52 protein-coding genes and 1 other RNA gene (1 of these 53 cut by a window edge) are annotated in these 57,671 nt (G+C 46.3%); 39 read left to right on the top strand and 14 right to left on the bottom strand.

The window, feature by feature from the left end:
* Nucleotides 1–177: 177 nt before the first annotated feature.
* On the top strand, nucleotides 178–1,194 hold the full coding sequence (gene tsaD, locus NL646_RS18325; protein WP_011105657.1) for a tRNA (adenosine(37)-N6)-threonylcarbamoyltransferase complex transferase subunit TsaD: 1,017 nt from the start codon (nucleotides 178–180) through the stop codon (nucleotides 1,192–1,194).
* Between the two features lie 157 nt (nucleotides 1,195–1,351).
* Complete coding sequence (locus NL646_RS18320; protein ID WP_203473993.1) at nucleotides 1,352–2,167, top strand: alpha/beta fold hydrolase; 816 nt, start codon at nucleotides 1,352–1,354, stop codon at nucleotides 2,165–2,167.
* Nucleotides 2,168–2,188: 21 nt separating this feature from the next.
* On the opposite strand, the gene plsY is transcribed toward NL646_RS18320, so the two are convergent.
* Nucleotides 2,189–2,800 carry a glycerol-3-phosphate 1-O-acyltransferase PlsY gene (gene plsY / locus NL646_RS18315; protein ID WP_005479185.1) on the bottom strand — a complete coding sequence of 204 codons (612 nt, stop codon included), beginning with the start codon at nucleotides 2,798–2,800 and terminating at the stop codon, nucleotides 2,189–2,191.
* Nucleotides 2,801–3,048: 248 nt separating this feature from the next.
* On the opposite strand from plsY, the gene folB reads away from it, so the two are divergent.
* Genes folB through NL646_RS18300 form a run of 3 tightly spaced genes read left to right on the top strand, consistent with a single transcriptional unit; the run spans nucleotide 3,049 to nucleotide 4,706 of the window.
* Nucleotides 3,049–3,408 (top strand): bifunctional dihydroneopterin aldolase/7,8-dihydroneopterin epimerase, encoded by a 360-nt coding sequence (folB, locus tag NL646_RS18310; protein WP_005465889.1) that lies wholly within the window; start codon nucleotides 3,049–3,051, stop codon nucleotides 3,406–3,408.
* Nucleotides 3,405–3,887 (top strand): 2-amino-4-hydroxy-6-hydroxymethyldihydropteridine diphosphokinase, encoded by a 483-nt coding sequence (gene folK, locus NL646_RS18305; RefSeq protein WP_025523134.1) that lies wholly within the window; start codon nucleotides 3,405–3,407, stop codon nucleotides 3,885–3,887. The genes folB and folK overlap by 4 nt, the downstream gene beginning before the upstream one ends.
* 15 nt (nucleotides 3,888–3,902) lie before the next feature.
* Nucleotides 3,903–4,706: an undecaprenyl-diphosphate phosphatase gene (locus NL646_RS18300; protein WP_005479178.1), complete on the top strand. Its 804-nt coding sequence runs from the start codon at nucleotides 3,903–3,905 to the stop codon at nucleotides 4,704–4,706.
* Nucleotides 4,707–4,758: 52 nt separating this feature from the next.
* Here the strand turns inward: NL646_RS18300 and NL646_RS18295 are convergent, their stop codons facing one another.
* Nucleotides 4,759–5,979: a multifunctional CCA addition/repair protein gene (locus tag NL646_RS18295; protein WP_253664511.1), complete on the bottom strand. Its 1,221-nt coding sequence runs from the start codon at nucleotides 5,977–5,979 to the stop codon at nucleotides 4,759–4,761.
* Between the two features lie 138 nt (nucleotides 5,980–6,117).
* Between NL646_RS18295 and NL646_RS18290 the strand changes: the two genes are divergently transcribed.
* Both NL646_RS18290 and NL646_RS18285 read left to right on the top strand, forming a co-directional pair.
* Entirely contained in the window at nucleotides 6,118–7,743 is a 1,626-nt protein-coding gene (locus tag NL646_RS18290) for an ExeA family protein (RefSeq protein ID WP_058966378.1), read from the top strand.
* Entirely contained in the window at nucleotides 7,743–8,426 is a 684-nt protein-coding gene (locus NL646_RS18285; RefSeq protein WP_086459101.1) for a general secretion pathway protein GspB, read from the top strand. Before NL646_RS18290 ends, NL646_RS18285 begins: the two co-directional genes overlap by 1 nt.
* Before the next feature lie 93 nt (nucleotides 8,427–8,519).
* Here NL646_RS18285 and NL646_RS18280 read toward each other — a convergent pair whose 3' ends face one another.
* The 3 genes from NL646_RS18280 to NL646_RS18270 form a co-directional block, all read right to left on the bottom strand.
* Entirely contained in the window at nucleotides 8,520–9,131 is a 612-nt protein-coding gene (locus NL646_RS18280) for a TIGR04211 family SH3 domain-containing protein (protein ID WP_005455434.1), read from the bottom strand.
* Between the two features lie 177 nt (nucleotides 9,132–9,308).
* Entirely contained in the window at nucleotides 9,309–10,568 is a 1,260-nt protein-coding gene (locus tag NL646_RS18275) for an inorganic phosphate transporter (RefSeq protein WP_005479165.1), read from the bottom strand.
* 130 nt (nucleotides 10,569–10,698) lie between these two features.
* Entirely contained in the window at nucleotides 10,699–11,379 is a 681-nt protein-coding gene (locus NL646_RS18270; protein WP_005479163.1) for a TIGR00153 family protein, read from the bottom strand.
* A gap of 212 nt (nucleotides 11,380–11,591) precedes the next feature.
* Between NL646_RS18270 and NL646_RS18265 the strand changes: the two genes are divergently transcribed.
* On the top strand, nucleotides 11,592–13,127 hold the full coding sequence (locus tag NL646_RS18265; protein WP_025441276.1) for an inorganic triphosphatase: 1,536 nt from the start codon (nucleotides 11,592–11,594) through the stop codon (nucleotides 13,125–13,127).
* 62 nt (nucleotides 13,128–13,189) lie between these two features.
* On the opposite strand, the gene NL646_RS18260 is transcribed toward NL646_RS18265, so the two are convergent.
* On the bottom strand, nucleotides 13,190–14,008 hold the full coding sequence (locus NL646_RS18260) for a potassium channel family protein (protein WP_005455438.1): 819 nt from the start codon (nucleotides 14,006–14,008) through the stop codon (nucleotides 13,190–13,192).
* A 48-nt stretch (nucleotides 14,009–14,056) separates the two neighbouring features.
* Here NL646_RS18260 and NL646_RS18255 point away from each other — a divergent pair, with 48 nt between their 5' ends.
* The 3 genes from NL646_RS18255 to hldE all read left to right on the top strand — a co-directional run bounded on the left by NL646_RS18255 (nucleotide 14,057) and on the right by hldE (nucleotide 19,773).
* A complete protein-coding gene (locus NL646_RS18255; RefSeq protein ID WP_005455439.1) occupies nucleotides 14,057–15,313 on the top strand; it encodes a methyl-accepting chemotaxis protein in 1,257 nt (418 codons plus the stop codon).
* Nucleotides 15,314–15,421: 108 nt separating this feature from the next.
* Nucleotides 15,422–18,265: a bifunctional [glutamate--ammonia ligase]-adenylyl-L-tyrosine phosphorylase/[glutamate--ammonia-ligase] adenylyltransferase gene (gene glnE / locus NL646_RS18250; RefSeq protein ID WP_025441277.1), complete on the top strand. Its 2,844-nt coding sequence runs from the start codon at nucleotides 15,422–15,424 to the stop codon at nucleotides 18,263–18,265.
* 77 nt (nucleotides 18,266–18,342) lie between these two features.
* A complete protein-coding gene (hldE, locus tag NL646_RS18245) occupies nucleotides 18,343–19,773 on the top strand; it encodes a bifunctional D-glycero-beta-D-manno-heptose-7-phosphate kinase/D-glycero-beta-D-manno-heptose 1-phosphate adenylyltransferase HldE (protein WP_005497052.1) in 1,431 nt (476 codons plus the stop codon).
* 211 nt (nucleotides 19,774–19,984) lie between these two features.
* Here hldE and tolC read toward each other — a convergent pair whose 3' ends face one another.
* Entirely contained in the window at nucleotides 19,985–21,349 is a 1,365-nt protein-coding gene (tolC, locus tag NL646_RS18240; RefSeq protein ID WP_005497054.1) for an outer membrane channel protein TolC, read from the bottom strand.
* Between the two features lie 229 nt (nucleotides 21,350–21,578).
* Between tolC and nudF the strand changes: the two genes are divergently transcribed.
* The 6 genes from nudF (at nucleotide 21,579) to parC (ending at nucleotide 28,594) form a co-directional block, all read left to right on the top strand.
* Nucleotides 21,579–22,229, top strand: coding sequence for an ADP-ribose diphosphatase (gene nudF / locus NL646_RS18235; protein ID WP_253664510.1), 651 nt, complete (start codon nucleotides 21,579–21,581; stop codon nucleotides 22,227–22,229).
* A complete protein-coding gene (locus NL646_RS18230) occupies nucleotides 22,229–22,672 on the top strand; it encodes a DUF1249 family protein (RefSeq protein WP_005482022.1) in 444 nt (147 codons plus the stop codon). The genes nudF and NL646_RS18230 overlap by 1 nt, the downstream gene beginning before the upstream one ends.
* Nucleotides 22,673–22,733: 61 nt before the next feature.
* Nucleotides 22,734–23,540: a 3',5'-cyclic-AMP phosphodiesterase gene (gene cpdA, locus NL646_RS18225; protein ID WP_017449192.1), complete on the top strand. Its 807-nt coding sequence runs from the start codon at nucleotides 22,734–22,736 to the stop codon at nucleotides 23,538–23,540.
* A 48-nt stretch (nucleotides 23,541–23,588) separates the two neighbouring features.
* On the top strand, nucleotides 23,589–24,203 hold the full coding sequence (gene yqiA / locus NL646_RS18220) for an esterase YqiA (RefSeq protein ID WP_253664509.1): 615 nt from the start codon (nucleotides 23,589–23,591) through the stop codon (nucleotides 24,201–24,203).
* A 221-nt stretch (nucleotides 24,204–24,424) separates the two neighbouring features.
* Nucleotides 24,425–26,305: a DNA topoisomerase IV subunit B gene (gene parE, locus NL646_RS18215; RefSeq protein ID WP_005457157.1), complete on the top strand. Its 1,881-nt coding sequence runs from the start codon at nucleotides 24,425–24,427 to the stop codon at nucleotides 26,303–26,305.
* 3 nt (nucleotides 26,306–26,308) lie between these two features.
* On the top strand, nucleotides 26,309–28,594 hold the full coding sequence (gene parC / locus NL646_RS18210; RefSeq protein WP_024700365.1) for a DNA topoisomerase IV subunit A: 2,286 nt from the start codon (nucleotides 26,309–26,311) through the stop codon (nucleotides 28,592–28,594).
* A 42-nt stretch (nucleotides 28,595–28,636) separates the two neighbouring features.
* On the opposite strand, the gene degS is transcribed toward parC, so the two are convergent.
* The 3 genes from degS to zapG all read right to left on the bottom strand — a co-directional run bounded on the left by degS (nucleotide 28,637) and on the right by zapG (nucleotide 32,045).
* The gene (gene degS, locus NL646_RS18205) at nucleotides 28,637–29,701 is read right to left on the bottom strand and encodes an outer membrane-stress sensor serine endopeptidase DegS (protein ID WP_005490480.1); all 1,065 of its coding nucleotides are present in this window, start codon (nucleotides 29,699–29,701) and stop codon (nucleotides 28,637–28,639) included.
* A gap of 196 nt (nucleotides 29,702–29,897) precedes the next feature.
* Nucleotides 29,898–31,265, bottom strand: coding sequence for a Do family serine endopeptidase (locus NL646_RS18200; RefSeq protein ID WP_005457169.1), 1,368 nt, complete (start codon nucleotides 31,263–31,265; stop codon nucleotides 29,898–29,900).
* Between the two features lie 336 nt (nucleotides 31,266–31,601).
* On the bottom strand, nucleotides 31,602–32,045 hold the full coding sequence (gene zapG / locus NL646_RS18195) for a Z-ring associated protein ZapG (RefSeq protein ID WP_005457173.1): 444 nt from the start codon (nucleotides 32,043–32,045) through the stop codon (nucleotides 31,602–31,604).
* Nucleotides 32,046–32,241: 196 nt separating this feature from the next.
* Here zapG and zapE point away from each other — a divergent pair, with 196 nt between their 5' ends.
* The 8 genes from zapE to sspB all read left to right on the top strand — a co-directional run bounded on the left by zapE (nucleotide 32,242) and on the right by sspB (nucleotide 38,800).
* Nucleotides 32,242–33,345, top strand: a complete 1,104-nt coding sequence (zapE, locus tag NL646_RS18190) for a cell division protein ZapE (protein ID WP_025441279.1) — start codon at nucleotides 32,242–32,244, stop codon at nucleotides 33,343–33,345.
* Nucleotides 33,346–33,597: 252 nt separating this feature from the next.
* Nucleotides 33,598–34,026 (top strand): 50S ribosomal protein L13, encoded by a 429-nt coding sequence (gene rplM / locus NL646_RS18185; protein WP_005396465.1) that lies wholly within the window; start codon nucleotides 33,598–33,600, stop codon nucleotides 34,024–34,026.
* A 15-nt stretch (nucleotides 34,027–34,041) separates the two neighbouring features.
* Nucleotides 34,042–34,434 (top strand): 30S ribosomal protein S9, encoded by a 393-nt coding sequence (gene rpsI / locus NL646_RS18180; RefSeq protein WP_005458217.1) that lies wholly within the window; start codon nucleotides 34,042–34,044, stop codon nucleotides 34,432–34,434.
* 546 nt (nucleotides 34,435–34,980) lie between these two features.
* Entirely contained in the window at nucleotides 34,981–35,571 is a 591-nt protein-coding gene (gene petA / locus NL646_RS18175) for a ubiquinol-cytochrome c reductase iron-sulfur subunit (RefSeq protein WP_005479718.1), read from the top strand.
* The gene (locus NL646_RS18170; RefSeq protein WP_005479717.1) at nucleotides 35,571–36,836 is read left to right on the top strand and encodes a cytochrome bc complex cytochrome b subunit; all 1,266 of its coding nucleotides are present in this window, start codon (nucleotides 35,571–35,573) and stop codon (nucleotides 36,834–36,836) included. The genes petA and NL646_RS18170 overlap by 1 nt, the downstream gene beginning before the upstream one ends.
* A complete protein-coding gene (locus tag NL646_RS18165) occupies nucleotides 36,833–37,570 on the top strand; it encodes a cytochrome c1 (protein ID WP_005479715.1) in 738 nt (245 codons plus the stop codon). Before NL646_RS18170 ends, NL646_RS18165 begins: the two co-directional genes overlap by 4 nt.
* Nucleotides 37,571–37,665: 95 nt before the next feature.
* A complete protein-coding gene (gene sspA, locus NL646_RS18160) occupies nucleotides 37,666–38,301 on the top strand; it encodes a stringent starvation protein SspA (protein ID WP_005458199.1) in 636 nt (211 codons plus the stop codon).
* Nucleotides 38,302–38,317: 16 nt separating this feature from the next.
* Nucleotides 38,318–38,800, top strand: coding sequence for a ClpXP protease specificity-enhancing factor (gene sspB, locus NL646_RS18155; protein ID WP_005458208.1), 483 nt, complete (start codon nucleotides 38,318–38,320; stop codon nucleotides 38,798–38,800).
* 60 nt (nucleotides 38,801–38,860) lie between these two features.
* On the opposite strand, the gene NL646_RS18150 is transcribed toward sspB, so the two are convergent.
* The 4 genes from NL646_RS18150 to NL646_RS18135 are packed head-to-tail and all read right to left on the bottom strand — an operon-like array spanning nucleotide 38,861 to nucleotide 42,328.
* Nucleotides 38,861–39,550, bottom strand: a complete 690-nt coding sequence (locus NL646_RS18150) for a BON domain-containing protein (protein WP_025792666.1) — start codon at nucleotides 39,548–39,550, stop codon at nucleotides 38,861–38,863.
* A gap of 20 nt (nucleotides 39,551–39,570) precedes the next feature.
* Nucleotides 39,571–40,161, bottom strand: a complete 591-nt coding sequence (locus NL646_RS18145; protein WP_005458175.1) for a phosphoheptose isomerase — start codon at nucleotides 40,159–40,161, stop codon at nucleotides 39,571–39,573.
* A 3-nt stretch (nucleotides 40,162–40,164) separates the two neighbouring features.
* Nucleotides 40,165–40,530 carry a YraN family protein gene (locus NL646_RS18140; protein ID WP_253664508.1) on the bottom strand — a complete coding sequence of 122 codons (366 nt, stop codon included), beginning with the start codon at nucleotides 40,528–40,530 and terminating at the stop codon, nucleotides 40,165–40,167.
* Nucleotides 40,517–42,328, bottom strand: a complete 1,812-nt coding sequence (locus NL646_RS18135; RefSeq protein WP_005458195.1) for a penicillin-binding protein activator — start codon at nucleotides 42,326–42,328, stop codon at nucleotides 40,517–40,519. The genes NL646_RS18140 and NL646_RS18135 overlap by 14 nt, the downstream gene beginning before the upstream one ends.
* 68 nt (nucleotides 42,329–42,396) lie before the next feature.
* On the opposite strand from NL646_RS18135, the gene rsmI reads away from it, so the two are divergent.
* The 14 genes from rsmI to ftsA all read left to right on the top strand — a co-directional run.
* Nucleotides 42,397–43,260: a 16S rRNA (cytidine(1402)-2'-O)-methyltransferase gene (rsmI, locus tag NL646_RS18130; RefSeq protein WP_005497083.1), complete on the top strand. Its 864-nt coding sequence runs from the start codon at nucleotides 42,397–42,399 to the stop codon at nucleotides 43,258–43,260.
* A gap of 166 nt (nucleotides 43,261–43,426) precedes the next feature.
* An RNA gene (gene rnpB, locus NL646_RS18125) (RNase P RNA component class A) lies at nucleotides 43,427–43,856 on the top strand.
* 175 nt (nucleotides 43,857–44,031) lie between these two features.
* The gene (gene rsmH / locus NL646_RS18120) at nucleotides 44,032–44,982 is read left to right on the top strand and encodes a 16S rRNA (cytosine(1402)-N(4))-methyltransferase RsmH (RefSeq protein ID WP_005458168.1); all 951 of its coding nucleotides are present in this window, start codon (nucleotides 44,032–44,034) and stop codon (nucleotides 44,980–44,982) included.
* Between the two features lie 5 nt (nucleotides 44,983–44,987).
* On the top strand, nucleotides 44,988–45,305 hold the full coding sequence (gene ftsL, locus NL646_RS18115) for a cell division protein FtsL (RefSeq protein WP_253664507.1): 318 nt from the start codon (nucleotides 44,988–44,990) through the stop codon (nucleotides 45,303–45,305).
* On the top strand, nucleotides 45,302–47,095 hold the full coding sequence (locus NL646_RS18110) for a penicillin-binding transpeptidase domain-containing protein (RefSeq protein ID WP_025532790.1): 1,794 nt from the start codon (nucleotides 45,302–45,304) through the stop codon (nucleotides 47,093–47,095). Before ftsL ends, NL646_RS18110 begins: the two co-directional genes overlap by 4 nt.
* A 60-nt stretch (nucleotides 47,096–47,155) precedes the next feature.
* A complete protein-coding gene (gene murE / locus NL646_RS18105) occupies nucleotides 47,156–48,637 on the top strand; it encodes a UDP-N-acetylmuramoyl-L-alanyl-D-glutamate--2,6-diaminopimelate ligase (RefSeq protein ID WP_021450193.1) in 1,482 nt (493 codons plus the stop codon).
* On the top strand, nucleotides 48,634–49,998 hold the full coding sequence (gene murF, locus NL646_RS18100) for a UDP-N-acetylmuramoyl-tripeptide--D-alanyl-D-alanine ligase (RefSeq protein WP_021450194.1): 1,365 nt from the start codon (nucleotides 48,634–48,636) through the stop codon (nucleotides 49,996–49,998). Before murE ends, murF begins: the two co-directional genes overlap by 4 nt.
* On the top strand, nucleotides 49,998–51,080 hold the full coding sequence (gene mraY, locus NL646_RS18095; protein ID WP_005458164.1) for a phospho-N-acetylmuramoyl-pentapeptide-transferase: 1,083 nt from the start codon (nucleotides 49,998–50,000) through the stop codon (nucleotides 51,078–51,080). Before murF ends, mraY begins: the two co-directional genes overlap by 1 nt.
* Before the next feature lie 39 nt (nucleotides 51,081–51,119).
* Nucleotides 51,120–52,433, top strand: a complete 1,314-nt coding sequence (murD, locus tag NL646_RS18090; protein ID WP_005458170.1) for a UDP-N-acetylmuramoyl-L-alanine--D-glutamate ligase — start codon at nucleotides 51,120–51,122, stop codon at nucleotides 52,431–52,433.
* Nucleotides 52,434–52,451: 18 nt separating this feature from the next.
* Entirely contained in the window at nucleotides 52,452–53,648 is a 1,197-nt protein-coding gene (ftsW, locus tag NL646_RS18085) for a cell division protein FtsW (RefSeq protein WP_005458190.1), read from the top strand.
* Entirely contained in the window at nucleotides 53,635–54,702 is a 1,068-nt protein-coding gene (murG, locus tag NL646_RS18080) for an undecaprenyldiphospho-muramoylpentapeptide beta-N-acetylglucosaminyltransferase (RefSeq protein ID WP_193240895.1), read from the top strand. Before ftsW ends, murG begins: the two co-directional genes overlap by 14 nt.
* 22 nt (nucleotides 54,703–54,724) lie before the next feature.
* On the top strand, nucleotides 54,725–56,182 hold the full coding sequence (gene murC / locus NL646_RS18075; RefSeq protein ID WP_005497094.1) for a UDP-N-acetylmuramate--L-alanine ligase: 1,458 nt from the start codon (nucleotides 54,725–54,727) through the stop codon (nucleotides 56,180–56,182).
* Between the two features lie 190 nt (nucleotides 56,183–56,372).
* Nucleotides 56,373–57,155: a cell division protein FtsQ/DivIB gene (locus NL646_RS18070; protein ID WP_253664506.1), complete on the top strand. Its 783-nt coding sequence runs from the start codon at nucleotides 56,373–56,375 to the stop codon at nucleotides 57,153–57,155.
* A protein-coding gene (gene ftsA / locus NL646_RS18065) for a cell division protein FtsA (RefSeq protein ID WP_005458184.1) crosses the window boundary here: on the top strand, nucleotides 57,148–57,671 show its 5' portion. 739 nt of this gene lie beyond the right edge of the window; the window shows 524 of its 1,263 coding nt (coding positions 1–524); the start codon lies at nucleotides 57,148–57,150; its stop codon lies beyond the right edge, outside the window. The genes NL646_RS18070 and ftsA overlap by 8 nt, the downstream gene beginning before the upstream one ends.

Genomic DNA, 57,671 nt, shown 5'->3' with positions numbered 1-57,671 from the left:
CATAATTGTTTGGTCACTTACCAGCTTGATCAAAAATGGTGCGGAATTTTAATCCGATCACAACAGCTTTGTAAAGCCTTTTGTCGTTTATTGTCTGTACAAAATTTGTTTGAAGCACCAAGGCGAGGTAATATGACGCCCAAATTTCCTCTATACAGAAAGCATACTGAGAAAACCATGCGCATTATTGGTATCGAAACCTCTTGTGACGAGACAGGAATCGCGATTTACGACGATGAAAAAGGCCTGTTGGCGCACAAGCTTTACAGCCAAGTAAAACTTCACGCGGATTACGGCGGCGTGGTGCCAGAGTTGGCTTCACGTGACCATGTAAAGAAAACCATTCCTCTTATTAAAGAGGCACTAAAAGAAGCAAACTTAACATCCCAAGACATCGACGGCGTGGCTTACACGGCCGGTCCTGGTTTGGTTGGTGCTTTGCTAGTGGGTGCAACCATCGGTCGCAGTATTGCTTACGCATGGGGTGTGCCTGCTGTTCCTGTTCATCACATGGAAGGTCATTTACTTGCGCCAATGCTAGAAGACAACCCACCACCATTCCCATTTGTGGCGGTGTTGGTTTCTGGCGGTCACTCGATGATGGTGGAAGTAAAAGGCATTGGTGAATACAAGATTCTAGGCGAATCCATTGATGATGCAGCCGGTGAAGCATTTGATAAGACGGCTAAGCTGATGGGGCTAGATTACCCAGGCGGTCCTCTGTTATCTAAGCTAGCAGAGAAAGGTACTCCGGGTCGCTTTAAGTTCCCACGACCAATGACCAATGTGCCGGGTTTGGATATGAGTTTCTCGGGTTTGAAAACCTTCACGGCAAACACGATTGCAGCGAATGGCGATGACGAGCAGACTCGTGCTGATATTGCATACGCTTTTGAAGAAGCCGTGTGTGCAACGTTGGCAATCAAATGTAAGCGTGCATTAGAGCAAACCGGTATGAAGCGCATCGTTATTGCTGGTGGTGTAAGTGCGAATCGTCGCTTGCGTGCAGAGCTTGAGAAGCTTGCGAAGAAAATCGGTGGTGAAGTGTATTACCCACGTACCGAGTTCTGTACTGACAACGGTGCAATGATTGCGTATGCAGGTATGCAACGTTTGAAGAACGGTGAAGTTGCAGATATGTCGGTAGAAGCGCGTCCGCGCTGGCCAATTGACCAGCTAACGCCAATCGCGTAATCAAACCTTATATATTGACTGGCCTCTATTTATAGAGGCCTTTGTTTTTGTGGTTTATTTTCCCAAGAAAAAGGCGCGAGATTTCCAGACTGATGTGAGCAGTTTTCTTTGTGTTCAGTGATAGGATGGCGCGGAAGAATAATAAATGGATATAACAATGAAGAAGTTTGAAATTGAAGGTCAGCAACTTGCTTACCTAGACAAAGGCGAAGGGCCTGTGCTGCTGTTTGGACATAGCTATTTGTGGGATTGCCAAATGTGGGCGCCTCAAATTGAAGTTTTGAGCCAGTCCTATCGTTGTATTGTGCCTGACTTATGGGCGCATGGTGAATCGGACGCCGCTCCTGCTTCGACCACGTCTTTAGTTGATTATGCCCAACACATGCTGGCGCTAATGGATCATTTGGAAATCGACAAATTTTCCATTGTTGGCTTATCTGTTGGCGGCATGTGGGGCGCGGAACTGACCGCTCAAGCCCCGCAACGAGTGAAGTCATTGGTGTTGATGGATACCTTTATTGGTTGGGAACCAGAAGTGACGCATAAAAAATACTTTGCGATGCTAGATACCATCAGCCAAGTTCAAGGTGTTCCTGAGCCTATTATCGAAGCAGTTGCACCATTGTTCTTTGCGAATAACGCGGATCAAGTTCACCCAGAATTGGTCGCTTCATTTAAACAAAGCCTTGAATCGCTAACAGGTGAGCGAGCTGTAGAAGTTGCTCGTATCGGTCGCATGGTGTTTGGGCGACGTGATGTGATTGAAGATGCAGAAAAATTCGCACTGCCGACATTGATCGCAGTTGGTCGAGAAGATAAGCCGCGTCCGGTATTTGAATCTTACCTAATGAATGACTGCATTACGGGCAGTGAATTGGTGGAGATTCCTGAAGCGGGTCATATCAGTTCGCTTGAACAGCCCGAGTTTGTGAATCAGATGCTGTTGAACTTCCTAAACAAAGTTCACGCTTAAAATCCATTTAAAAACTCGGCGTTATGCCGAGTTTTTTTCTGTCAGTTTCTTTTCACCAATTTTAGGCTCTTCACCCGAAAGTAAACGGCGAATGTTTTGATGATGTTTAAACACGATTAGACAACACAACATGGCAACGGGCAGGGTGTATTGCGGTTTGAACATCCAAGTATAAAACGGTGTGACTAACACAGTGACGAGTGCGGCAAGGGAAGAGTAGCGAAACAGGACGGCAACCGAGAGCCAAGTCAGCATAACTAGGCCTGTAAGGTCTAAGCCAATTGGAGCAATGGCACCAAGCGCGGTAGCGACGCCTTTACCCCCTTTAAAGTGGAAGAAAATTGGGTACATGTGACCAAGGCACGCCGCGATAGCAATAACGCCAAGAATGATAGGATCGATACCAAGAAAGTACCCCCCCCAAACTGGAATCGTCCCTTTGAGCATATCGCACAACAACACCGATACGGCCGCGCCTTTTCCGCCAATGCGCAATACATTGGTCGCGCCTGGATTGTTTGAGCCAACGTTACGAGGGTCTGGCAGTTTTAACAGGCGACAAATCAACACCGCACTGGAAACAGAACCCAGTAAGTAGGCGGCCATTGTCATTATTAGTGCCAGTGCGTCCATAGAAGTCCTTGATGGATTGGAAATTAATGCTCAGTTCCCGCGTAGTTGGTATCATAGCCTGATTCAGTGGTGAGCTGAAATACTCTCTGCGATAGAGCTTGCATTATGTGAGTTCTTGTATATAAAGATGCAGCGCAGTTTATACCTAAGTAACATTTCGATGACCTAGCCAAAGGTTACTTAGGTATAGAATATTACGATCAAATTACCCCTGACGGGTATCCGACCTCTGTAAAGAAGGACATAAGATGGCTCTGGATAAAGTATTTATTGAACAGTTAGAAGTAATCACCACGATTGGTGTGTATGACTGGGAACAACAAATTAAACAAAAGTTGGTTCTGGATATTGAAATGGCGCACGACAACAAGCCTGCGGGTAAAAGTGATGATGTTCAAGATGCCTTAGATTACTCACAGGTGAGTGAAGCAGTATTAAATCATATTGAAAATGGTCGCTTCTTGTTGGTAGAGCGCGTGGCGGAAGAAGTTGCAGAACTTATCATGCAACGCTTCAGCGTTCCTTGGGTGAAGATTCGTTTAGCGAAACCGGGCGCAGTTCCTCAGGCACGATCTGTTGGGGTTGTGATTGAACGAGGCCAAGCATGATCACCACTTATATCGGTGTGGGGACAAACATAGACAGAGAGCAACACGCTAAGGTTGCCTATCTCGAGTTGCAGAGGCTCGGCGAAGATCTCCTCGTCTCACCGATATACGAATGTGAACCTATCGGCTTTAGTAGCCAAAACTTCTACAACTTTGTGATTGTGATGCGCACAAAGTTGTCACTCGAAGAGTTGAGTCACCACTTACGTGAGATTGAATATAAGTGGGGGCGTGAGGAAAATGCGCAAAAGTATCAGGATCGAACACTGGATCTCGATATAGTGCTCTTCGGTGAGTGCATCTCGACACAAAAACCGGAGCTACCTCGCAGTGATATCTATAAATATCCTTTTGTCACAAAGCCCTTGTATGATCTCGAACCTCATTTAGTGATCCCCGGCGATGGACGCACTGTAGCCGACATTTGGCATGCTATGCAGCCCGTTGATTCACTCAAACCAGTTTCTTTTTCACTTTAAATTTGAGTTGTTTACATGAGTTATTTTGAAGCCTTTATTTTGGCTCTGATTCAGGGTCTGACAGAGTTTTTGCCCATTTCCAGCTCTGCGCACTTGATCCTACCCTCTGCCATTTTCGGCTGGGCCGACCAAGGTCTAGCGTTTGATGTGGCAGTACACGTCGGTACATTGATGGCGGTTGTGATTTATTTCCGCCACGAAGTGATCACTTTATTCCGAGCATTGTTTGCTTCGATCTTCAAAGGTGACCGCAGTAAAGAAGCAAAACTGGCATGGATGATCGTGATCGCGACGATTCCGGCGTGTGTGTTTGGTTTGCTGATGAAAGACGTTATCGAAGTCTACCTGCGCAGTGCCTATGTGATTGCGACAACCACCATCGTATTCGGTTTGTTGCTTTGGTGGGTGGATAAGAATGCCAAGCTTGTTGCCGATGAGTACCAAACTGGCTGGAAGAAAGCGGTGTTTATTGGTATTGCTCAAGCACTTGCGATGATCCCTGGCACTTCACGTTCTGGCGCAACGATCACTGCCGCTCTATATTTGGGCTTCACTCGTGAAGCGGCAGCGCGTTTTTCATTTTTGATGTCGATTCCTATCATCACATTAGCTGGTAGCTACTTGGGTATGAAGCTGGTTACCAGCGGTGAGCCTGTGCACGTTGGCTTTTTGCTGACTGGTATTCTGACTTCATTTATTAGCGCTTACATCTGTATTCACTTCTTCTTGAAAATGATTTCACGCATGGGCATGACGCCATTCGTGATTTACCGTCTGATTCTAGGTGTGGGCCTATTTGCATTCTTGCTTAGTGCTTAATCCTTGAAAATAAAAACGCCCGCTCAATTGAGCGGGCGTTTTTATTTTGGCGTTACTTATTTAAAGCGACTTTGACCGCTTCAATACGTCGTTTTTCTTGTTCATCACGAATAGCTGGACCTTTGAATCCATCCTGAATGATGGCTTGCACATCTACTGATGCCGCTGCTTGATAGGCCAGCATGAAAATATCCGCTTGTGGATACGGTAGATCTTCTAAACCTTTGCGGCCTGTATGATCCGCTTGGCAGCAAATTAGAATGTCTTTTAGGCGCTCCGACTTGCGCCATACATCAAACTTGTTCAGGATTTTGATGACGGTTTGCGGCTTTAACTCAGCGGCGCGATGAATGTTGGAGTGTTGCTCGCAGACCATGAGCGCTAACTCTTTAAATTCATTCGGTACACGTACACGTTCGCACAGTTTTTTAATTAGCTTTAAACCGGTATGACAATGCATTTTATGGCTTGGACATTCACTCTCTGGTGTCACGCCTTTCCCTAAGTCATGCACCTGTGCGGCAAATCTAACAGGGAGTGACGTGCTTAGCTTTGCGGCTTGCTCTGCTACCATCAACGTATGGATACCCGTATCGATCTCTGGGTGCCATTTTTCAGGTTGAGGCACCCCAAATAACGCATCGATTTCTGGTAGCACGACGGCTAACGCGCCGCAATCTCGCAACACTGATAAAAACACATCGGGGCGAGGCGTTGAAAGCGATTTATGCCACTCTTGCCACACGCGTTCTGGGGTTAGCGTATTGAGTTCACCTGAGTCTGCGATGTCGCGCATGAGTTGCATGGTTTCTTTTGCTACCGTAAATCCCAGCGAGGCAAGTTTTGCAGCAAAACGTGCGACCCGAAGTACTCTAAGGGGATCTTCCACAAAAGCATCCGATACATGACGCAATATGCGATTATTCAAATCGGTTTGACCGCCATAAGGATCGTACAGCTGGCCGCTATCATCCATCGCCATGGCGTTAATGGTTAAATCACGGCGAATCAAATCCTCTTCTAGCGTTACGCTTGGATCGAAGAGACAGTCAAAGCCCGTGTAACCTGAGCCTGATTTTCTTTCGGTTCGTGCAAGTGCGTGTTCTTCTTTATTTTTAGGATGAAGAAAAACAGGAAAGTCTTTTCCGACGGCAGTGTATCCTTGAGCAAGCATCATTTCTGGTGTGGCACCAACTACCACCCAATCGTTGTCATAACTGTCAATGCCGAGCAATTGATCTCGAACTGCGCCACCTACTAAATAAACTTGCACGAATTACCTCTGAATTTATGGATATGACGTTGGACATTGTAGCAAGCAATGGTACTTTTCTTTACTCCCAAGAACAGATGCAACTATGTTTACATCATATTTGATTCTTTTGGGATGGGTTTTTAGCTGGAGATCCTAATGTATAAGGACTTTTTTGGGTTTGTTGAACAGCCGTTTTCGATTGTTCCAAACTCACGTTATTTGTATTTAAGCCAACGTCATAAAGAAGCGATCACGCACCTCAATGCGGGATTGGGCGACGGCGGTGGTTTTGCCATGCTGACCGGTGAGGTAGGAACAGGCAAAACGACAGTGGCCAAAGCCATGCTCGCGAATTTAGATGAAAGCACCAAAGCGGGGCTGATTCTCAATCCGACTTTTTCGAGCCGAGATCTGCTAGAAGCGATTTGCGATGAATTTAAGATCTCTTATCCGCAGGATGCGACGTTAAAACAGCTAAACCAAGTCATACATCATTATTTGCTGCGTAACCACAAGGTGGGTTGGCAGACGTTGCTCGTCATTGATGAGGCTCAGCATCTTGCTGCCGATGTACTTGAGCAACTGCGCTTGTTAACGAACTTAGAAACCGATACCAGAAAGCTGCTTAAAGTGCTGTTGGTAGGGCAGCCAGAGTTACAACGCTTGTTACAGACTACGCAGTTGCGTCAGCTCGCACAGCGTATCACTGGCCGTTATCATCTGTTACCTCTTGATGAGAAAGAGACTGCGGATTACATCGCGTTTCGTTTGCATACGGCTGGTGGTGATCAGCAACTGTTTCATCGCAGTTCCAGTAAGTTGATTGCGAAGTATAGCCATGGCATTCCGCGTCTCATCAACCTGATTTGTGATAAAGCATTGAATATGAGTTATCACCAGGGCAGTGTCGTTGTCGATAAACAGACGGTGCAACAAGCCTGCGAAGAAGTCATGCAGTTTCAGGCGGACATTTACCAGCAAGATAAACCTCGTCAGTCATTTACTTGGCCAGCTTGGGGATCGGCTGCTATTGGTGTAATGGCAGCGGTTGGCGTCGGCTGGGCTGCAATAAATTACATGCCAATGAAGCCAAAGGCTCCGATGTCGGAAGTCCCCGTTGCTGCGTCTTCGTCTACTCCTGCTCCTGCTCCTCTTATGGCAAGTGAGCAGCTAACTGATGCACAGCGCGATATGCTGTTGGCGCAGAAACAATCCAATCTTGCCGTGAATGATCTTTACCGCCTTTGGGGATATCGAGCATCAGTGCGCGATAATCTTTGCTTGTCTGAGCCTCAATCCACCATGCGTTGTGAAAGAAAAATGGCAACGTGGCCCTTGCTGATGCAGCAAAATCGACCGGTTATTTTAGAGCTGAATTATCAAGGCGATGTTGGTTACGTGATTTTGTATGCAGTTGGCAACGACCAAGTAGAAGTGCTCAATGGCAAACAGCGTCTACGTTTACCTGTTTCGTGGCTGAAACCAATGTGGCAGGGCAACATCATTGAATTGTGGCAAGCGCCGCTTAAAGAGACGTTGCGTTTAGATATGGAAGGGCCGGCGATCGAAGTGCTTGACCAATTACTTGCCAAAGCGGTCAGTGAATCACCACTGGAAACGTCCATTTTTGACGGTGCGTTAAAAGAGCGAGTGGAACTGTTCCAACGTTGGCAGGGCATCGGTGTGGATGGCATTGCGGGTCATCGCACGTTAGAGCGCTTACAACAAAGTGTGCAACCTAATGCGCCAACACTAGCAAGCATTAACCAGGAGGAGGCGTAATGTCAGTCATCAAACATGTTGGACTCTTTCTTGTGCCTATTAGCGTGTCAGCGATTGCGGTTGCGTGGCATTTAGATTTGCTTACGCCAGAGACTCAAGCGGTTACGCCAGAGGTAGTGGTGACGGAAGTCGTACAACCATTTGAAGTTTTAGCTTATCCAGAATCAACGGATCTTGCTCAACTGCCACGAGAATGGCCGAGTGCCGAGTTATCTCGCGACATTGGGACATTCTTACAACCCTCCGAGTATGCCAACGAGAGTGAGGCTCCAGATCCGACAACGGCTACTCCCGTCACGAGCACAGCATCTACGCATCGTCGTGACGACTTAGGTTTGTCATTGGATGATCTAGACTTGTCTTCCTTGTCTCCAGATCTCGCCAAAAAAGTGGAAAATGCGCTGTCTCAAAACGATGCGCCGACTTCTGCACCGTCACAGGTGAATGACTTGGAGCGCAATGCGCAGCAGTGGCAAGGACGTCTTCCAGCCCTTAATTTGCAAACGCACATGTATGCCAGTGATGCCAATCGTCGTTGGGTGAAAATCAATAACGTGGAGTATCACCAAGGGGATGTGGTGGATGGACAAGTCACGCTGAAAGAGATTCAGCCGCAGGCTGTCATTGTCGAATTCCAAGGTGAGCAAATCCGAATCCCTGCGCTTTACGAATGGGATGGTTAGTACTCTCGCGTGAAACCATTAGATAAGCAAAAGGCCACATGAATGTGGCCTTTTTCGTATCCGCTATGTGCAAACCGGTAGTTTGTGGGGCAGTTATGCCCAACCTGCAGGTGATTTCTTTCTGCGTGGAATGATATGAGGAAGAATCAAACCAAATAAAAGACCAAGGCCGGCTACACCGCCACCGTAAGTGAAGTACTTAAGCAGCATGTCATCTTTTTGTGTATCCAGCTTGGCGCGAAGTTCACGGTTTTCTGTTTCAACAGAAGTGAGCTGGTCGCTGATCTCAGAGTATTTTTTCTCTAGATCTGTAATTTGTTGGTTACGAGTTTCTAGTGATGTTACTAGACCCGCTTTCTCGGTATCAGAAGTTTGACGAGCATTTGCTAGCTGTTCTTTCACTTCTGACAGCTCTTTCTCAATACGAGGAAGGCGAATTGCCATGCTTTCTTGATTTGTCACAAACTTGCTTTGTACCCAACCAGTGCGGCCGCGGTCATCACGAACTTGCGTGTAGCCTGTATCTTTGTTGGCTTGTAAAAGCTGAACTTTAGAGCCAGCGTTAATGCTGCCAATGATACGGTAAGTGTTGTTTGGACCTGAGTGCATGAAAGTGAATAGGTCATCAGAAATATAACGGTTTGCTGCTAGTGCCGCTGGTGCTGCTAGCAAAGTAAACAAAACCGTGATGATTAGTTTTTTCACAGTAAATCCCTTAACGATTTTCTTGGATACAGCGTTGGCACCGAATGATTGGAGCCGGAAATAGACGAATAGTATGCAGTTTCAAAGTTCGGTGCAACAAAGAAGGGAGGCAAAGCCTCCCTTTCTGTGCGTTTGAGTCAATAATGACAAAGCGCTTACATTCTATTGACGGATGTATTAAGAGAACATCGCTTGAATGCCGTAGAAGAATACGACAGCCAATAGTGCACCTGCTGGTAGCGTAACAATCCATGAAGCCACGATGTTACGTACTACACCTAGGTTTAGCGCCGCGATACCACGTGCAAAACCTACACCTAGAACCGCACCAACCAGTGTTTGAGTGGTAGAGATTGGCAGACCAGTACCTGATGCCAATACAACCGTACATGCAGTTGCAAGCTGAGCAGCAAAACCACGGCTTGGTGTTAGTTCAGTGATGCCTGTACCAACGGTTGCCATTACTTTGTGGCCCATTGTTGCAAGACCGACAACAATACCGATACCGCCCAATGGAAGAATCCACCATGCGATAGTGCTTTTCGCTGTAACCTCACCCATGTGTTCAACAGTCGATACTACTGCAGAAAGAGGGCCAATCGCGTTTGCGACGTCGTTTGAGCCGTGAGCAAATGCCATCGCACAAGCTGTGATTACCATTAAAACGCTGAAGATACCTTCTACGCCAGCAAAGCTGCGGTCTTCTTCACGGTTAGCGAATTTTTTCTGAATGTAGAAGTAGCCGCCAGCCATAACAAGTGCAGATACCGCTACTGCCCACATCCACGCTTCGCCGTTAGTCAGGTGAAGACCAACGTGTTTCAGACCTTTTTTGATGGTTACAAGTGCAATCACCATTGTCGTGATGAACATGTAAACAGGAACGAAACGTTTTGCGTTGAATAGTGGATTCTCAGTATCAAAAATCAGACGCTGTGCGCTGACGAAAATGACGTAAGCAAAGAAGCCTGAGATAACCGGAGTAATGATCCAGCTACCGACAATCCCTTGAACGCTGCTCCAGTCAACCGCTTCAGTACCTACAGACACACACGCAAAACCGATGATTGCACCGATGATAGAGTGAGTCGTTGATACAGGCCAGCCCATGTAAGAAGCAAGCAGTAGCCATGTACCAGCAGCAAGAAGTGCTGACATCATACCGAAGACAAGAATGTCTGGTTGGCTAGCAAAGAGAGATGTTTCGATAACACCTTTACGGATAGTGTCGGTTACTTCACCGCCTGCAAGGTATGCACCCGCAAATTCGAAGATCATCGCAATGATGATAGCTTGTTTTACGGTTAGCGCTTTTGAACCTACTGATGTACCCATCGCATTAGCAACGTCGTTCGCGCCAATACCAATCGCCATCATGAAACCAAAAATCGCTGCAACAATAATCAGGACAGTGCCGTAGTTCGCAAGGATATCCATCGTAATACCTAGTTGTTTTATAACAAGCGGAGCAAAATTTTACGCGCGCCAAACCATAAGACGGTGAAAATAGTCATCGTCCATCTGACACGTGTTCATTATGCTCTTCGTTATGTCGTTAACTTATGTTTTAAGATCGAGATAGCATCACTTCCAAACGAGCACCTACGCGCTGCGCTTGGTCGGCAATACCACCTACCCATTCAAGAATCTTGTACAAGAACATGACATCGATAGGGTTCATTTCAGATTCAATCGCCATCAGTTGTTGGCGCAGTTCAATCTGCATGGCATCGGTATCATCTTCAATAACGTCCAACTGATGAATCATTTCAGCGACGAGCGTCACTTCGCGGCCTTTGAAGCCGGTTTCTAGCAGTTCATCAAGTTCATTGATTACTTTTTGCGCTTGGTTAGCAGCATCAAGACAACGTTGAACGTAAGCGAGGAAGTTTGGTTGGAGAGCCTCAGGAATGACAAGTTGTCGACCATATACACGGCCAGCAATGTCTTTTGCCAGGTTAGCAAGTTTGTCCTGTTGAGTCAGAAGCTCAAGCATGTCAGTACGATCGACTGGCATAAACAAACCGCGAGGCAGTTTTAGACGGATTTCACGTTTTAGCACGTCCGCTTCTTTCTCTAGATGAGAAATTTGTGCACGGATCTCAGATGCTTTTTCCCAGTCACCCTTTGAAGAAACTTCAAAGAACTTCACCAGGTGTGAACAACATTCGTTGACACACACAACGTGGCGTTGCAAAGGCTTAATTGGGGACTTTGCAAATAACCCCATAATTGTATTTACTGGCATGGTCATTCAACCTAATAACTATAACCTTAAAAAAACATACACCATTTCTTAGTTCTTGGCGAAATGTTGAACGATGGCTATAAAGGCGCGCATGTTAACGCATTAAATGGCTCATTAAAACTGTTTTAGATCATCATTCGGGTGATATTTCTTTCTTGCCGTGCGAGAAATTAGGCAATATCCTGTTTCTATCTGCTTTGAAAGGTATAGCTATGGAAACCGAGATAGAACTGAAGTTTTTTGTTTCTCCTGAATTTTCAGAAACTTTACGAGCAAAAATTTCTGAAACAAAAGTACTTCAGCATAGTTGTCGTGACTTGGGTAACACCTATTTTGATACAGCCGACAATTGGCTAAGACAGCACGACATTGGTTTAAGAATTCGCCGTTTTGATGACGTTTTCGTCCAAACCGTAAAAACCGCAGGACGCGTTGTCGCAGGCTTACATCAAAGACCAGAATACAATGCTGAGCACACAAATAATGAACCGGATCTTTCGCTTCATCCTTCCGATATCTGGCCGTCAGGCAAAGGTGTCGAGACTCTACAATCCGAGTTAGTTCCGCTTTTTTCGACCAACTTCACGCGTGAGCAGTGGCTGATTGGTATGCCAGATGGCAGCCAAGTAGAGGTCGCGTTTGACCAAGGCATGGTTGTCGCGCAAGGGGAAGACGGAGAAGAGAGACAAGAACCGATTTGTGAAGTCGAACTTGAACTCAAATCTGGCCAGACCGATGCACTATTTACCTTGGCGCGCAGTTTCTGCGAACAAGGTGGGATGCGTCTGGGTAACTTGAGCAAAGCCGCAAAAGGCTACCGTTTAGCGACTGGTTACACTGGCGACGAAGTGAAGCCGCTTTCTTTAGTGGACAGTAACAAAACAGACACCGTTGAATACTGCTTAATCAATTCACTTGAACATGCTTTATCGCATTGGCATTACCACGAACAAATTTACTCAGAGCGCGACAGTGTGGAAGCGCTGCGTGAAATCAGTAACGCCATTCGTTTTATTCGCCAAACATTGACCATTTTTGGTGGCGTAGTGCCTCGTCGTGCGAGCGCTATCTTGCGTCAAGAATTGAAGTGGTTAGAAGAAGAGCTCGTTTGGCTTGATGAACATGCTCACCTTGAAGAGTTGCTTGATGATAAAGGTAACGTATTGCGCAAACTTGACGCGCGTAAGTTCCTTGTCTCCGAGTTGACCCAACAGTTGGAAGAGTTGCCAAGTCGTGAAGAGATGCTGACATTGTTGAGTTCGGCGCGTTACACAGGATTACTGCTGGATCTTAGCCGCTGGATCTTAGCACGTGGCTGGCAGCCATTCTTGGATGAGAAAGCGCGCGAGAAGATGGCAAGCAACATCATGCCGTTTTCTGTGACGCAATTGGATCGCACTTGGGCAGAGCTGATGGAAGCTTTCCCTGCAGAGCGTGATTTGTCTGCGCAAGAGTATGTGGATCAGCGTTACCGTCTGCTGCGTAACCTTTACACTGGAATTGGTTTTGCGAGCTTGTACAACTTCGACGAGCGTAATAGCTTCCGCCTTCCTTGGGCTGACTTAGTGCATGGCATTGATGATCTGTTGATGCTGAACCATCTATTACCTTTGGTCGATATGCTGGAAAATGAAGAGAAAGAACAGCTAGAGCGTTGGCTGCACCGCCAAGAGCGTTCGATTCTTCATGCAATGGATCAAACAAGAGCAATCAGCGTAGAGACTCAGCCGTACTGGCGTGAAAAATAAGATAAGCGAGTGTAAAGCTGCGTTATCTTCATTAATTTAAAGAGAAATAGGACCGATAGGTCCTATTTTTTTGTCTGAATTTTGCGTTGCTGCATTTCCTCTTCGATAAGAGTTAGTCGCTCAAGGATTTGTTCTTGCTGTTCTAATAGCTGTTCTAACATCCGCTCTTTGTTCTTAGAACGGTGATCTTGCTGTTTAGTCGGAGCGGTTAAAATCGACGTAATCACACCAGAGATCATACCGAAGATCCCCACTCCACAAACGATGATGATGACGGCTAAAAACTTTCCTCCAGAGGTCACTGGATAATGATCGCCATAACCCACAGTGGAGATGGTCACAAAGACCCACCACAAAGCATCAGCTCCAGTACGGATGTTCGCAGCTGGGTTTTTGGCTTCGATAAACAGCATGGCGGTGGAACCGAGCGTTATGAGGATCACCATCAACAGCAATATGGACGCGACGGTGGTTTCTCGGCGGTTTTCTTTGAGCTGATGCAGAATGAACTTTGAAGAGCGCAGCACCAACACCACGCGCAAAATATGAAAGATGCGAGCAAAGCGTAATGGCTCGATCATTGGGATGCTGGCCACAAAATCTATCCAATGCAGCTTAATAAATGAACGTCGATCTGTGGAGCGGATCAAATCAATGGTGAGCTGCAATAGAAAAATACTACAGATTATAAAATCCAGACCGATAAGAACTTGACGGGTTTCGTTATCGATTGGAAAAAACAACAGGCCAGAGATCACAAATAACGCCATAAAGGACAAGATTAGTGACAACAGGCCCATCGGTCGAGTGCTGTCTTTGATATCATTATTTTTCATACGAAGCTCGAAATAAATCGCGTGATAGAACCCAAGCGCAAACATAACTATAAGAGATGTAAAAACTATATAAGACTCAGTGGAGAACTGACAATGGAAAAGCTGGCATTCAAGCCATGGGAAAGGGTCATATCCGACATTCGACTTGTACCGAAAATGGTCATGTTGATGGTATTCAGTACCGTTCTGATCGTGGCAAAACAACTTTGGGACGCAAACACATTTTACGATTCACTTTTAGCAGCCACTCAAAATGCGCAAGTTGCTCAACAACATTATGAAGCGTATTTGACTCAAGTAGTGTGGCAGACCGCGCTACTTATCGTCGTTTTTGTGGCTTTACTATTGGCCGCCGCACGCGTAATGCTGCGCCAAACTCAATATCTCAATGAAGCCATCAAATTAATGGCGAGCAAAAACTTGTCGGTACCGTTTGGTATGGACTGTAAAGATGAATACGGAGATGTGGCACGAGAGCTAGAGAAAACGCGTCGCCAACTGCATGACGTGATTCAAATGCAAATCAACGCATCCGACGAGCTAGCGACACTGACGGAAGTGATGACGCTGAGCATGTCAGAAACTAAAGAGTCGGCGCAGGAAGAGTTCAACGAGATTGACCAACTGGCGACGGCCATGAGTGAGATGTCATCGACCGTACAAACGGTGGCCGATCATGCTCAAACGGCTTCTTCTTTGACGGAACAGGCGTCCACGCAAGCCGTAACGGGTCAACAGTTCTTGCAAAGCACAGTGGCGAAAATGAGCGAGCTATCTTCAGATATTGCTTCTTCTGCACAAGCCGTAAACCAAGTCGAAGAGCGTGTTGAGTCGATTGGTAGCGTAGTGGGTACGATTCAAGGCATCTCTGAGCAAACCAACTTGCTTGCTTTGAATGCGGCGATTGAAGCGGCGCGTGCTGGTGAAGCAGGGCGTGGTTTTGCTGTGGTGGCGGACGAAGTTCGTAACCTTGCGCAGCGCACGCAACAAGCGACGGTGGAAATTCAAGAAATGATCACTCAGCTACAGGCCAGCGCGACTTCTGCGGTTGATTTGATGGAGAAAAGTGTTGTCGAAGCTGCTGAAGGCGTGGAATTGGTTTCTAACGCGGGTAGTGAGCTTGATGGCATTGTTGCTCAAGTAACACAAATCAACGACATGAACTTCCAAATTGCCACCGCTTCAGGACAACAAAGCAGTGTAGCGGAAGAAATGAGCCAGAACTTAACGAACGTTCGTGAGCTGGTTGAAGCATCGGTCGTGGTGGTCACAGAGTTACTGGAAACCTCTGAAATGATGCAAAGTAATGCCGAAGAGCTAGATAAGAAGATTAAGTCATTTAGCGTATAAAGCGAATTGGATTTGATAAAACGCCCACAAACCTTTTGTGGGCGTTTTTATTTGCTTTAAGTCTGGTATAAAGAATGAATCACCGTGCTTTTCACACAAGGAAGAAACATGCAGCTGCCTTCGTCACTGGTCTCTGTCGCCGAATCTGCCGTTCAAAATGCCCAAGAAGCGGGTTACCTTCAATCATGGCCAAATGAGGTCGTAGAGCAGTTTCATTACGTCTCGGCGTTGAGCCAATTTATTACGGAAACCATTCACCGTGACGAGGCTCTCGCGCAGCAGTTACCAACGATGTTAAGTGAGCTTAGCCGACACCAAGCTTATCGCACCCGTCTGGCCGCTTTATTGGCAGAATGCCCAGATGAAATGTCTGGTCATCGCGTTCTGCGTCAGTTCCGAAATCGAGAAATGGTCTACATCGCGTGGAAAGACTTCTTACATGCTTGGACACTTGAAGAGTCATTACGTCATTTGTCCCAATTGGCAGAGGCGATGATCTTTGAGACATACCAATGGCAATACAAAATTTGCTGCGCAGAATGGGGAACGCCAACAAATGCAGAGGGTGAAGCTCAACCGATGTTGATCATTGGGATGGGCAAGCTAGGAGGCGGTGAACTGAATTTCTCTTCCGATATCGACCTGATTTTTACTTACCCTGAAAACGGCGAAACCCAAGGTGCCCGCCGCAGTATTGCCAATGCGCAGTTCTTTACTCGTCTTGGTCAGCGGATCATCAAAGCACTCGATCAACAGACGTTTGATGGTTTTTGTTATCGCGTCGACATGCGGTTGCGTCCATTTGGAGAAAGCGGCCCGTTGGTCATGAGCTATGCTGCGTTGGAAGATTACTACCAAGAGCAAGGACGAGACTGGGAACGTTACGCGATGATCAAAGCGCGCGTGATGGGATGCGAAATGTATCCGCAATATCAAGAGCTACGCAAAATGTTGCGTCCGTTTGTGTTCCGTCGTTACATCGACTTTAGTGCGATTCAGTCATTGCGCCGCATGAAATCAATGATCAGCAGTGAAGTGCGACGTCGCGGTTTAACCAACAACATCAAGCTGGGCGCTGGTGGTATTCGAGAAATTGAGTTTATCGCGCAAGTTTTCCAACTGATTCGTGGCGGGCGAGAGCCATCTTTGCGCAATCGTGGCTTGCTCGAAACCTTAAATGGTATTGAAGAGCTTGCATTGTTAACCCCGCAAGAAGTCAGCAATCTGGAAGCGGCATATAAATATTTACGCCAGCTAGAAAATCTACTGCAAGCAATGGCAGACAAGCAGACTCAAACGCTGCCCGATTGCGACATTGAGCGTTTAAAACTGGCAACTGCGATGCAGCTAGAGTCGTGGGAGCTGCTCATCGAACAAACTCAGCAGCACATGAACAAAGTGCATCAAGTATTTGAAACCTTGATTGGTGACGATGAAGAAGATGAGGGCAGCACGATTGCTCGTCATTTCCATGAATTATGGGATATGGCCAATAAACAAGATGTGTTAGAGCTGATTTTAGAGCAGGACATTCAAGTCGAAGAACCCGCCATATTCTCTAAAGCTATCATCAACTTTAAAGCCGACTTGGCCAAGAAAACGCTCGGCCCCCGTGGGCGAGAAGTCTTAAATCGCTTGATGCCAAAAGTGTTTGATGCGGTGTTTGCCCACCCAGATGCTCAATTTGGTTTACCGCGAGTGTTGCATTTACTACACAATATTTGCACGCGCACGACGTACTTAGAATTGTTGGATGAACACCCTGCCGCATTGGTGCAGTTGGTGCGCTTGTGTACCGCAAGTCCAATGATTTCCGAACAGTTGTCTCGTTATCCAATCCTTCTGGATGAGTTGATAGATCCTCAACAACTGTACAACCCAATTCCACTCGATAGCTATCGCACTGAATTGCGCGATTTCCTTGCCCGTATTCCCGAAGATGATATGGAGCAGCAAATGGAAGCGCTGCGTCAGTTTAAGCAAATTTGTATTTTGCGTATCGCGGCGGCGGATATCGCTGGCGTGCTGCCAGTCATGAAAGTAAGTGATCACTTAACTTATCTAGCAGAAGCCATTGTTGAAGCGGTGGTCAGCCAAGCGTGGCTTCAAGTGTCGGAAAAATACGGCGAGCCAACACACGTGAAAGACCGTGAAGGCAAAGGCTTTGCCGTGATCGGTTATGGTAAAGTCGGTGGATGGGAGTTGGGCTACAACTCAGACTTAGATATCGTCTTTATGCACGACTGCCCAGTTAATGTATACACCGATGGTAAGAAGGAAATTGACGGCCGCCAGTTCTACCTTCGTTTAGCACAGCGCATCATCCATATTTTCTCAACCCGCACCGCATCAGGCATTCTATACGAAGTGGACACTCGCTTACGTCCTTCTGGTGCGTCCGGCCTGTTGGTGAGTCCAACCGATGCGTTTGATGATTATCAACATCAAGATGCGTGGACTTGGGAGCATCAAGCTTTAGTGCGCGCTCGCATGATTTATGGTGATGAACCATTGGCGATTGCTTTCCATAACACCCGTCATGATGTGTTGTGTAAACCGCGTGATGAGCAAACGTTGAAAAAAGAAGTCGTCGAGATGCGCGAAAAAATGCGCGATCATTTAGGTGGTAAGAAATCTGGTCGCTTCATGATCAAGCAAGACGTCGGTGGTATTACCGATATCGAATTTTTGGCTCAATATTTGGTGCTTAACTATAGTCACGAGAAACCTAAGCTTACGCGTTGGTGTGACAATGTCCGAATATATGAAACGCTAATTGCTCAAGGTGTCATGGAGGAAGACCAAGCGATGCAACTGATACGCGCGTACACGACGATGCGTAACGAAATACACCACAGAAACCTGCTTAATTTGGATGCAGATGTGGTTGAAGATAAGTTTGTTGCAGAAAGAGAATGGGTGAAGCAAGCATGGAACCAGTGGTTCGCCTAAGTAGAAGTAGTGCTCAAGGTTCAGCCTAGAAAAAGGCTGTGCTAAACTCACCACGATTTAATTTTTGGAGACCAATAATGAAACCAATTCTACCTGATTACAACAGCGCTGGTGTGCTCATCATCGGTGATGTCATGCTAGACCGTTACTGGTATGGCCCAACTGGACGTATCTCGCCAGAAGCACCAGTACCTGTTGTAAAAGTAGAAAACAATGAAGAGCGTCCGGGTGGTGCTGCGAACGTTGCGATGAACATCGCGTCACTAGGTGGTCATGCTCACATTGTTGGTCTGACTGGTGAAGATGAGCCAGCAAAAGTGCTAACGGAAACACTCAGCGCATTGAACGTGAAGTGTGATTTTGTTGCGTTGCCTGATTATCCAACCATTACTAAATTACGCGTTATGAGCCGTGGCCAGCAACTTATCCGTCTTGACTTCGAAGATAAGTTTGAGAATACCGACGCGACCCCGGTTCTGTCTCGTATGGATGCAGCGCTACCAAACGTGAAAGCGGTGATCATGTCTGACTACGCAAAAGGCTCTCTAGAGCACGTTCAAGCGTACATTCAGAAAGCGCGAGCAGCGAATATTCCTGTTTTCATTGATCCTAAAGGTGCGGACTTTGAACGTTACCGCGGTGCAACTCTACTGACACCAAACATGAAAGAGTTTGAAGATGTGGTCGGTAAAGTGAAATCGGATCAAGAGCTGGTAGAGAAAGCACTGGCACTTGTTGAAGAGTTTGATTTTGAAGCGCTATTGGTAACACGTAGTGAGCACGGTATGACGTTGATTCGTCGCGGCCAAGAGCCATTCCATCTACCAACGCAAGCGAAAGAAGTCTACGACGTAACAGGTGCTGGCGACACGGTGATTTCTGTACTTGCAGCATCGGTTGCGGCAGGTAAATCCTTTGAAGAAGCGTGTGCACTTGCTAATGCAGCTGCTGGCGTTGTCGTGGGTAAATTGGGTACGTCGACGCTGTCTGAAATTGAATTGGCAGAAGCGGTTCATGGCAGTCAAGATACCGACTTTGGTGTCATCTCAGAAAAAGCACTGATCGAAGCGGTGAAAAAAGCACGTGCTCGTGGCGAGAAAGTCGTTATGACTAATGGCTGTTTTGATATTCTTCACGCTGGTCATGTGTCTTACCTTAATCATGCTGCTGAGCTAGGTGATCGCCTAATTGTCGCAGTAAATACCGATGAGTCTGTAAAGCGTTTGAAAGGTCCGGGTCGTCCAGTAAACCCAACCGATCGCCGTATGGCAGTATTGGCAGGTTTAGGTGCAGTTGACTGGGTTGTACCGTTTAGTGAAGATACGCCACAGCGTCTGATCTCTGAAGTGCTGCCAAGCATGTTAGTTAAAGGCGGTGACTACAAACCAGAAGAGATTGCCGGTGGTAAAGAAGTGATTGCGGCAGGTGGTGAAGTTCGTGTTTTGAACTTTGAAGATGGTTGCTCAACCAGCGAAATCATCAATGCAATTAAAGGCGGCAAAGGCTAAGCCTTACTGCTTTGAAGAACACTATCTGGAAGGTCGCTGCAAAGCGGCCTTTTTGTTTTTCTATGCTTGCTGTTCTACGTTCTGGTGTAGCAATGCATTTGCGAGACAATCGCTAGGCGTACAATGTTAGGTACTTTGCATCGAATGAAAGACAACAAAAACGCCAGTTGAAGAATCAACTGGCGTTTTAATTTCATTGTATAACTGAACGTTATTTCGCTGGTTTCAAACCTGCATCCACATCCAAGATGTCTTGTTCGCTTAGTGTACCAACCGCTTGGCGAAGCTGAAGAACACTCAAGATGTAGTTGTAACGAGCATCTGAAAGGTTTTTGTTCGCATCGTATAGGCGACGAGTTGCGTCTAGCACATCAACGATAGTACGAGTACCTACATCAAAACCTGCTTCTGTCGCTTCTAGCGCAGATCTCGCTGAAACTACCGATTGCTCATACGCTTTTAACGCACCAATAGAAGCGTTGATGTTGTTGTTTTGTGCACGAACATCTTTCACTACGCTACGGTATTGAGCTTCAAGATCTTCGCTTGCTGCAACGTACGCAAACTCAGCTTGTTTGGTTTGTGATGTCACGTTGCCGCCAGTGTAAAGTGGCACTGCTAGGTTAACGCCAATATTGAAGCCGTCGCTTGTACGGTCACTATTTGCATTACGGCCAAGACCACTGTTGTAGTTACTTTCTGTGCCTGAATAATCACCGTAGTTGTAACCACCATCTAGAGATAAAGTTGGTAGGTGACCAGAGCTAGCTAGTGAGATGTTGTCGCGCGCGATGTCTTGAGAAATACGAGCTGACAATAGGCTAAGGTTCTTCGTTTTCGCTTCTTCGATCAATGTTTCAGCTGGGCTGCTAGTGCGAGTCGCAGAGAAACGGTTAGTATCAAGAACGTTTAAGTTTTTGTGTTCTTGACCTGTGATTTCACGTAGCGATTCGTAGCTGTTGATCAGGTCATTTTCTGCCAACACTTCATCCGCTAGTACAGCATCGTACTGAGCTTGTGCGTCGTGAACGTCAGTAATTGCCGACAAACCAACTTCAAAGCGTTGTTTTGTTTGTTCTAGTTGGCGACCAACGGCTGCTTTTTCTGCACGAACAAATACTAGGTTGTCTTGAGCGCGCAATACTTCGAAGTACGCTTGAGAGACACGAAGGATCAAACCTTGTTGGGTTGCTGCGTAAGTTGCGTCTGCTTGACGAGCGCTTTTCTCTGCTGTGTCTAGAGAAATCCAAGATGCACGGTTATAAAGTGTTTGAGAAAAGCTAACACCAGCGGTTAAGGCGTCTTGATCGTTTGATGATTTGCCTAAAGCGCTATCGTCGTAGTCGGTGTCGCCACGAGTTAGGTTGTAACCCGCAGTTAGGTTGATTTGTGGTAATAGAGCACTACGGCTAGAGGTGATTGCTTCAAAAGCTCGGTCACGCTGTGCTGCTACACTGAGCAATTGTGGATCATTTTGCTTTGCTAAGTCGTAGATTTCAGCTAAAGAATCTGCCCATGCAGAAGAACTTATGCCACCTAGCGCTGCACTGATAAATAGTGGAAGCAATTTTTTCATTTTCTATTCCCGCGGTCAATAGATTGGTTAATTCTCAGTAGTTTAACTCAATTTGAACGATATTTACTCTAAAGTTTGCACTTTTTTACACGTAATTATCCATCTGTGCAATAAATTTTTGACTCAGACTTAAAATAAATTATAACTATTGTACAAAAAGTTGAGCCAAGTCCTTTGAGCAAGTGATTAACAATGAGTAAACTACAAGATTCACTCAGAGAGGTGTTGAATGCAACAGTGTGACAAACGACAAGATGAGTTTACTTCACGAGACGTAGAAATCATCTCGAAAGAATCTGTGTTTGAAGGCTTCTTTAAAATGGTGAAGTACCGTTTTAAGCATAAGCTATTCGCTGGTGGTTGGAGCGACGTGGTTGAACGAGAAATGTTCGAGCGTGGCCATGCCGCGGCAATGCTGCCCTACGATCCTAAAACGGATCAAGTGGTTATCATTGAGCAGATCCGCATTGGCGCATTGGAACATGAACACCCTTGGCAGCTAGAAATTGTCGCCGGTATGATCGATCGCGCTGAATCCGAAGAAGAGGTGATTCGCCGTGAAGCCGAAGAAGAAGCCGGCATTACCGTAGGGCGAGTGGCATCAGTCACGTCTTATTATCCTTCTTCCGGTGGATGTTCTGAAAAACTGGATGTGTTTGTTGGTGAAGTTGATGCTTCTAAAGCGCACGGCATTCATGGTTTAGACTATGAAGATGAAGACATTCGAGTTCATGTGCTAAGTCGTGAACAAGCGTACCAATGGGTGAAAGACGGAATATTTGAGAATGGTGCTTCAATTATTGCGTTGCAATGGTTGCAATTAAACCATCAAGAGTTGAGGTCACAATGGGGATATCCCCAAATAGTGGAGAGTAAGTAATGGCGCAGGTGGCTGAAAAACAGCGATATCATGTTGATTTAGCGGGTCTGATGAGAACCTATGAGACCAATTACGCTAAGTTAAATGCCTTACTGCCTGTCTCTGCTGAGGTTGGGGATGTACGTTGCTATCAAGCGGCGAACATGGTTTACCAACTGACCGTGAATGAAATCACAAAATACACCACAGTTGTTGAGATATGTCAGAGTGATGAAACGCCAGTGTTTCCTTTGCCGACGATGTCTGTCAGGCTTTATCACGATGCGAGAGTTGCTGAAGTATGCTCAAGCGGAGAGTTCTCACGCATTAAAGCTAAATATGATTATCCCAATGACCAGTTGATGCAGAGAGATGAAAAGCATCAACTTAATACGTTCCTTGGTGAATGGCTGACGTTTTGTCTACGAAGTGGCATTAGTAGAACGCCGCTTGCCTTCAATTGATCGTCACGTCATTCAAGGAAAATAACAAGAAACTATAGAGTGAACGAATCAGGTTTTCATTTTGCAATCATCGAATGACAGCATCAAACTTTTACAAATCACGGATACTCATCTGTTCGCTGCAGACGAGGGAAGTTTGCTGAGCGTAAAAACAGCCGACAGCTTTTCTGCTGTGGTTAACGAAGTTTTGCGCCGCAAAGTGGGGTTTGATTACATTTTAGCGACTGGCGATATTTCACAGGATCATAGCGCCGAGTCTTATCAACGATTTGCTGATGGCATTGCGCCGCTGCAAAAGGATTGTTATTGGCTGCCGGGGAATCACGATTACAAACCCAATATGGGCAGTGTGTTACCTTCACCACAAATTCAAGCGGCAGAACATGTGTTGCTGGGTGAAAAGTGGCAATTGATTTTGCTTGATTCTCAAGTAGTAGGCGTACCTCATGGGCGTTTAAGCGATCAGCAGTTGACTCTTTTGGAAGAGAAATTAACGGAATTTCCTGAGCGTCATACACTGGTTTTATTGCATCACCATCCTTTGCTGGTGGGGAGCGCTTGGCTTGATCAGCATACGTTGAAAGACGCAGAAGCGTTTTGGCAAGTTGTGGATCGATTCGACAATGTAAAAGGCATTTTGTGTGGGCATGTTCATCAAGACATGAACGTAATACACAAAGGTATTCGAGTGATGGCAACACCATCAACGTGTGTCCAGTTTAAGCCGAATTCCGATGATTTCGCGCTTGATACCACATCCCCAGGTTGGCGTGAGCTAGAACTGCACACCAACGGCGACATCACAACCCATGTCGACCGTTTACCAGAAGGCCAATTCCAGCCAGATTTCTCTTCCAACGGATATTAATGATGCCCGAGCTCTAAGTTCGGGCTCGCTTTTTCATGCGAGACTTCTATGAGTAAACCTTCACTTCTATTGTACATCCACGGTTTCAACAGCTCACCGCTCTCAATGAAAGCCAATTTAATGAGAGAATATTGCGCGCAGCATCGTCCGGACATCAAAGTCATCGTCCCACAATTGCCTTGCTTTCCTGAACAAGCGGCTCAATTGTTGTTGGATATTGTTGAGCAATACAAAGACGACTACAACATTGGCTTAGTGGGTAGCTCGCTTGGTGGTTACATGTCGACGTGGTTAAACGCTAAGTACGGTTTTAAAGCGGTTGTCGTGAACCCTGCAGTTAAACCTTATGAGTTGCTTGTTGATTATTTGGGGGAGCAAACCAACCCATACACGCATGAAACCTATACACTTGAAGCTTGTCATATTGACGAGTTAAAAGCTCTTGATGTACAAAGCATCGCGTCGCCTAACTCTTTCTGGTTGTTGCAGCAAACCGAAGACGAGGTTTTAGACTATCGCCAAGCGGTAGATAAGTTTGCAAAAGCTAAGCAAACGGTAGAACAAGGCGGTGATCACAGTTTTGTAGGCTTTGAGCGTTATCCTGCTAAGATTATCGAATTCCTGAACTGTAATACTAATGAGACGATTGGAATAGGCTCATAGTTTTTATTGATATATCCAACTGTTTCTTGACATAGGCGGTATGCTTTCCGACTATGTTTTGCCTAAAGATCTTAAGGGTCATCGACCCTGGCTACGTTGTTATGCATCAGATTTATAAACACTTAACGATGCTGACAGGGTAGCTTTTTCGTTTCCTGAGTGTGTGCTTACCGATAGGTAAGACTTGGGTAACAAGTAAACTTTGAGAACAATTCCGTATTATGACTGAACAATATAATGCTGGTGCCATTGAAGTACTGAATGGCCTTGAGCCAGTACGTCGCCGACCAGGGATGTATACGGATACAGCGCGCCCAAACCACTTGGGCCAAGAAGTTATCGATAACAGTGTCGATGAAGCGCTAGCCGGACATGCCTCAAAAGTACAAGTCATCCTACATGCTGACCAATCACTAGAAGTGATCGATGATGGTCGAGGCATGCCTGTTGATATCCACCCTGAAGAGAAAGTATCTGGTGTTGAGCTGATCTTATGTAAGCTCCATGCGGGTGGTAAATTCTCCAACAAAAACTACCAGTTTTCAGGTGGTTTGCACGGTGTAGGTATCTCAGTAGTAAACGCGCTGTCTAAGCGAGTTGAAGTGACGGTACGTCGTGATGGTCAAGTGTACGAAATTGCTTTTGAGCACGGTGACAAAGTATCAGACCTTACTGTAACGGGCACATGTGGTCGCCGCAATCGCGGTACTAGCGTGCACTTTTGGCCGGATGCGAAGTATTTCGATTCAGCTAACTTCTCTGTAACTCGTTTGGTGAACAACCTACGAGCGAAAGCGGTACTTTGCCCAGGTCTAGAAATTACGTTTACCGATAAAGTAAACAACAAAGACTACCAGTGGTACTACGAAGATGGTTTGAAAGACTATCTAGCCGAAGGCGTAAAAGGTTACCCAGTACTACCAGAAGAACCGTTTACTGGTGAGTTCTCTGCAGACACAGAAGCAGCAAACTGGGCAGTAATCTGGCAGCCAGAAGGCGGCGAGATGATCACCGAAAGTTACGTGAACCTTATCCCAACAGCTCAGGGTGGTACACACGTAAATGGTCTTCGCCAAGGTTTGTTGGATGCGATGCGTGAGTTCTGTGAATTCCGCAACTTGCTACCACGTGGTGTGAAGCTAACGGGCGATGATGTTTTCGACCGTTGTTCGTACGTGTTGTCGGTTAAGATCCAAGATCCACAGTTTGCTGGTCAGACTAAAGAGCGTCTTTCTTCTCGTCAAACCGCTGCGTTTGTCTCTGGTGTGGTAAAAGATGCATTCAGTCTGTGGCTAAACGAAAAGCCTCAACTTGCAGAGCAACTAGCGGAAGTGTGTATTGCTAACGCGCACCGTCGTATGCGCGCAAGCAAGAAAGTCGTACGTAAAAAAGTCGCATCGGGTCCTGCCTTGCCAGGTAAGCTAACAGACTGTTCCGTACAAGACTTAAATCGCACCGAAATCTTCTTCGTGGAGGGTGACTCGGCGGGTGGCAGCGCGAAGCAAGCCCGAGATCGTGAATTCCAAGCGGTAATGCCACTGCGTGGTAAGATCCTAAACACATGGGAAGTCTCTGCCGATCAAGTTCTGGCGTCTCAAGAAGTGCATGACATCTCGGTTGCGTTGGGTATCGACCCAGACAGCGACAACCTTGACAGCCTACGCTACGGTAAAATTTGTATCCTTGCCGATGCGGACTCGGACGGTCTTCACATCGCAACGCTATTGTGTGCTTTGTTTACTCGTCACTTCCGCGCGCTCGTTGAAGCGGGTCATATCTATGTAGCAATGCCGCCTCTGTATCGAATCGACTGTGGTAAAGAAGTCTTCTACGCCCTCGATGACGATGAAAAAGATGGCATTCTAGAACGTTTGTCGAAGAAGAAAGCCAAAATCAACGTACAACGATTCAAAGGTCTGGGTGAGATGAACCCAATTCAGCTACGCGAGACCACAATGGATCCGAACACGCGTCGTTTGGTTCAACTTACGATCGACGACTCTGAAGCCACTATGGAAATGATGGACATGCTGCTAGGTAAAAAACGCGCAGATGACCGTCGTTCTTGGCTACAAAACAACGGCGATTTGGCAGAGGTTTAACGGATGTCTACAGAAATTACCTACGATGGCGTTGAACAGTTGCCAATGCGCAAGTTCACTGAAGACGCTTATCTGAACTACTCGATGTACGTAATCATGGACCGTGCATTGCCATACATTGGCGATGGTTTAAAACCGGTTCAACGACGCATCATTTACGCGATGTCGGAGCTTGGTCTTTCGGCATCAGCAAAATACAAAAAGTCTGCACGTACCGTTGGTGACGTGTTAGGTAAATACCACCCGCACGGTGACTCTGCATGTTACGAAGCGATGGTATTAATGGCGCAACCATTCTCTTACCGTTACCCACTGGTTGATGGTCAGGGAAACTGGGGTGCTCCGGATGACCCGAAATCTTTCGCGGCAATGCGTTATACCGAAGCGAAACTGTCGAAGTTTGCAGAAGTATTGCTTGGTGAGTTAGGTCAGGGCACTGTGGAATGGCAACCAAACTTTGATGGCACGATGAAAGAGCCTCAAATGTTGCCAGCACGTCTACCTCATATCTTGTTGAATGGCGTAACGGGTATCGCGGTTGGTATGGCGACAGATATCCCACCTCACAACGTTCGTGAAGTGGCTGACGCAACTATCCATCTGATCGACAATCCGAAAGCAGAATTGCCTGAAGTTATGCAGTTTGTGAAAGGTCCAGATTACCCAACAGAAGCGGAGATCATTTCGCCTCAAGCGGAAATTGAAAAGATCTATCGCAACGGCCGTGGCAGCATCAAGATGCGTGCGGTATGGCATAAAGAAGGGTCAGACATCGTCATCACGTCGATTCCGCATCAAGTGTCTGGCTCGAAGCTGCTTGAGCAGATCGCAAACCAAATGCGTGCGAAGAAGCTACCGATGGTAGAAGATCTTCGTGACGAATCGGATCATGAGAACCCAACTCGTATCGTAATCGTGCCACGTTCGAATCGCGTCGATTGCGATTTGCTGATGAACCACTTGTTTGCATCTACTGATCTAGAGCGCAGCTACCGTGTTAACTTGAACATGATTGGCTTGGATAACCGTCCTCAAGTGAAAGGTCTCGTACAGATCCTATCTGAGTGGATTGAGTTCCGCCGCAGTACCGTGCGTCGTCGTTTACAATACCGTTTAGACAAGGTGATGGCTCGTCTACACATCTTAGAAGGTTTGTTAGTTGCTTACCTCAACCTAGATGAAGTGATTGAGATCATTCGTACCGAAGACGATCCAAAAGCGGTGTTGATGGAACGCTTTGGTATTACCGATATTCAAGCCGATGCGATTCTGGATACCAAACTTCGTCATCTAGCGAAGCTAGAAGAGATGAAGATCCGTGGTGAACAAGACGAACTCGAGAAAGAGCGTGAGAAGCTAGAGCAGCTGCTTGGTTCTGAGCGTCGTCTGAACACACTGCTTAAGAAAGAAATTAAAGCCGACGCAGAGAAATACGGCGATGACCGTCGTTCTCCTTTAGTTGAACGTGCTGAAGCAAAAGCACTGACTGAGCGTGACCTAGTTCCAAGTGAACCAATTACCGTTGTTCTGTCTGAAAAAGGTTGGGTTCGTCATGCGAAAGGACACGATGTCGATGCGGAAAGTTTGAACTACAAGTCTGGCGATAAATACTTGGCGCATGCGCGCGGTAAGAGCAGTCAGCCGGCGGTCTTCCTTGGCAGTGATGGTCGAAGTTACTCGCTTGAGTCGCACTCGTTGCCATCAGCACGTAGTCAAGGTGAGCCGATTACTGGTCGCTTGAATATCACGGCGGGTAGCAGTATTCGTCAGGTGATCATGAGCGAAGAAGATCAGCTATGGCTGGTGGGCTCCGATGCTGGTTACGGCTTTGTGTGTAAAGGCGCTGATTTGCTATCGAAGAACCGTAGCGGTAAAGCGTTGGTTACGTTGCCTGCAAATTCTGAAGTGATGACGCCAAAAGAAGTCGGCGATCTGGATTCGGATGAGATTCTCGCGATTACCAACCAAGGGCGTATGTTGTTGTTCCCAATTAAAGACTTGCCGCAATTAGCGAAAGGTAAAGGTAACAAGATTATCAACATCCCAGCAGCTAAAGCGAAAGAGCGTGAAGAAGTGTTGTCCCACTTAATCGCGTTGCCGCAAGGTGCTTCTTTAACCTTGTACGCTGGTAAGCGCAAGCTAGGTTTGAAACCTGCTGATCTTGAGAACTTCCGTGGTGAGCGTGGTCGCCGAGGTAGTCTGCTGCCAAGAGGCTTACAGAGAGTGACGCGAATTGACGTTGAGCTTGGTGAGTCGAGCAGCACTGAAGAATCGATCGAAAGCGAATAAAACGAATAGAAACAAAAATCCCAGCCATTGGCTGGGATTTTTTTATGCTTCTTGTTTGTCTTCGGCGATGGTGACTTTTAGAGTCATTTCCTTGCCTTTACGAATGATACCAACGTCGACAGAAGTGCCTGGGCGTAAATCCGTGACGATATCCATCACGCTTTGACGGCCCTGAACTTTATTGCCATCGATACTGATAATGATGTCTTGTTTTTCAAAGCCTGCGGCACTTGCTGGACCATTTGGGTCGATACCTAAAACAACGATACCGCCAATGTGCTCGTTTCCTAGTAAACGGGCCGTCACTGCATTGATGTCTTGCCCATCAATACCGATGTAGCCGCGAATCACACGACCATCAGCTATGATTTTCTGCATAATTTTGCTGGCTAGTGGGGCTGGGATTGCAAATGAGATACCGTAGGTTTCAAGATCGGTTGCCTGCTGGAAAGATGCGGTGTTGATGCCCACCAATTCACCTTGAGTATTCACCAATGCGCCGCCCGAGTTACCTTCATTGATTGCAGCATCAGTTTGGATGAAGGCTTGACGACCATCGCTAATAGAAGAGCGACCTGTCGCGGAAATAATGCCGAAGGTCGTGGTTTGCCCTAAGTTGTATGGGTTACCAATCGCTAAAACGACATCACCAACCTGAGGTTTGTATTCAGAATTCAATGGGATGACAGGTAGGTTAGAACCTTCAACTCGTAAAACGGCAATGTCCGTGCGTTTGTCGGTGCCAACAAGTTGAGCGGCAGCAGCTCGACCATCTTGCAATGCAACAACGACTTGGTCTGCTTGAGCTACCACGTGATAGTTGGTAATGATATAACCTTTTTCGCTGACGATAACCCCAGAACCCAGCCCTTGTGTCGAGAGTTTACTGCGGTCGTTTTCAACGTATTTTCGGCTGTAGATATTCACAACCGCTGGCGCCGCTCTTCTTACGGCTTGGTTAAACGACAACTCAAGAGATGCGATATTTTTCGGTTGTTGGTCGAGCGCGACAGGAATAACGTTATTGCGCAATGATGGAACTGCGAGCAGTACAACGGCAGCGGTTGCTAAGCCTAAAAAGACAGAACGTAATAAAAAGCTAAGCATATCCTCTCCATGCATGAGCGCCAAAATGGCATAGAAAGGTGAAGAATAGCATTACATTGAAAAATAACAAAAGGGCAGTGCGTGATCGCACTGCCCTTTTAATAATCAGATTGATAGTAAGCTGAACTCTTCGAGCTTCATCACCAAGAGTGATGAATCAATCGTCTGGTTTTGCCCTGATTTTAGAGGCTAGAGACTATCGAATCACCAAGTAGATAGTGCGTTCCCCGCGTTGGATATTTAGTGCAAGCACACCTTTGTGTTTATCAACAATAGAGCGAAGCTCCGCAAGGTTTTTCACTCGTTGACGATTGACGCCAATAATGATGTCACCTTGTTTTAGCTGGTATTGCGCGGCAGGTGAATTCTCTGCAACACTGGAGACTTTTACCCCTTGGATTGCATCACTTGGTGTAGTGTTACTTAACTCTGCTCCTTTTAGGCCTTCATGCAACGTTTCCGCTTTGGCTTTCATGTTGGTGGACTCGCCAAGAGTCACGTCAAACGACTTGCTCTTACCATCACGAATAACGCCTAGCGTGATCTTCTTACCCGCTCCTAATGTGGCGACTTTAGCGCGCAACTCAGAGAAAGTGTCGATTGACTTACCGTTAACTGAGACAACCACATCACCGGCTTTTAGACCCGCTTTGTCCGCTGCGCTATCGGGCACGACTTGGCTGATGAACGCCCCTTTACTTGACTCGTAACCTAGTGCTTCTGCCAACTCAGAGGTCACTTCACCACCTTGAACGCCCAACATGCCACGTTTTACTTCACCAAATTCTAAAATCTGCTCAGTGAGGTTTCTCATCATGTTCGATGGGATAGCAAAACCAATCCCGACGTTGCCGCCATTTGGCCCCAAAATGGCGGTGTTAATACCGATCAGCTCACCGTTAAGGTTCACCAGTGCACCGCCAGAGTTACCACTATTGATTGCGGCATCGGTTTGGATGAAGTTTTCGAAGTTCTCCACGTTTAAACCACTACGACCCAGAGCAGAAACGATACCCGAGGTGACGGTTTGGCCGAGACCAAATGGGTTGCCGATAGCAACAGTAAAGTCGCCGACGCGTAACTTGTCAGAGTCGGCAATCTTAATCTGAGTTAGATTTTTCGCTTTTTCTAATTTCAGCAATGCGACGTCTGCCATCTCATCACCACCAACGAGTTCTGCATCGTACTCGCGGCCGTCATAGAGGCGCACTCGAATTTCATCCGCGCCTTTGATCACATGATAGTTAGTGACGATGTGCCCTTTTTGGGCATCAATAATGACGCCAGAGCCCAATCCGCGGAATGGACGCTCTCGAGTTTGCTCCATCGGGAAGTCAGGGCCGAAGAAGAACTGAAATTGTTCCGGAATACGACTGGTTTGAACTTGTTTACCCTCAACCGCAATGCTCACGACTGCTGGGGTCACTTTTTCTAGCATCGGGGCTAGGCTTGGTAATTGCTGGCCATCAACACTTAGAGGCAGTGCTGCCGTGGCCGTTATCGGCGTGATAATAGAACTCAAACTTAAAGATAGAACGGTTAGCGCAAGCAATGGCTTTTTCATCCAGTAACTCCTCTTGAAACATGTCTGCCAAAAAGAAATATCCGCACTTTACACCAATAAGAATAAGCGTTTGGTCATCCATGACAGGGTACGTTTAGCCCAACCGATAGCGCATGCCATTATTCAAAGGCCGCAACAGACTGAAACGAATTGCCTGCATAGGTTTATGAACATCAACTTATCTTGATTGATATTTTTAATATAAGGTCTAGTTTGGATATTCAAAGGGTGACGGCAGTTCACATGCAAGTTAGAGAGGGATTACTGCAGAAAAGTTCAAAAAGGGTCGATACAAATTACGATTTATATCGACCCAAAAGAAAGGAAAAGAGCAGGTTAAGAGGCTTTAGCCGTCACCACGTCGGGAGCGTTGATGATCTCTTTTTCTTGATCTTTCAAAAGACCGGTCGCGCCGTTGGCGTAGTCTTTTGGTTGTTCGTTGACCTCTGGTTGGTCTTCTTTGATTTGCTCTGAAGACATCGCCGTTTTCTTATCAAACGGGTTATCTTGTTCTGGCAAGTTAGGCAGAAGTTCTGAAGAGGTCTTCGCCATATGTTGGTAGAGTTTAGTGTAATCCTTACCCAAGGTATCCAACATTTCTGCGGTTTGTGCAAAATGATCTACGAGCTCTTGACGTTGTTGCTCTAGTTCAAACTTAGCCGCTTCAAGTTCTTTTTGCACAGACTTTTGTTTCTTGTATTCAGGGGTGGTTAGTCTACTAATGACTACGCCTACGATTGTACCGACCAGCAAACCCACAATGGCATAAATCCAAGGCATAACTGCTCCTTATAGTTGTTTTAACAAGTCTTTTACTACTTAGTTACACGCGGTGCTTGTCCATGTTACTATGGCTTTCACAGCCGATAAAGAAAAATAGCAGTATGTCTTCGGGGACTGATAACTACTTCTCTCTATTCTCAAAGTTGACCCCGAGGTGACCATTTTCTCTGTACCTCTAACACGACTTAATCTGATGACACCACTAAAACGATATCAAAAAGATATAGCAGAACATGGATTCCAGCGCGATGAAGCCCAGCATCAAGCCGTTGTCGCTTTAGACAAACTCTACCATGATATTGTTGAGTTTCAGTCTGCGCCGATCCCTCAACTTTCTAAATGGCAAAAGCTCATGGGTAAAAAGGTCGAGATGCCTCAACCCCCAAAAGGTTTGTACTTTTGGGGCGGGGTAGGCCGAGGTAAAACCTATTTAATGGACGCCTTTTTTGATGCCTTACCTACTGACAGAAAAATGCGCGTGCACTTTCACCGCTTTATGTATCGGGTACATGACGAGTTAAAGCGTTTGGGGGAGGTAGAAAATCCTCTCTCCAAAGTTGCCGACTTATTTAAACAAGAAGCGGATATTGTTTGTTTTGACGAGTTCTTTGTCTCTGACATAACTGATGCCATGATTCTTGCCACATTGTTGCAAGAAATGTTTAAGCGTCAGATGGTGCTGGTGGCGACGTCAAACATCGAACCACAAAATTTATATCGTAATGGCTTACAGCGAGCACGTTTTCTTCCTGCTATTGATATGATTTTAGCGCGTTGCCATGTACTAAATGTGGATAGTGGTGTCGATTATCGTCTGAGGACGTTGGAACAAGCCGAAATCTACCATTTTCCATTGGATGAGCAGGCTTCTATTAATTTAAATACCTATTATCAGCAGCTTACGGCTGAGCGTAAAAGCGTTGCCCACAAAATCGACATTAATCATCGACAGATTAACGTGATTGAAGCCAGTGATGGGGTGTTACATGCTTCTTTTGAGCAGTTGTGCCAAACCGCTCGAAGTCAAAACGATTACATTGAACTTTCACGTATTTATCACACGGTTTTACTGGCCGATGTGCGTCAGATGAATCGTAAAATTGATGATGCTGCGAGGCGTTTTATTGCTTTAGTCGACGAGTTTTATGAGCGTAACGTAAAACTGATTATTTCAGCGGAAGTCGAGATGGATGCCTTATATAGCGAAGGACAACTGGAATTTGAGTTCAAGCGTTGTGTATCACGTTTAACCGAGATGCAGAGTCATGAGTATCTTGCTCGCGAGCATTTGGCGTAAATTTGATTGCCTCTTTAAAAAGTGAAGAAAAAATTAGTGATTTGGCGCAAAAAAAGGTGATTTTTTCTTCGCTCTTCTCTATAATCCTGCGACCCACCGTTACTGCAGACCGGATTATCGAAGTTATTTCGAAATAGATGGTCGAGAGTACCAACGACTCGAAGGGGTGATGACTGGGCTCTTAGACAGTGTGGGAGCACCAAACGGGTGTTCCTTTAAAGTTTAAATTTTAATTAACGGGTTATTATTAGCATGAAAACTTTCGTTGCTAAACCAGAAACTGTAAAACGCGACTGGTACGTTGTAGACGCTGAAGGTAAAACTCTTGGCCGTCTAGCAAGTGAAATTGCATCTCGCCTACGTGGCAAACATAAAGCTGAATACACTCCTCACGTTGACGCTGGTGACTACATCATCGTTATCAACGCTGAGAAAGTTGCTGTAACTGGTAACAAAGCTAAAGACAAAGTGTACTACCGTCACTCTGAGTTCCCAGGTGGTCTAAAATCTATCACTTTTGAAAAGCTGATCGATCGTAAACCTGAGATGGTTCTTGAGCTAGCAGTTAAAGGCATGCTTCCACGTGGTCCTCTAGGCCGTGCTATGTACCGTAAGCTTAAAGTTTACGCAGGCGCTGAGCACAACCATGTTGCTCAACAACCACAAGTACTAGACATCTAATTGGGGATTTCGAAAATGGCAGAGAATCAATACTACGGCACTGGCCGTCGCAAAAGCTCAGCTGCACGTGTTTTTATTAAACCAGGCAGCGGCAACATTGTAGTAAACAAGCGTAGCCTTGATGAATACTTCGGTCGTCCAACTTCTCGCATGGTTGTTAAACAACCTCTAGAGCTAGTTGAACTAACTGAGAAGCTAGACCTTTACGTTACAGTTAAAGGCGGCGGTATTTCTGGTCAAGCTGGTGCTATCCGTCACGGTATCACTCGCGCGCTTATGGAATACGATGAGTCTCTACGTCCTGCTCTACGTGCAGCTGGTTACGTTACTCGTGACGCTCGTTGCGTTGAACGTAAGAAAGTTGGTCTACGTAAAGCACGTCGTCGTCCACAGTTCTCTAAGCGTTAATTTCCTTTTACCGGAAATTATGTTTTCCAGAATTATTCTGGGACTGTGCACCAAAAGCTCGGCTATATGCCGAGCTTTTTGTTTTTTATTGTCAGATAAAACATCCGTTATCTCTGGTTATCTCAGAACACTTCCCCTTAATATCCACGCAACATTTTACGAAGGTTTTATCGCAATATTTACGCTTTACCTGTGCTACAAAAGTTTAAATTTACGTGTTAGTGATTTTTGTCACTTATTGAAAACTTATTCGGTGTAATTCTCTGAAAACAACCAAAATAAAAGGCATGTGAGGCTTAATTTTGTTGTTCTTCATTTCGCTTTCTTGTTACAAATCACATCAATTTTTTATAATTCTGCCGCTTTTGTGACGACGCGAGCGATTTGCCTCACAAATGTTACAAAAAGGTAGCTTTATCTTGTCAAAAAGTAGGGTTTTCTTTATCATTTCTCCCCAATAATTAGAACTAAATTCATTATTTGTTAGCCATGCTCTTATAAGCGGAATAATAACGATCCAAAGGGAGCAAATGGGAGAATGTTTGGATGAGCAACGCGCCTTTAAATAACGGTCGCAGGCGTTTTCTAACCGCTACAACGGCAGTTGTTGGTGGATTAGGGGCAGTCGCCGTCGCCGTGCCTTTTATTAAATCATGGAATCCGAGTGCTAAAGCCAAAGCGGCGGGTGCACCGGTGGAAGTGGATATAAGTAAAATTGAACCAGGTCAGCTGGTACGTGTTGAGTGGCAGGGGAAACCTGTATGGATTGTTCGCCGTACTCAAAGCGTTCTGGATAACCTAAAAACGATCAGTGATAAGCTTCGTGATCCACAATCTGAAATGGAACAGCAGCCAGAGTACGCTCAGAATGAGTTTCGCTCGATTAAAGAAGAGTACTTTGTTGCCGTTGGTTTCTGTACTCACCTTGGTTGTTCACCTACCTACCTACCAGACTCTTTCTCAGAGCAGGTGCAGGGCGTAAGGTCTGGCTTCTTCTGCCCTTGTCATGGTTCTAAGTTCGATATGGCAGGCCGAGTATTCCAAGGGGTACCTGCTCCATTGAACCTTGTCGTTCCTAAACACATGTATTTGAGCGACACCAAGCTCATTGTGGGTGTTGATGAGGGGGATGCATAATGCAAGCACTATTAGATTGGGTAGAAAAGCGTATTCCAGCAATGAATGCTTATAAAAAGCATTTATCTGAATACCCAATGCCGAAGAACTTCAACTTTTGGTATCTTTTTGGTTCTCTGGCGATGCTGGTTCTTGTCAACCAAATCCTAACGGGTATTTGGCTAACGATGAACTACGTTCCTTCTGGTGAAGGTGCTTTTGCATCTATCGAATACATCATGCGTGACGTTGAGTACGGTTGGCTTCTGCGTTACATGCACTCAACTGGCGCATCAGCGTTTTTCGTTGTTGTATACCTGCACATGTTCCGTGGTCTGATCTACGGTTCGTACCAAAAGCCTCGTGAACTACTGTGGATCTTCGGTATGTTGATCTTTCTAGTTCTAATGGCTGAAGCATTCATGGGTTACCTACTACCATGGGGTCAGATGTCATACTGGGGCGCTCAGGTAATCATTTCTCTGTTTGGTGCAATCCCTGTTATCGGTGATGACTTAACGCTTTGGATTCGTGGTGACTACATCATCTCAGGTGCAACGTTGAACCGTTTCTTCGCACTACACGTAATTGCGCTGCCTATCGTACTACTTCTACTTATCGTGCTTCACGTATTGGCACTGCACGAAGTGGGCTCTAACAACCCTGACGGTATCGAAACTAAGTTACCAAAAGGTTCAATGGGCGATGATTACAAAACGCAGTTCAAGTTCCACGATTACTACACGAAGAAATACGACATTATTGACTCTATTCCTTTCCATCCATATGGCACGGTTAAGGATTTGGTTGGTGTCGCTGGCTTCTTGTTCTTCTTCTGTTATGTGTTGTTCTTTAACCCAGAAATGGGTGGATACTTCCTTGAGCCGCCTAACTTTGAAGCTGCAAACCCATTGAAGACGCCTGAACACATCGCTCCGGTATGGTACTTCACTCCGTTTTACGCAATCTTGCGTGCGGTTCCAGACAAGCTATTGGGTGTAATACTAATGGGTGCGTCTATCGCTGTACTGTTTGTTCTGCCTTGGTTGGATCGCTGTAAAGTACGTTCATACCGTTACCGTAGCAAAATCCACCTATTGAATATTGTTCAGTTCACTATCGCCTTTATCGCTCTGGGCATTTTAGGTGCGTTGCCTGCAACACCGACGTACACGCTACTATCTCAGATCTTTAGCTTGTGTTACTTCATGTTCTTTGTACTGCTGTTCTTCTACAGCAAAAATGAAGCAACCAAACCATTACCAGAGAGGGTGACATTCAAATGAAGAAGTGGATTGTAATTCTATTTGCTATGTTGCCATCTCTTGCGATGGCAGCAGGTGCCAACGTTCCGCTTGATAAAGCAAACGTGGACCTAACGGATAAAGCTTCGCTACAAAATGGCGCGAAGTTGTTCATGAACTATTGTTTTGCTTGTCACTCTACGCAATACCAGCGTTATGAGCGTGTAGCAACAGACTTAGATATTCCAGCTGACCTAATGAAGGAAAATCTGATTTTCAACCCTGAAGCGAAAATCGGTGACCTCATGGTTAATGCTATGCCACCGAAGCAGGCGGCAAACTGGTTTGGTGCTCCACCACCGGATCTAACTTTGGTAGCCCGAGTGCGTGGTGCGGATTGGTTGTACACATACTTACGCTCTTTCTATGTTGATCCATCTCGTCCATTTGGCGTGAACAACATCGTATTCCCAAGTGTTGGTATGCCGCACGTTCTTGAAGAACTGCAAGGTATTCCAACGCCAGTGTACGGCACTAAGATGGTTGATGGTGAAGAAGTCAAAGTGGTTGTTGGTACTGAGACAAACGGTACTGGCGAATTAAGCGAAGGCGAATATGACAAAGCGGTTGGTGACTTGGTGAACTTCTTGGTTTACGCCGGCGACCCAGTTCAACTTGAGCGTCATGCTTTGGGTTGGTGGGTAATGGGCTTCCTAGTTCTACTAACGATTGTTGTCGTGATGCTTAAGAAAGAGTATTGGCGTGATGTGCATTAATTGTGCTATCATACCGTGCTAATTCCCAATTTAATTGATGGATAATGGAGGCTTAGCCTCCATTATTTTTATTTGTAAGTGTACTGGAGGGCTCCATGGCTGTAGCTGCCAATAAACGTTCTGTGATGACTCTTTTCTCAAGTGCATCAGATTTGTATAGCCATCAGGTTCGCATCGTACTAGCTGAAAAAGGCGTAAGTGTTGAAGTTGAGCTTGTTGATGAAGCTAATCTTCCTGCTGAGCTTGTTGAGCTAAACCCATATAAATCAGTGCCAACTCTTGTTGACCGTGAGCTAGCTCTTTACGATTCAAAAATCATCATGGAGTACTTGGACGAGCGTTTCCCTCATCCACCTCTAATGCCGGTTTACCCAGTTGCTCGTGGTAACAGCCGTTTGATGATGTACCGTATTGAACGTAACTGGTACTCACTAGCTGAAAAAATTGTTAAAGGTAATGCAGAAGAGTCAGAAAAAGCGCGTACGAAACTTCGTAACGATCTACTGACTCTAGCGCCAATTTTTGCTGAATACGAATACTTCATGAGTGAAGAATTCAGCCTAATCGATTGTTACCTAGCTCCACTATTGTGGCGCCTACCTCAACTTGGTATTGACCTAGTTGGCCCAGGCTCAAAAGAAATCAAGGTATACATGAACCGCGTATTTGAGCGTGATTCATTCCTTGCTTCTTTAACTGAAGCTGAACGTGAAATGCGTCTAGTTCGCTAAGCGATTTAGAGACGTTATGGATATTGCAAAAATGACTGCTCGCCGTCCGTATATGCTTCGCGCATTTTACGATTGGCTAGTAGACAATGACTTAACTCCCCACTTGGTTGTTGATGCAACTATGCCGGGTGTGCGTGTGCCTGTTGAGTTTGTTCAAGATGGTCAGATTATCTTGAATATTGCTCCTCGTGCCGTTGGTAACTTAGAGTTGGGTAATGATGCTATTACCTTCCATGCTCGTTTTAGTGGCCGACCACACTCAGTGATCGTGCCAGTGTATGCAGTTCAAGCGATTTATGCTCGTGAAAACGGTGCTGGAACAATGTTTGAACCAGAAGAAGCGTACACGCACATCGAAGAAGAAACGATTGAAGAAGAAGATTTGTCACCATCTTTTAAGGCGGTGACGGAAGAAACTTCTGAGGAGATTGGTGCAGAATCCCAAGAGGAAGAAGCTCCTCGTCCTAAAGGTCGACCAAGCTTAAGAGTGATTAAGTAAATAAAAAGCAGCGTTAACGCTGCTTTTTTTATACTTCGGTTTCAAGTTTTTCAATATCGTTTAGTCACTGATGGTAAACGTCTCGACATCTGGATCAGTATCATCTTGTGTCTGTGTCTGTGTCTGTGTCTGTGTCTGTGTCTGTGTTGTCACACCGTCGCTAGGTAAATCGACTTTAACTGGTTCTGCGTCTCCGTATTGGAACCCTTTGATCACCTGTTTTACGCCAGAGATATTCCGCGAAATCTCCGTCGCGCGTTCACCTTGCTGAGCGGTTACATAGCCAAACAAAAATACGTCACCATCCTCTGTAATGACTTTGACTTTAACGCCATTGAGGTCCGAGTCGGTTAATAGAGCCGATTTTACCTTGGTTGTGATCCAGCTGTCGTTGCTGATTTGCGTCACGCTCAATGGCTCTTTAGCCTTAATTTGATTATGAATGGTTTTGACGCCATCAATAGCTCTAGCTCGTTGCTCAATTTGATTGATCAAATCTTGAGTTGGAGCTTGGCCCATTAAAACAACCGTACCATTGTACGAGCTCGCAACAACTCGAACATGCCCTTTAAACGGTTCTTTATTACCGATCGCTGCGACTTCAAATTCAATATTGTTGTCTTGCCAGATCTGCTTCGTGGTGCGAGTATCTGTCACAATATTTGCCGTGGTGGCAGCTCCAGCAATGAACAGTCCCGCACATCCGCTCAAGCTTAAGATGGTACATAAAATGATAAGGCTACGTATCATAATGCTGATTCTCAAATCTGTTATTCTTCGTGAGCAGGGAAAAGTACTTGGTCAATCAAATCGCATAAGCAGTGAAGAGTGACCATATGCACTTCGTGAATGCGAGCCGTGCGATGGGATGGAATGCGAATTTCTACATCGTTTTCGCCCAATAATCCTGCCATCTCACCACCATCTTTACCTGTTAGGGCGATAATGGTCATGTCGCGAGTTACGGCCGCCTCCATCGCTTTGATGATGTTTTTGCTGTTGCCACTGGTAGAAAGCGCCAGAAGAATATCGCCTGGTTGGCCAAATGCACGAACTTGCTTAGAGAAAATCTCTTGGTAGTGGTAGTCGTTTGCAACTGCCGTTAGTGTGGTGTTGTCCGCAGTCAACGCCATAGCGGGAAGGCTAGGGCGCTCGGTCTCAAAGCGATTTAAAAGACAAGAAACAAACTGTTGTGCATTTGAGGCGCTGCCACCGTTGCCGCAGCAAAGAATTTTGTTGCCATTCAGCAAGCTCGAAACCATGGCTTGAGCGGCGTGCGTGATCGCATCAGGCAGAGCTTCTGCGGCTGCGATTTGAATTTGAATACTTTCTGTAAAGCTATCTTTAATGCTGTCTAGCATCGCTTATCCTTCAGATATTGCATTTTGTATCCAGTTGATGTCGCGACCACTGTCATGAATGGCGATGACATCGAACCGATAATCTATGGTGTGCATTGTGCGTTGTTGGCTGAGCCAAACTTGTGCTGTTTTGATCAGTTTGCGCATTTTTGCGTTTGTGACCATTTCTGCCGCTGAGCCAAAATGATCGTTCTTACGATATTTGACTTCAACAAAGACGATAGTTTCATCTTGTTGGAAGATTAAATCAATTTCGCCGAACTTTGTCAGATAATTTTGATCTAAAAAACGCAAACCCTGACGCTGCAGATACTGCTTCGCCAGGGTCTCGTACTGATTACCTATTTGACGCTTACTAAAGAGCCCCACGCTCAGCCCAGCTCAATTCGCGTTGTACAACACAGTTGTTGTCAATGCTTAACGTACCAGTTTGGCCGCTTACTGAGTAACCTGGTACCACTTTCATTTGTGGCAATTCACCGATCAGTTTGTAGGCATCCATCCCTAGAGCTTTTAAGCGTTTTTCCATGTTGGATTGATCTGCCCATAGCTCATTCATTTCAGCGGTCACTATTGGGTCTGGATTTACTAACAGCGGAATGTCACTGTAGATAATTCCTGTTAAGTCTTCGTACGTCGCACCACCGCTGTTGCTACGAGAGTTCGAGAACAGTTTTGGTGGCTTCGCATCTGGGTTAATTGCGACCTCAATGAATGGTTTGATAAGTGTTAGTTCAGAGCTACGAGCGACAATGTAAACTGCGTCCACATCACGACGACTGCGTGGCTGTGTTTCCAACTTAATGCGCATGAGCGATTGCATCTGTGCGATACGCTGTTTGCTCTCTTGTAATCCAAAGACGTCGTTAATGTCTTTTTGTAGCTGGCGCTTATCACCAAAGTAGCTTGTTGCGACTTTGTTTGAGCTGTACTTGCTCCATTCTTCATTGAAAGCTTGCACAACACGCTCACCGTAGCTGCCTTTTGGCGCTAGGATCAGCGGGAAGCTATAGCCTTCGCTAAACAAGTATTTTGCAGCTTGAGCCACTTCTTGCTCTGGTGACAACGCTAGGTAGCAAATGTCGGTACCTGGCTGAACATCTTCAGGAATATTCAACGCCAGTGCGGGAATGGCTGGACTGTTTGCTGAACCATCCATTGTGGTTTGCAATAGTTCGACATTTTCTTTTTGCAGCGGGCCGACAACAAAATCGATGTTTTCGTTGATAAGACGTTGTTTCACTTCATCAGCGCTGTACGCATTCGTATCAATGACGGTAAGCGTTGCGCTTGGATCGCGGTTTCTATCATTCATCATCGCGAACACAAAACCATCGCGGATCAATTGTGCCTGAGGCGCAAACTTACCTGTTAATGGTAACAGCAATGCTGTGTTATTTGGTTTTACGATATCAAGTGACAGAATGTTTTGAATTTCTTCTGGCGTATAGATTGCCGCTGGGTGTGACGGGTTCTCGTTCAACCAACGCTCAAGGGTATTTTTTAACTGAGACAGATTGCCGGAGAGCGTTTTTGCGTAAACTGCTAATTGCAACCATCCATCTAACACGTCTTCGCTGGGTTCAGTTTGTAGTGAAGTCAGTTCATATTCAGAGTAACTGCCAAAGTTCATCCAAATTCGGCTTGAGATTTCGCGTTGCTCTGCTGATGACGCGTATTGACTAAACGCTACCAGTTGGCGGTTGGCTTCAAACGGCTGATTTAGGCTTTGGTAAGCGTCGGCACGTAGAGAGTAGTAATCTTTCCACTGCTCATTTGGTAGTTTCCACCAAGGCTTAAAGTTGAGAAGCTGCAACAACTGAGAGTAATCGCCTTGCTTTTGCTGTATGGTCGCACGCGCCAGTTGCCACTCTGCCTGTTGAACTTCCGTCAGTTGTTGGCGAGCCAGACGTTTTATCAGAAGGTCTGCTTGATCCAATTGGTTCGCTTGGATTGCGGCTTTGGTTGCCATGATCAACCAGTCGTTTTGTAAGCTGCCTTCCGTGCTATCAGCTTGAATCATGTAGTTCTGTACCGACTGGGTAGGCTCAAGTGTGACATCTACGCCATCAGGCTGTCTCGGGCCTGAAGAACAGGCGGCGAGCGTAATTGCTAGTGCAACAGGAGTGAGTATGCGTGGTACACTGAGTCTCTTATGGTTAATCATTGCCGTGAGTTCTCTATAATTTTGTACAAAATTGTCTCTATATTAATCGTTGAAGTGATGGTAAACAAATGACAGATAAAAATAAGTTGCCGAATGAGGGGCCAACTCTCTACATCGTACCGACTCCAATCGGAAATTTAGCGGATATCACACAACGTGCTATCGAAGTTCTGTCGAACGTGGACATCATCGCAGCAGAGGATACCCGACATACGGGTAAATTACTGTCTCACTTCAATATCCAAACCAAAACTTTTGCGTTGCATGATCACAATGAGCAACAAAAAGCACAGGTTTTGGTCGAAAAGCTATTGTCAGGTCAGTCTATCGCCTTAGTGTCTGACGCTGGTACACCACTAATCAGCGATCCAGGATACCATCTGGTGACAAAATGTCGTCAAGCGGGCGTAAGAGTTGTGCCTCTTCCTGGTGCGTGTGCAGTTATCACTGCGTTAAGCGCGTCGGGATTGCCGTCAGATCGCTTTAGTTTTGAAGGCTTTCTACCGCCAAAAAGTAAAGGTCGTAAAGATAAATTCTTAGAGATTGCATCGGTAGAGCGCACATGCATTTTTTACGAGTCACCACACCGAATTTTAGACTCGTTACAAGATATGTTAGACGTTCTTGGCCCTGAGCGAGAAGTTGTTCTAGCAAGAGAACTCACTAAAACATTTGAAACCATCCAAGGCATGCCTTTGGGTGAACTCATTGAGTGGGTGAAAAGTGACGATAACCAGCAACGTGGTGAAATGGTGCTTTTGATCCATGGTCATCGTGAAACATCGGATGAGGCATTGCCCGATGAGGCTTTGCGTACTTTGGGTATTCTGACGAAAGAACTGCCTTTGAAGAAAGCGGCAGCGTTGGTGGCAGAAATCCACAATCTGAAGAAGAACGCTCTATACAAATGGGGTTTAGAAAACTTAGATTAAGGGCTGTTTAGATTGAATATTGCAAAGGGTTGATGTGAAAGCATCGACCCTTTTTTATTGTTTACCTTTTGCGTTTTGACTAAAAACTCATCACTCGGTGCATTCATTTCATCATATCTGTGATCTAACTAGACTCTGAAGTGAGAACTCTATACAATCCGCCCTCGGAGCTGACTGGGTAGTCGCTGCTTTGTTGATGTCCTTCGGGAGACTGACGTTGAGGTCCTTCGGGAAACTGACGTTGACGTCCTTCGGGAGACTGACAAAGGGGAGGAAAGTCCGGGCTTCATAGAGCAAGGTGCCAGGTAACGCCTGGGGGGCGCAAGCCTACGACAAGTGCAGCAGAGAGAAGACCGCCGATGGCCCGCAAGGGAACAGGTAAGGGTGAAAGGGTGCGGTAAGAGCGCACCGGACGACTAGTAATAGTTCGTAGCAGGGTAAACTCCACCTGAAGCAAGACCAAATAGGCCTCCACATTGCGTTGCTCGCGTAAGGAGGCGGGTAGGTTGCTCGAGCCAGTGAGTGATTGCTGGCCTAGACGAATGGCTACCGCCGCGCAAGCGGAACAGAACCCGGCTTATGTGTCGGCTCCACCTATTCGAGACCCATCTCTACTTCGGTAGCGATGGGTTTTTTGCATTTAATTGACGCAAACTATGTCATTACCAATAAACTTGGCGTAAATCACGTCTAACTTTAGACTTGTGGTGGCGATGATGTAGGAAATCAGTACACTAAAGAATCGCTTCAAGATCATTCAACGAGAAAGCTATGACCGAAACCTTCCAACATATTTCCGTGTTATTAAATGAATCCATTGATGGCTTGGCTATCAAACCAGATGGTATCTACATTGATGGAACATTTGGCCGAGGCGGTCACAGCCGTACAATTTTATCCAAACTTGGCCCAAATGGCCGACTGTACAGTATTGACCGTGACCCTCAAGCGATTGCGGAAGCAGGCAAAATTGACGACCCTCGTTTTACCATTATTCATGGCCCGTTTTCTGGCATGGCCCAATATGCAGAAGAGTATGACCTAGTTGGTAAAGTAGACGGTGTGTTATTGGATCTTGGTGTGTCTTCGCCTCAGCTGGATGACGCAGAGCGTGGTTTCAGCTTTATGAAAGATGGCCCGCTAGATATGCGCATGGACCCAACTTCAGGCATCCCGGTTTCTCAATGGTTGATGGAAGCGGATCTGGATGACATCACTTGGGTGATTCGTGAATTCGGTGAAGACAAACACGCTCGTCGTATTGCTCGTGCGATTGTGGAATACCGTGAAAACGAAGAGAACGAGCCAATGGTTCGTACTGGTCAGTTGGCAAAACTGATCTCTGAAGCAGCACCAAAAAGTTTTAAAGAGAAAAAGCACCCAGCGACGCGTGCTTTCCAAGCGTTCCGAATTTACATCAACAGTGAGCTAGAAGAAATTGATACAGCGCTGAAAGGCGCGGCTCGTATTTTAGCTCCTGAAGGTCGTTTATCTGTCATCAGTTTCCATTCGTTGGAAGACCGCATGGTAAAACGCTTTATCCGCAAAGAAAGTAAAGGTCCTGAGGTTCCACATGGGATTCCTTTGACGGAAGCGCAAATCAAAGAGCTTGGCAGCGCAAACATGAAAACTGTTGGCAAAGCGATAAAACCGAGCAAACAAGAAATTGACATGAACCCTCGTTCGCGCAGTTCTGTGCTAAGAATTGCTGAAAAGCTTTAATTATTATGACGAAACCCACTCCCAACCTTGCTAAGTTGATCGCCACGGATTTAATTACCGTTGGTCGCTGGTCATTACTATTGTTGCTATTGATCATGGCATCAGCAATGGGAGTGGTATTTGCTACCCACCATGCGCGTCAAGCGATCACTGAAAAAGATCACACTCTGGTTGAGCGCGAGCGATTAGATAGCGAATGGCGCAACCTGATGTTGGAAGAAACCGCCTTAGCAGAACACAGTCGAGTGCAAGATCTTGCGAAAGAGGATCTTGAAATGAAACGACCTGACGGCGATAAAGAAGTGGTTATCACGCTAAAATGATAAGAAAGAAAACCAACTCTAAACAAGGAAATAAGCGTAAGTCTTCTGCGAAACCCAAAGCCGCAGTAAACGACACCAAAACCGCACCGAAAGCAGCGAAAGTAGAAGTAGAGCCATCATTTTTGATTCGCTGGCGCTTCCATTTATTGCTGTTTTTTGTTTTCTGCGCCTTTGCGCTTCTTGTCGCTCGTGTGGCCTATATTCAAATCATCGAGCCGGATAATCTCATTAAGCAGGGCGATCTACGTTCGATTCGTGTTAAGTCTATCCCGTCTGCACGAGGCATTATTTCTGATCGCAATGGTGAACCTTTAGCGGTGAGTGTGCCTGTTGAAGCGGTTTGGGCCGATCCAGCCACCATTTTTAAAGAAAATGCGCTAAGTCAGAAACAAAACTGGTATGCCTTAGCAGATGTGTTAGGTGTGGATCGCCAAGGCTTGATTGACAAAATCAAGCGCAACGAAAAGCGTCGCTTTATTTACCTGCAGCGCCAGGTGAGCCCAGCGATGGCAAACTACATTCGTGAACTGAAGCTACCAGGTATTGGTCTTAAGTCGGAGTCTCGTCGTTATTACCCGGCTGGTGAAGTCAGTGCGCACCTTGTCGGTGTGACAGGCATTGACGGTCATGGCCTAGAGGGGGTTGAGCGCAGTTACGATGAATGGCTAACCGGTGAAGAAGGTAAAAAGACCATTCGTAAAGACCGCTATGGCCGTGTCGTTGAAAACATCGCTTGGCAAGACAAACAAGAAGGCAAGTCGTTGCAGCTGACCATTGATCAGCGTTTGCAGGCTATCGCTTACCGTGCCATCAAACAGGCGGTTGCCGATCACCGTGCAACCTCTGGCTCCGTGGTGATGCTGGATGTAAAAACGGGTGCCGTTTTGGCGATGGTTAATGCTCCGTCATACAACCCAAATAACCGCACGGATTGGCAAAGTTATAAGATGCGTAACCGTGTGATCACGGACTCAATGGAGCCCGGCTCGACCATTAAGCCTTTCGTTATTTTAGCCGCCTTAGAAAATGGAGTGGCGGATAAAGATACTATCGTTGATACCGGTAATGGCGTGCTTCGATTGGGCGGTAGCCGAGTCAGGGACGTTTCGTGGGTAGGCAAAGCTAGTCTGTCTATGATTCTGAAAAAATCGAGTAACATCGGTGTGACCAAACTTGCGATGCAAATGCCTGTTGAGGCGCTGCTTGGCTTGTACAGTTCGGTGGGTTTTGGGGAACTTTCTGGTTTGAACTTAGTTGGCGAAGTGACTGGTATCTTCCCAACTCGAACGCGTTGGTCTCCCATTGAACGTGCAACCATTGCGTTTGGTTATGGTCTGTCTATCACGCCGATTCAGCTTGCACATGCGTATGCAACGTTAGGGAACCTTGGCAAGTACGAGCCGATTCATATTATCGAGAGTAATGACCGTGATATGTCACGTCAGGTAGTAAGCAAGGAAAATGCGCGTCTTGTGCTTGATATGCTTGAGACCGTAACTCAAAAAGGTGGTTCGGCCCGTCGTGCAGCCGTTCCGGGGTATCGAGTTGGTGCTAAAACGGGTACGTCTCGAAAAGCATCGGCGGGTGGCTATAGTGATGAATACATCACTTATACCGCAGGTCTAGCACCTGTGAGCGACCCACGAATTGCGTTGGTGGTAATTGTGAATGAGCCGCAAGGTGATGATTACTACGGTGGTTCGGTCGCGTCTCCTGTCTTTTCTGAAATTATGAAAGGTGCACTGCAAATCCTGAACGTCGCACCTGATGAAAACAAATTCCAGCAGTAGGCGATGTAGCCTGCTGCAAAGCACTTTAAGAAAACCTGAGCCAAAGCTCGGAGAACAATTATGACTAAAGCCATCAGTATGGACGCGCTGCTTTCCCCTTGGGTGGATTGCCCTAGTTTGGCGTCCGTTCTCGTTTCAGAACTAGAACTTGATAGTCGCAAAGTTCAACCAAGTACAACTTTTGTCGCTCTTGTCGGCCATGTGGTAGATGGACGTAAGTTCATTGCCTCTGCGATTGAAAAAGGCGCCAATGCGGTGATTGCCCAGGCTTGTGATGTGAAAGCGCATGGCACAATCGACATCATCGATGATATTCCGGTGGTTTATCTCGATGCGCTTGATAAATGTTTATCTGAAATTGCCGGCCAGTTGTACACCTATCCTGATATGAAGTTGATTGGTGTGACAGGTACAAACGGTAAAACTACCATCACCCAGCTTATCGCGCAGTGGATTGGATTAGTTGGCTCAAAAGCAGCAGTGATGGGCACCACAGGTAATGGTTTCTTAGATGATTTAAAAGAAGCGGCGAACACCACAGGAAACGCGGTGGAAATTCAGCATACGCTGGCTTCTTTGGCCGAACAACAAGCGCAATATACGGCGTTAGAAGTGTCTTCTCATGGCTTGATCCAAGGCCGCGTTAAATCCCTTTCCTTTGCTGCTGGCGTATTTACCAACTTGAGCCGAGACCATCTTGATTATCACGGTACGATGGAAGAGTACGCCAACGCCAAACTAACGCTGTTTACCCAGCATCAATGTGATCAAGCAATCATCAATGTTGATGACGAAGTTGGCGCTGCGTGGGCGAAACAACTGACGAATGCGATTGCCGTTTCTCTTGCTCCTACAACTGAGTTTGAACACGCGCTGTGGGCGAGCCAAGTGGCTTATGCTGAATCCGGTATTACGATTCGTTTTGATGGTCAGTTTGGCGAAGGTACGCTGCATGCGCCGTTGATTGGTGAATTCAACGCAGCCAACTTAATGCTGGCATTTGCGACCTTATTGAGCCTTGGTTTTGATAAGAGCGATTTGCTAGCGACGGCTGCTCAATTGCAGCCGGTGTTAGGCCGAATGGAGCTATTCCAAGCTGAGCATCGCGCCAAAGTTGTGGTCGATTACGCTCACACGCCTGATGCGCTTGAAAAAGCATTACAAGCACTGCGCGTGCATTGTGACGGACAGCTTTGGGCTATTTTCGGTTGTGGTGGCGATCGCGATGCAGGTAAGCGTCCGATGATGGCAGAAATCGCTGAGCGTTTGGGTGACAAAGTCGTCTTGACCGATGATAACCCGCGCAGTGAAGACCCTGTATTAATCGTCAAAGATATGCTTGCTGGCCTATCCAAACCAGCAGAAGCGATTGTTCAGCATGATCGCTTTAAAGCGCTTTCTTACGCGTTAGAAAACGCTGCGCCTCAAGACATTATCTTGCTGGCAGGTAAGGGCCACGAAGACTACCAAATTCGTAATGGCGAAACGATTCATTATTCCGACCGCGAATCCGCAATGCAGCTTTTAGGATTGTCCTCATGATCAAGGTTACTTTATCTCAAATTGCAGAAATCACTGGCGGAGCGTTATTCGGTAACGATCTGACTATCGACGCAGTGTCCACTGACACGCGAACGATCGCCAATGGTGCGCTGTTTGTTGCGCTTGTCGGTGAACGATTCGATGCCCATAATTTTTGTCAGCAAGCATTTGAAGCGGGGGCTGGTGCCTTATTGGTTGAAAAGCGTCTTGATGTGAATGCGCCGCAAGTCGTGGTATCGGATACCAAAATCGCACTGGGCGAGTTAGCTTCTTGGGTGCACCATTCTTGCCAAACGCCTACCGTTGCGATAACTGGCAGTTGTGGAAAGACCACGGTGAAAGAGATGGTTGCCAGCATTCTTCAGCAAAAAGGCAACGTGTTGTTCACGGCAGGTAACTTCAATAATGATATTGGTGTTCCGCTGACCTTGCTGCGTTCTCAGCAAGATGACGATTACGCGGTGATTGAGCTAGGCGCAAACCATATTGGTGAAATTGCTTACACTACCCAGCTTGTGAAACCGGATATCGCGCTGGTAAACAATGTTGCGGCGGCGCATTTGGAAGGCTTTGGTTCTATTGAGGGTGTAAAGCAAGCCAAAGGTGAAATCTATCAAGGGTTACAGGCTGGTGGCATTGCCATCGTCAATCTCGATAGTAACGGTGACGCGCTGTGGCAATCGGTTCTTGCAGATAAAAAAGTGATCACTTTCTCGCATAATAATTCGCAAGCGGACTTTTACGCATCGAACGTGACAATGAATGAGGAAGGTAAAGCGAGCTTTACTTTGCATATTTCATCAGATTCGCGAGAAATTGAACTGTCACTTGGTATTATTGGTCAACATAACGTTGCAAATGCTATTGCGGCCTCAATCATTGCGCTACACATGGGGGCAACCGTTGAAGAGATTCAGTTTGGTCTTTTAAACCTTAACAAAGTAAAAGGCCGAGTGGATGTAGAGCAACTTAGCTCGACGATCAAGTTGATCGATGACAGCTACAATGCAAGCGTACCTGCGATGAAAGCGGCGGTTGATTTGCTTGGGGCGTTTCACGGTCAGCGCTGGTTGATTTTAGGCAATATGGCGGAATTGGGTGAGGAAAGTCTTGCACTTCACCGTCAAGTCGGGGAACATGCTGCCCCACAAAAATTTGAACATGTTCTCACATATGGTGCAGACGCAAAGATCATTAGCGAGCTTTGTCATGGCATTCACTTTGAGACACATCAAGAGATGATTGACTACATCAAGCAGCATCTAGACCAAACCGTTTCTGACCAACACACTATTTTGGTTAAAGGCGCGAACGGTGCACGTATGTTTGAAGTCGCTGCTGCTTTGAAGGAGTATTTTTAATGATTATTTGGCTTGCCGAGCTGCTACAGCCATACCTGTCTTTTTTCCGATTGTTTGAATACCTGTCTTTTCGAGCAATTCTCAGTGTACTTACTGCCCTAGGTCTTTCTCTTTGGATGGGACCTATCATGATCAAGCGTTTGCAAATGCTTCAAATTGGTCAGGTCGTGCGTAACGAAGGCCCTGAGTCTCACTTTAGTAAGCGTGGTACTCCTACTATGGGCGGTATCATGATTTTGGCTGCTATTTCGATCACGATTCTATTGTGGACTGATTTATCCAACCCTTATGTTTGGGCGGTACTGACGGTATTGCTAGGTTATGGCGCCGTTGGCTTTGTCGATGATTATCGTAAAGTGGTGCGTAAAAACACCGATGGTTTGATCGCGCGTTGGAAGTATTTCTGGCAGTCTTTGATCGCATTTGTTGTGGCATTTGCTCTATACGCTTATGGTAAAGACACAGCAGCGACGCAGCTTGTCGTGCCATTCTTTAAAGACGTGATGCCACAGCTTGGTCTGATGTACATCATTCTGACTTACTTCGTGATTGTTGGCACCAGTAATGCGGTAAACCTCACTGATGGTTTAGATGGTTTGGCTATCATGCCGACGGTACTGGTTGCTGCAGGTTTTGCCGTTATCGCTTGGGCGACAGGTAACGTTAACTTTTCTGAATATCTGCACATCCCATATCTACCGCACGCCTCTGAGCTTGTTGTGGTATGTACGGCGATTGTGGGCGCGGGTCTTGGATTCTTATGGTTCAACACCTATCCAGCGCAAGTATTTATGGGTGACGTAGGCTCTCTTGCGCTAGGTGGTGCACTAGGCACAATCGCTGTTTTAGTTCGTCAAGAATTGGTGCTGGTTATCATGGGCGGTGTGTTTGTAATGGAAACACTGTCTGTAATCCTCCAAGTCGGTTCATACAAGCTGCGTGGTCAACGCATTTTCCGCATGGCACCAATTCATCATCACTACGAATTAAAAGGTTGGCCAGAACCTCGTGTAATCGTGCGTTTCTGGATAATTTCTATGGTTCTTGTTCTGATTGGTCTTGCGACATTGAAAGTGCGTTAAACGCACTTTCCAAGAACAAGCAATACAGTGTGATCACATATGGAACGTTGGCAAAACATACATAACGTTGTCGTCGTAGGGCTCGGTATTACCGGGCTCTCTGTCGTTAAACACCTCCGAAAAACTCAGCCGCAATTGACGGTTAAAGTTATTGATACGCGTGACAATCCGCCAGGCGCCGAGCGTCTGCCTGAACAGGTTGAACTACACCGTGGTGGTTGGAATACCCAGTGGCTTGCAGAGGCGGACTTGGTGGTGACCAACCCTGGTATTGCGTTAGCGACACCAGAGATACAAACGGTGCTAGCGAAAGGCACGCCTGTCGTGGGGGACATCGAGTTGTTTGCTTGGGCTGTGAATAAACCAGTGGTGGCCATCACGGGTTCAAACGGCAAGAGCACGGTGACAGATTTAACTGGTGTGATGGCAAAAGCGGCAGGATTGACGGTGGGTGTCGGCGGTAACATTGGCGTGCCTGCACTGGAGCTGCTTGAGCAAGATGCGGATTTGTATGTACTGGAACTTTCAAGTTTTCAGTTGGAAACGACGTCGAGTTTGAAACTCAAAGCGGCGGCATTTCTTAACCTTTCCGAAGATCATATGGATCGCTACGAAGGTATGGCAGATTATCGCGCTGCTAAGCTGCGTATTTTTGATCATGCAGAGTTAGCTGTAGTTAACCGTGATGATCAAGAGACGTACCCAGAGGTTGAGATGCCCGTGGTTACGTTTGGCAGCGATGAGCAAGCTTACGGCCTTGAAGTCGATGGTTCTCGCACATGGTTACTTGATCATGGTCAGCGCGTTATCGCCAGCGATGAATTGAAACTTGTCGGCAAACATAACTTAGCGAACGCTCTCGTCGTGTTGGCTCTGCTCAAAGCTGCAGGTGTTGATTACCACAACGCTTTGAATGCACTTAAAAATTACACTGGACTGACACACCGATGCCAGGTGGTTGCGGATAATCGTGGCGTAAAATGGGTGAATGACTCTAAAGCAACTAATATCGCAAGTACTATGGCTGCGCTATCAGGATTAGAGTCGACCGGTAAACTTTATCTGCTCGTTGGTGGTGTCGGTAAAGGCGCGGACTTCACGCCATTAAAACCGATCTTTGCAACGCTTAACCTACAACTGTGCTGTTTTGGTCTAGACGGTGATGATTTTATGCCACTACATGAGTCAGCAATCCGTTTCAACACCATGGAAGATGTGATTCAACAAATATCTTCGCAGTTAAAATCTGGTGATATGGTGATGCTGTCTCCCGCATGTGCTAGCTTTGATCAATTCGACAATTTTATGGCAAGAGGCGATGCATTTGCTGTTCTTGCTCAGAAATATGCATAACTAAAGGTTACTCGTTTCGTGGGTTTAAGTAACGTTAAACACAACATTGGTAATTGGCTTAAGCATCCAGCGCCAGAAGCGCTGTTTGATCGCCAGTTGGTGTGGATTGCGTTGGGTTTGATGTTGACTGGTTTGATTATGGTGACCTCTGCGTCTTTCCCAATCAGCTCACGATTGACCGATCAGCCGTTCCACTTCATGTTCCGTCATGCCACCTTCTTAGTGTTGGCGATCGGGACCTCTGCGGTGATACTTCAAGTACCTTTAGAGCAATGGTTTAAGAAAAGTCATTACTTGCTTTGGGTCTCATTCGGCTTGCTGATTGTTGTACTTCTTGCAGGTAAGTCAGTAAACGGCGCCTCTCGTTGGATTCCGCTTGGTCTGTTCAACTTACAGCCTGCCGAAGTTGCGAAGCTATCGCTGTTCATCTTCATGTCCGGTTATTTAGTCCGTAAGCAAGATGAAGTGCGCCAGACCTTCTTTGGCGGCTTTATGAAGCCAATCATGGTGTTTGCTTTCTTCGCCGTCTTGTTACTTGGTCAGCCGGATTTGGGTACCGTCGTTGTAATGCTGGTTACTCTGTTTGGCATGTTATTTATCGCGGGCGCGAAGCTAACCCAGTTCCTGGCCCTGATGATTGCAGGCATTGGCGCTGTCGTCGGTTTGATCTTGGTAGAACCGTACCGTATGCGCCGTGTTACTTCGTTTCTTGACCCATGGGAAGATCCGTTCGGTAGCGGCTATCAGTTGACTCAATCTTTGATGGCGTTTGGGCGCGGAGAGTGGTTTGGTCAAGGATTAGGGAACTCAATTCAAAAACTAGAATACCTACCAGAAGCGCACACCGACTTTGTATTTGCGGTATTGGCTGAAGAGCTTGGTTTCGTCGGTGTTGTTTTAGTGCTGATGTTGATTTTTAGCTTGGTACTTAAAGCTGTGTATATCGGCAAACGCGCTTTTGAAGAAGGCGAGATGTTTGGTGGTTACTTAGCGTTTGGTATTGGTATTTGGTTTGCGTTTCAAACCATGGTCAATGTGGGCGCAGCCGCTGGTATTGTTCCAACCAAAGGTTTGACGCTTCCACTAATCAGTTATGGTGGTTCCAGTCTGATTATTATGTCCGTTGCAGTGTCCATATTGCTGCGTATCGATCACGAATGCCGCTTGAAACGCGCGCAACAACAATCAGAACAACAGACGAATGAAACAGAATAAACGTTTGATGGTGATGGCTGGTGGTACCGGCGGTCACGTATTCCCAGGTTTGGCGGTGGCAAAGCAGCTTCAAGAACAGGGTTGGGAGATCCGTTGGTTAGGCACAGCGGATCGAATGGAAGCCGATTTGGTGCCAAAGCATGATATTGAGATCGACTTTATCAAAGTAAAAGGTCTGCGAGGCCAAGGCGTTAAACGTCTTTTAGCTGCCCCTTTTCAAATTATTAATGCCATCATGCAAGCGCGAGCGCACATGAAGCGCTGGCAGCCGGATGCCGTTTTAGGTATGGGTGGCTATGTGAGTGGTCCGGGTGGTATCGCGGCTTGGTTAAGCGGTATCCCGGTTGTTCTACACGAACAAAACGCGGTTGCAGGTTTAACAAATCAATGGCTATCAAAGATCGCTAAGAAAGTCTTTCAAGCGTTTCCCGGCGCATTTCCTTCTGCGGCGGTTGTCGGTAACCCAGTACGTGAAGACGTAACGCAGTTGGATGAGCCCGCTCAACGTATGCAAGAGAGAGAAGGACCAATTCGTATTCTTGTTATGGGCGGCAGCCAAGGGGCGCGTATTCTTAATCAAACATTGCCAGCGGTGATGGCAAACTTGGGACAAGACTACTGTATTCGTCATCAAGCAGGTAAAGGCGCAGCGCAAGAAGTGCAAGCTGCTTATCAAGCGAACAATGTTGCTAATGCAGAAGTGACCGAGTTTATTGATGATGTTGCACAAGCGTATGCGTGGGCAGATCTGCTAGTGTGCCGTTCTGGCGCATTGACGGTATCTGAAGTCTCAGCAGCAGGTGTAGGCGCGATTTTTATCCCGTTCATGCATAAAGACCGTCAACAGGCACTGAATGCCGACCACTTAGTGGAATGCGGTGCTGCGAAGATGATTGAACAACCTGATTTAACCGTGGAGTCTTTGACTCAACAGATCCAACAATTGGATCGCCAAGCTTTACTTTCAATGGCTCAAAAGGCACGCAGTGCCGCAAAATTAGATGCTGACAAAGTTGTCGCACAAGCCATTGTCGCTTTGACCGAAAAGCGTTAACGAATTATTGAGAATCGAATTAATGACTATCCAACATACACAAGACTTAGCTCAGATTCGCGCGATGGTACCAGAAATGCGTCGCGTGAAATGCATCCACTTCATCGGTATCGGTGGTGCGGGCATGAGCGGCATTGCTGAAGTTCTTCTAAACGAAGGTTATGAAATCACGGGTTCAGACTTGTCTGAAAACCCAGTAACCGAGCGCTTAGTGTCGAAAGGGGCAACCGTATTTATTGGTCACCAAGCAAGTAATGTCGAAAAGGCTAGTGTGGTAGTCGTTTCCACCGCGATTAACGAGGAAAACCCTGAAGTCATGGCGGCTCGTGAATTGCGTATTCCTATTGTTCGCCGAGCAGAAATGCTGGCTGAACTGATGCGATTCCGTCATGGTATCGCTGTTGCGGGTACACATGGTAAAACCACCACCACAGCACTAGTCACACAAATCTATTCCGAAGCAGGCCTTGATCCTACGTTTGTAAACGGCGGTCTAGTAAAGAGCGCGGGCACCAATGCGCGCTTGGGCTCTAGCCGTATTCTGATTGCAGAAGCGGATGAGAGCGACGCCTCTTTCTTGCACCTGCAACCTATGGTGAGCATCGTTACCAACATCGAAGCTGACCACATGGATACCTACGGTGGTGACTTCGAAACGTTGAAACAAACCTTCATTGATTTTCTTCACAATCTGCCGTTTTATGGCCAAGCCATTGTCTGTATCGATGATCCAGTGATTCGTGAGTTGATTCCGCGTATTAGCCGTCAAGTGATCACCTACGGCTTTTCTGACGATGCGGACGTACGTATCGAAAATTATCATCAAGAAGGTCAGCAAGGTAAATTTACAGTAGTACGTAAAGGTCGAGCTAACCTCGATATCACGCTAAACATTCCAGGCCGTCACAATGCGTTGAACGCATCAGCAGCAATAGCGGTCGCAACGGAAGACGACATTGAAGATGACGCGATTCTAAAAGCGATGGCGGGCACTCAAGGTACTGGCCGTCGTTTTGATCACCTTGGTGAGTTTGATACAGGTAACGGTCATGCGATGTTAGTCGATGATTACGGTCATCACCCAACGGAAGTTGACGTAACCATTAATGCAGCACGCAGTGGTTGGCAAGATAAGCGATTGGTTATGATTTTCCAACCACATCGTTACAGTCGCACTCGTGACCTTTACGATGATTTTGCAAACGTGCTTGAGCAGGTTGATGTATTGATCATGCTTGACGTGTATGCCGCGGGTGAAAAACCGATTGCCGGCGCGGATGGACGCTCTTTGTGCCGTACGATTCGCAGCCGAGGTAAAGTAGATCCGATTTTTGTTCCAGAAATCGAGCAATTACCATCAGTTTTGGCTAACGTTATACAAGACGGCGACCTAATTTTAACGCAAGGTGCTGGTGATGTTGGTAAAGTTGCCAAACAGCTGGCTAATCTTGAGTTAAATATAAACAAGATGCTTGGATAAGTCAGAGTGATGACGCAAAGGACAGATAAGACTCAGATCTCGATTTTGCGTCAAGATCGTTGTGATTTATTGTTATCAGTGTTTGATAGTTTACAAGAGCTCAGTATAATCCCAAGGTTAAAGTCAATACTTTTGCCGATACGATATTATGCGGTGAAAAGTACACGACAAAAGTCAGGAAACGAAGACGTTGTTGAATATTGCACTTAATGAAGAGCGACTAAACACGGACAATAACCGTGGTCGCCAAGATAAAATCTTGGGTGCGCTATTTTTCGTTGTGGTTGTGACCTTAATTAGTTCTGTTTTGTACTCGGCGATCAGTTGGATGTGGGATGACCAAAGGTTACCTCTCTCCAAAATAGTGCTTCAAGGTAAATTGGAGTACGTCAAAGCTGACGATGTTCAGGCTGCATTTAGTCGAATAGATCACATCGGTACATTCATGTCTCAGGATATTGATGTATTACAGCAAAGTGTTGAAGCATTGCCGTGGGTTGCTCATGCAGCGATTCGCAAGCAGTGGCCCGATACAGTAAAAGTTTTCTTAACAGAGCATCAACCCGAAGCCATTTGGAATGGCAACGAACTGTTAGATAAAAACGGTTTGGTTTTCGATGGTGATGTTGCTTTGTTAAAGAACGAGAAAGTTAAGTTGTATGGACCCAAAGACACTGGCCCGGAAGTGTTACAAGCTTACCGCGAACTGAGTCCTAAGTTTCAACAATTGGGTTTAGCGATATCGTCTCTGGTGTTAAACGAGCGACGAGCTTGGCAAATCATCCTAGATAACGGTATTCGATTAGAGCTTGGTAAAGAGTCTCTTCTTGAGCGTATAGAGCGCTTTTTTTCGCTCTATAACAAGCTTGGCAGTGACACGCAACGAATCAGTTATATCGATCTCAGGTACGATACAGGAGCCGCAGTCGGTTGGTTTCCTGAAGAAGAGTTAGAAGAGAGTACAGATGACTAAGGCCGCAGATGACAACATTATTGTTGGTCTTGATATAGGCACTGCAACCGTATCAGCTCTAGTGGGTGAGATTCTACCTGATGGCCAAATTAATATTATTGGTGCGGGTAGTAGCCCTTCGCGTGGCATGGATAAAGGTGGCGTGAATGACTTGGAGTCGGTTGTAAAATCAGTGCAACGTGCAATTGATCAAGCTGAGCTAATGGCCGAGTGCCAAATCAGCCGAGTCTTCATTTCGTTGTCTGGTAAGCATATCGCAAGCCGAATTGAAAAAGGCATGGGCACCATATCAGACGAGGAAGTTTCTCAAGAAGATATGGACAGAGCGATCCATACCGCGAAATCAATTAAAATCGGTGATGAACAGCGAATCCTTCACGTGATTCCTCAAGAGTTCACCATCGACTATCAAGAAGGGATTAAAAACCCTCTTGGTTTATCAGGGGTAAGAATGGAAGTCAGTGTCCACCTTATCTCGTGTCATAATGACATGGCACGCAATATTATTAAGGCAGT

This window comes from Vibrio sp. Y20_XG_PY13 (assembly GCF_024181925.1).
GTDB classification, from domain to species: domain Bacteria; phylum Pseudomonadota; class Gammaproteobacteria; order Enterobacterales; family Vibrionaceae; genus Vibrio; species Vibrio parahaemolyticus.
Note: the sequence above shows the minus strand (reverse complement) of the source record. Positions and strands in the feature narration are given on the sequence as shown.

What these genes read in the sequence shown, in the direction of transcription:
- NL646_RS18260 (WP_005455438.1), bottom strand. Translation starts at nt 14,008, where the DNA reads ATGTTTGCGCTTGGGTTCTATCACGCGATTTATTTCGAGCTTCGTATG.
- folB (WP_005465889.1), top strand. Translation starts at nt 3,049, where the DNA reads ATGGCTCTGGATAAAGTATTTATTGAACAGTTAGAAGTAATCACCACG.
- NL646_RS18150 (WP_025792666.1), bottom strand. Translation starts at nt 39,550, where the DNA reads ATGATACGTAGCCTTATCATTTTATGTACCATCTTAAGCTTGAGCGGA.
- ftsL (WP_253664507.1), top strand. Translation starts at nt 44,988, where the DNA reads ATGACGAAACCCACTCCCAACCTTGCTAAGTTGATCGCCACGGATTTA.
- glnE (WP_025441277.1), top strand. Translation starts at nt 15,422, where the DNA reads ATGCAGCTGCCTTCGTCACTGGTCTCTGTCGCCGAATCTGCCGTTCAA.
- NL646_RS18320 (WP_203473993.1), top strand. Translation starts at nt 1,352, where the DNA reads ATGAAGAAGTTTGAAATTGAAGGTCAGCAACTTGCTTACCTAGACAAA.
- zapG (WP_005457173.1), bottom strand. Translation starts at nt 32,045, where the DNA reads ATGCCTTGGATTTATGCCATTGTGGGTTTGCTGGTCGGTACAATCGTA.
- folK (WP_025523134.1), top strand. Translation starts at nt 3,405, where the DNA reads ATGATCACCACTTATATCGGTGTGGGGACAAACATAGACAGAGAGCAA.
- yqiA (WP_253664509.1), top strand. Translation starts at nt 23,589, where the DNA reads ATGAGTAAACCTTCACTTCTATTGTACATCCACGGTTTCAACAGCTCA.
- NL646_RS18270 (WP_005479163.1), bottom strand. Translation starts at nt 11,379, where the DNA reads ATGCCAGTAAATACAATTATGGGGTTATTTGCAAAGTCCCCAATTAAG.
- tsaD (WP_011105657.1), top strand. Translation starts at nt 178, where the DNA reads ATGCGCATTATTGGTATCGAAACCTCTTGTGACGAGACAGGAATCGCG.
- murE (WP_021450193.1), top strand. Translation starts at nt 47,156, where the DNA reads ATGACTAAAGCCATCAGTATGGACGCGCTGCTTTCCCCTTGGGTGGAT.
- rsmI (WP_005497083.1), top strand. Translation starts at nt 42,397, where the DNA reads ATGACAGATAAAAATAAGTTGCCGAATGAGGGGCCAACTCTCTACATC.
- nudF (WP_253664510.1), top strand. Translation starts at nt 21,579, where the DNA reads ATGCAACAGTGTGACAAACGACAAGATGAGTTTACTTCACGAGACGTA.
- NL646_RS18285 (WP_086459101.1), top strand. Translation starts at nt 7,743, where the DNA reads ATGTCAGTCATCAAACATGTTGGACTCTTTCTTGTGCCTATTAGCGTG.
- NL646_RS18110 (WP_025532790.1), top strand. Translation starts at nt 45,302, where the DNA reads ATGATAAGAAAGAAAACCAACTCTAAACAAGGAAATAAGCGTAAGTCT.
- NL646_RS18165 (WP_005479715.1), top strand. Translation starts at nt 36,833, where the DNA reads ATGAAGAAGTGGATTGTAATTCTATTTGCTATGTTGCCATCTCTTGCG.
- NL646_RS18290 (WP_058966378.1), top strand. Translation starts at nt 6,118, where the DNA reads ATGTATAAGGACTTTTTTGGGTTTGTTGAACAGCCGTTTTCGATTGTT.
- rpsI (WP_005458217.1), top strand. Translation starts at nt 34,042, where the DNA reads ATGGCAGAGAATCAATACTACGGCACTGGCCGTCGCAAAAGCTCAGCT.
- petA (WP_005479718.1), top strand. Translation starts at nt 34,981, where the DNA reads ATGAGCAACGCGCCTTTAAATAACGGTCGCAGGCGTTTTCTAACCGCT.
- NL646_RS18135 (WP_005458195.1), bottom strand. Translation starts at nt 42,328, where the DNA reads ATGATTAACCATAAGAGACTCAGTGTACCACGCATACTCACTCCTGTT.
- NL646_RS18255 (WP_005455439.1), top strand. Translation starts at nt 14,057, where the DNA reads ATGGAAAAGCTGGCATTCAAGCCATGGGAAAGGGTCATATCCGACATT.
- murD (WP_005458170.1), top strand. Translation starts at nt 51,120, where the DNA reads ATGGAACGTTGGCAAAACATACATAACGTTGTCGTCGTAGGGCTCGGT.
- murG (WP_193240895.1), top strand. Translation starts at nt 53,635, where the DNA reads ATGAAACAGAATAAACGTTTGATGGTGATGGCTGGTGGTACCGGCGGT.
- hldE (WP_005497052.1), top strand. Translation starts at nt 18,343, where the DNA reads ATGAAACCAATTCTACCTGATTACAACAGCGCTGGTGTGCTCATCATC.
- sspB (WP_005458208.1), top strand. Translation starts at nt 38,318, where the DNA reads ATGGATATTGCAAAAATGACTGCTCGCCGTCCGTATATGCTTCGCGCA.
- rsmH (WP_005458168.1), top strand. Translation starts at nt 44,032, where the DNA reads ATGACCGAAACCTTCCAACATATTTCCGTGTTATTAAATGAATCCATT.
- NL646_RS18170 (WP_005479717.1), top strand. Translation starts at nt 35,571, where the DNA reads ATGCAAGCACTATTAGATTGGGTAGAAAAGCGTATTCCAGCAATGAAT.
- mraY (WP_005458164.1), top strand. Translation starts at nt 49,998, where the DNA reads ATGATTATTTGGCTTGCCGAGCTGCTACAGCCATACCTGTCTTTTTTC.
- sspA (WP_005458199.1), top strand. Translation starts at nt 37,666, where the DNA reads ATGGCTGTAGCTGCCAATAAACGTTCTGTGATGACTCTTTTCTCAAGT.
- parE (WP_005457157.1), top strand. Translation starts at nt 24,425, where the DNA reads ATGACTGAACAATATAATGCTGGTGCCATTGAAGTACTGAATGGCCTT.
- NL646_RS18265 (WP_025441276.1), top strand. Translation starts at nt 11,592, where the DNA reads ATGGAAACCGAGATAGAACTGAAGTTTTTTGTTTCTCCTGAATTTTCA.
- plsY (WP_005479185.1), bottom strand. Translation starts at nt 2,800, where the DNA reads ATGGACGCACTGGCACTAATAATGACAATGGCCGCCTACTTACTGGGT.
- degS (WP_005490480.1), bottom strand. Translation starts at nt 29,701, where the DNA reads ATGCTTAGCTTTTTATTACGTTCTGTCTTTTTAGGCTTAGCAACCGCT.
- rplM (WP_005396465.1), top strand. Translation starts at nt 33,598, where the DNA reads ATGAAAACTTTCGTTGCTAAACCAGAAACTGTAAAACGCGACTGGTAC.
- NL646_RS18300 (WP_005479178.1), top strand. Translation starts at nt 3,903, where the DNA reads ATGAGTTATTTTGAAGCCTTTATTTTGGCTCTGATTCAGGGTCTGACA.
- murC (WP_005497094.1), top strand. Translation starts at nt 54,725, where the DNA reads ATGACTATCCAACATACACAAGACTTAGCTCAGATTCGCGCGATGGTA.
- parC (WP_024700365.1), top strand. Translation starts at nt 26,309, where the DNA reads ATGTCTACAGAAATTACCTACGATGGCGTTGAACAGTTGCCAATGCGC.
- zapE (WP_025441279.1), top strand. Translation starts at nt 32,242, where the DNA reads ATGACACCACTAAAACGATATCAAAAAGATATAGCAGAACATGGATTC.
- NL646_RS18200 (WP_005457169.1), bottom strand. Translation starts at nt 31,265, where the DNA reads ATGAAAAAGCCATTGCTTGCGCTAACCGTTCTATCTTTAAGTTTGAGT.
- murF (WP_021450194.1), top strand. Translation starts at nt 48,634, where the DNA reads ATGATCAAGGTTACTTTATCTCAAATTGCAGAAATCACTGGCGGAGCG.
- tolC (WP_005497054.1), bottom strand. Translation starts at nt 21,349, where the DNA reads ATGAAAAAATTGCTTCCACTATTTATCAGTGCAGCGCTAGGTGGCATA.
- NL646_RS18230 (WP_005482022.1), top strand. Translation starts at nt 22,229, where the DNA reads ATGGCGCAGGTGGCTGAAAAACAGCGATATCATGTTGATTTAGCGGGT.
- NL646_RS18275 (WP_005479165.1), bottom strand. Translation starts at nt 10,568, where the DNA reads ATGGATATCCTTGCGAACTACGGCACTGTCCTGATTATTGTTGCAGCG.
- NL646_RS18145 (WP_005458175.1), bottom strand. Translation starts at nt 40,161, where the DNA reads ATGCTAGACAGCATTAAAGATAGCTTTACAGAAAGTATTCAAATTCAA.